Here is a 57671-nt window from a genome sequence, read left to right as displayed (position 1 = left end):
AATCAGAACTTTTTGCCAGACGTTCTAGGCCTAGCTCGACCTGAAAAAGTCTTTGTACTAGCAGATGTTACCTGTGGGTCTTCAGGTGATAATTTTGTTGATACTATGAAAAAGATGCCCAAGGTTACGGTTCTAGGGCGTCCGACTATGGGAATTTTAGATTATTCTAATTGCTGCGTGAAGGATTTTGGTGACTATGAGCTCCTGTTTCCCACTTCACGTGACACTAGGATTGATCAAGGAAAGGGTATGAATGACAAGGGAGTTGAACCAGATATCCTGATTCCTTGGACACCAGAACATTTAGAGCGAGATGTGGATCTGGAAGAGTGCCTCAACTATTGCAAAAACGCTTAGGATTTCTAAGCATTTTTTCGTCTTTATTATATCTTGTCAAACTTCTCAATATAAAAGAGTGTTAGCGTCACGATGGCAGCCAAGCCAATGAGAATGAGGATGGCTGGAGTCCAAGAGCGGAACAAGTCAAAGCTATAGCCAAAGAGGCTAGGGCCAAAAGCGGCCAGAATATAACCACCAGTCTGGGCTAAGCCAGATAGCTGAGCGGTTTGCTCAGGGGTACTGGTTTTGAGCGAGAAAGTAACCATGAGGTAGGGGAAGAGGGCGCTGACGGACATACCGATTAGCAGATTGAGGATGAGCCAGTAGATAAAAGAATCCGTTTGAATCAACAGCATACCCAGACCAATGACGCCGGCTGCAGAAAAGAGAGTAATCATCCCCAAGCGTTGTTTTGCAGAGAGACGGGTAGTCAGACTAGGGACAGTCATAGCTAAAGGCAGGCTAATAATCGAAAAGATAGAGGCTAAGAATCCAGTAGCATCATCGGAAAGTCCTGCCAACTGGCCAAGAGTCGGCAGCCAAGTGATAGCTGTGTAAAAGAGCAAGGACTGCAAGCCGCCGAAAACAATCAGAGCCCATACTCTAGAATTTTTTAGCAGAGACCCCATTTGCTGCTCGCGGCTTTTGCTAGTCAGTTGGTGATTATGCCGACTGTTAGGAAGCCAAATCAAGCAGGCTAGTAAGCAGATGAGGGTCAGGACGAGAATCAGTCCTTTCCAGCCAGCTAAGCGGACAATAGGCGCAGCCAAGGGAGACATGATTGAGATGGCCAGTCCCATAGAAGTGATGTAAAGCGTGGTTAGAAATCCAATTTTCTCTGGCTTATTAGCCTGAATGACATTGGGCAGGAGCACATTTAAGACAGCGATGGCAGCCCCTAGCATGATTGTACCTGCGTAGAGTAGAGGCAGGTTAAAGATACGAATAAAAGAGCCCAGAGTCAGCACAATCATGGCTATGGTAAAGAGCTTTTCCAGACCGACCTTTTGAGCCAGGCGTGGGGAAAAGGCTGAGCAGAGTGCAAACATGATCAAGGGCAGGCTAGTCAGCAGTCCCAGAGAGTTGACGGGAACTTGCAGTCCCTTAGCAATATCGCCCAGCACAACAGGCAGCACTGCAAAAGGTGCCCGCAGGGCAACTCCCACCATCAGAATACCTGGAAGTAAAAATTTCGAATGTTGCTTTTTCATAAAGTAAAGTTTCCTCCTATGTAAACATCACAATAAAATCAGTCCATCAAATCCAGAAAATACTGGCTGATAACTGTTTCTGGTAATGTTTTCTTTTGCTGAAGCCACCAGCTGACCGTCTCCACAAAGGTAGAGGTCACGTAATTTCTCAGAAAGGGCTCTGGCAGCTGAGATTTTTTCTGCAGGAGCTGCTCCTGAATCATCGGAAAGAGATAGTTTTCCAGTTCTATCTTTAAGCGATTGGTGAAATAGATATTTTTCGAAAGCAGCAAGGTCGCAATCTTGTCCTGATTCTTTTGGAAATGCTTGAAAATATGGGTGGTTGCTTCAAAGAGATCCTTGCCATCGTCGCGCTCAAGAAAGGTATGCTGAAAGAGGTCTTGGCAAACCTCCTCTAGCAGCGCTTCCTTGGTCTCGAAATGGGCATAGAAAGTCGACCGGCCAACATCTGCCAGGTCGATGATTTCCTGTACCGTGATGCTTTCATAGCTTTTTTGATGCAGCAGGCTGATAAAAGCCTGGTAAATAGCTGCGCGTGATTTCTTGACTCGTCTGTCCATAGCGTTTCGGAACAAAAGAGCAGGATTGTTCAGTAACAGACAAAGCCCCTCAATTGCTTCTTGTTTCCTTTCTGAGAATAAGGGATAATAAAGATGAAGAAAACTGAACAAGGTGTTCCGTTTTGATTACATTATACTATAAATTTAGCCAAACTGAAAGGAGGCTGCCGTGAAATCTAGTAAAAATATGACTATTGCTTTTCTATTAAACTTTTCCTTTGCCATTCTTGAGTTTATCTTTGGCTTTATGTTCAATTCCAGCGCTGTACTAGCCGATGCTGTGCACGACACAGGAGACGCGATGGCCATCGGACTTTCCACCCTTTTTGAAAAAATTTCTAATAAAAAAGAAGACAAGAAATACACTCTGGGCTATAAGCGCTACAGTCTTTTGGGAGCCCTGCTGACCTCAGTCATCTTGCTGGTCGGCTCGGCTTTGGTGATTATCGAAAATGTACCCAAGGTCTTTGCGCCTGAAAAGGTCAATTATGACGGCATGCTGGTGCTGGGGGTTATTGCCATTGTGGTCAATCTAGCAGCTAGCAAGGTAGTCGGTCATGGACATAGCCATGGACACAGTCACAATGAGTCCATTCTCAGTCTCCATTTCTTAGAGGACATTTTGGGTTGGTTGGCTGTTATTCTGGTTTCTATCGTTTTGCGCTTTACCGACTGGTATTTTCTTGACCCGCTGCTCTCCCTGCTCATTGCAGGCTTCATCCTCAGCAAGGCCTTGCCTAAGTTCTGGGAAAACATCAAGATCTTTCTGGATCATATCCCTAGCGATATTGATTTGAGCCAGCTTTATCAGGAAATTCTAGCGGTTGAAAACGTTCAGACTATTACCCAGCTCAATGTCTGGACCACAGACGGTTTGGAAAAATTTGCCATGATTCATATCTGTCTTGAAAATCCAGACCTTCTAATTGAGACCCAGACTACTCTTCGTCAAGAACTGCAGTCCTATGGTATCACCAAGATCACTATCCAGACAGATAGCAGCTTAGAAGAACATGAAGAGTGGTGTTTAGGTGGAGAGGGCGATTTAAAACCTCATACTTAAATAGTACTACCGTAAACTAAATCTCTACAGTCCGATATTCGGGCTGTTTTTTCGTTTATACTCTAATTATCATCTTTTGAGTAATCTTCTTTGGATGATTTTCTTCTTATTTAATTCCTCTATTTGTTTGTCTGAAAATTATAGCTTTTTAAATTTTCTAGGTTTTTCAAGGAAAATAGACAAGCTGAGTACATTGTGCATTTTTAGAGAAGTTCTACATATAAGAAAATGCAAATGTATTGACAATGCATTTTCTTTAGCATATACTATTGAGTAGGAAGAAACAGGCAATGCTTGCTAAGCCTTGTCCTGAAGCGCCTTTCCTAAGCATATCGACTACCGACCAGAAGAAGACAGATGCTGTCACACTGTCCATCTGACGGCTGGTGAGAAAGCGACAAAGGGGAGAAATTCCCTTAAAAAATTGCTTTTTTTTAAACCTCGAAAGAAAAAAAGTCATTAAAAAAACGTTAGAAACATTGATATAACAAGCTTTTATCAAAACTAAACATTTTTTTAAATGCAATCATTTTTTTCGATGCAAACTTGTTGACAAGATGTCAATTATGTCATATACTGTGATAGGTAAATGTTTTTTAAAGCAAATAAAGCTTTTGTTCCTAGCATTTCCTACCAAAATATGCATATCGGTAAAAAGAAAAACCATAAGATAAGAATTCTTATCTTATGGCACTGGCTGCTTGCTGATTCGGGTTAAACCAACTTCACACACACACGGTTTAACCTGCATCTAAAAGCATGAGAAATTTTGCAAGAGAACTTGCTTTGTATAGTATTTAAGAACGCAAGAACAAATGTTTTTGGCATCTGCTTTTTTGCGCCCCTTTTGACAAATCTAAAACGCCCCTTATCAATCCTGTGATTGTTTTAAGGACTGTTTACTAGGTTTATCAAATGGAGATACTGCTCAAAGCATCTAACTTAAAACATTAAGTTTGGTTCTATTGGTAAATTTTCCATGTACTAGCCTAACTTAAAAAGCTTAAAGAAACCTTAAAGGAATCTTTAAGCGAGGGAGATTTTTTTTTAAGAAAGCTGTTATCTAATAACGCATAGAAAGAATTGAAGGATTTTTACAAAAAAATCACAGACAGGAGAAACAAATGGCACTAATCGCTATATTGGTTCAATTCAATCTGATAACGGCAGCTCAAAAAGAAGAAATTCTTCAAGATATGCCACAATCAAACATGCAGTTAGAGAGATATCTAATCAGCAAGGGCTATGTGACAGAAGAAGATATGCTGAAAGTCATGAGTTACTACTACCGTGTACCTCATGTCAATCTATCACAGTTTGTGATAGAAAAGGAAGCTGTCGAGAAGGTTTCAGAAAAAGTTGCTAAACGTCATGGATTGATTCCGATCTCTTTCACAGATGGAGAAGAGGGAGAAGAACCCAAGTTAATAGTTGCGATGGCAGACCCAAGCAACTATATCGCCCTAGACGATGTTAAAATCGTTTCTAAGATGGCGGTAGAACCTTATGTAACTTTTCGGGATGATATTGAGAAATATATCGATCAATACTATTCCAAAGGAGAAGAAGCCCAACAGGCAGCGACCGAAATCGAAGGTTTTAATGTGGATGAAGAGATCGTCGAAGAAGATCTCGAAATCAAAAACGCTCCGGTTGTACGTTTGATTGACTCGATTATCAGTCAGGCAATCAAGACGCGGACCAGCGATATCCATATTGAGCCCTTTGAAAAAGTTGTTCGTGTTCGTTTCCGGGTTGACGGAACCTTGGTGGAAAACATGCAGTTGAAAGCCAATGCTCACTCAGCCATTGCGACACGGATTAAGATCATGAGTGGTCTGGACATCGCCGAGCGGCGGATTCCTCAGGATGGACGGATTGAAACAACCATCGACGGTAAGGAAGTCGACATGCGGGTTTCAGTCTTGCCTACTGTATTCGGTGAAAAAATCGTTATTCGGATTTTGAGTCGGAATGCAACTCTCCTCAGTAAAGAGGAGCTGGGATTCTCGCCAACCAACGAGAAACTTTTTGAAGAGATTCTCAAGGCGCCAGAAGGCATCATCTTGCTGACTGGTCCAACAGGAAGCGGAAAGACAACCACTCTCTACACAGCGCTCCGTGAGCTCAATGATGTAGGAAAAAATATCATCACTGTTGAAGATCCGGTTGAGTACCGATTGGAAGGGGTCAACCAAGTTCAGGTAAATAACAAAGCTGGACTGACCTTCGCGAGTGGTTTGAGAAGTATCCTGCGTCAGGACCCGGACATCGTTCTCTTGGGGGAGATTCGGGACGAAGAGACAGCTAGTATCGCGGTTCGGGCCGCTATCACTGGTCACGTCGTTCTCTCGACTATCCACACCAATGACACAGCTAGTACAGTCAACCGTTTGGTCGATATGGGCATCAAGCCTTATCTGGTCTCAACGGCGACTGTCGGTATTATCGCACAGCGCTTGATTAAGCGCATCTGTCCTAAGTGTAAGACTGAATACACTGTAGAAACAAATGAACATGTAGGTATCGGTATTCACAAGGGAGACACCTTGTATCGCGGACGCGGCTGCAACTACTGTAGCGGTACGGGATACTATGGACGTATAGCTATCCACGAAATCATGGCAGTGACAAGGGAGATTAAATCACTAATTAATGATGGTGGAACAACAGCACAGCTTCGGGCAGAAGCTAAGAAAAATGGTATGCGAGACTTGGCGGAGGAGGCCATAGATATCGCAAAACAGGGGACTACAACGATTGAAGAAGCAATGAAGATTGCCTTTAGTCTAGAAGGGGAAGTTTAGGATGAATTTGGATGAGTTAATTAAGCAGGCGATTGAAGCGGGTGCATCAGATATCCACTTCACGGTTGGCGCTGAGCCAACCATGCGTCTGCACGGGAGGTTAACACAACTCAACAATACAATTTTGACCAACGAAGACACGGTTCGCTTCACCAAGCATATTTTAAATGAGAAGCAGATTGCCCATCTTTTAGAAGTCGGTGAAGTCGACTGTGCCTATGAGGTCGATAATGGCTATCGCTTGCGGGTCAATATCTTTAAGCAGAAAAACAACTGCGGGATTGCCTTGCGGGTCATTCCCAAGGATATTCCATCTATGGAATCTCTGGGATTGCCACCAGTTATCAAAAAGCTGGCTGAGAAACGCCGGGGTCTGATATTGGTTACCGGACCAACAGGAAGCGGAAAGTCAACGACCCTGGCAACCATGATTAACTACATGAATAGCTTGCGGGATGAGCACATTATCACGATTGAAGATCCGATCGAGTACATGCATACACATAATAAGTGCTTGGTCAACCAGCGTGAGCTGGGAGCGGATACGCAGAGCTTCGGCAATGCTCTCCGCGGTGCCCTTCGTCAGGACCCGGATGTCATCCTAGTCGGTGAGATGCGGGATAAGGAAACGATTGAAATCGCTCTGCGTGCGGCGGAAACAGGTCACTTAGTTCTGTCAACCCTCCACACGGTCGGTGCCGTAAACACCATGGACCGGATTATCGACGTATTTCCAGCCGAGCAGCAGGAGCAAATCCGTGTACAGCTTTCCGCCGTTATGGAAGGCGTTGTATCGCAGCAGCTCATGCGCACAGCGACCGGCAAGGGGCGTGTAGCTGCCTTTGAAATTATGCTGGGAACACCCGCTATTCGCAACCTCATTCGCGAAGGGAAGACCCACCAGTTGCTGACGCCAATCCAAACAGGGGCTCAGCTAGGCATGATTACCATGGACACTTCACTCATGGGACTCTATCGTCGCAATGTCATCGATCAGAGAACGTTGCTGTCTTACTCAGTGGACCGCGCTCAAGTCGAAAAATCCCTAGGAATAGTGGGGTACTAGAGCATGACAGTATATGTTTGTAAATACTTAGACACTCGGCAAGGGGTCGTCACACTAGAGGTGGATGCGCCTAACCGGACGGACGCCGTCAATCGGATCCGTCTCAAAGGGAAGCCAATCAGTGTCGAAGAAAAGGTCATGGGCTCTAAGGAGATTGTCCTTTTCCAAAGCAAGAAGATCAAGCTCAAGGACATATCGCTCTTCTGTAAGCAGATGTCAGTTATGCTGGAGTCGGGGATTCCCCTCAATAATGCAGTGGATATCCTAGAGCAACAGGCTACTTCAAAGAATCTCAAGTCCAGCCTTAAAATCGTCAGCAAGAGCCTAAAAGAAGGTAGTCAGCTGTCCAAGGCCATGCTAGATCAGGAAGGGATGTTTCCCGATCTCCTGATCCGTATGGTGCAGGCCGGTGAAAAGACTGGTAAGCTGGACGAGGTGCTGGAAAAGATGTCTGAGCACTATAACAAAGAGCTCAAGACCAGCCGCCAGATTCGCGGAGCTATGATCTATCCCGCAGTCCTAGCCTTTCTAGCTGTGGCCGCAGTCCTAGCCTTGCTCTATGTCGTTATCCCAAGCTTCTCAGGAATCTTTGAGCAGAGTGGGATGGACATGCCGCTGCCGACGCGTATCGTCCTAGCAGCTAGTAACTTTGTCCGCTCTTACTGGTATATCCTCTTCGGTGTGACGGGGATTCTAGTCTTTGTCTTTCTGCGCTATCGCAGCACAGAGGCGGGTCGCTACCAGCTGGATCGCCTCAAGCTTTGGCTACCGGTCATCAAGGGGCCGATGCAGAAGATTGTCACTGCTCGCTTTGCCAGCACCTTGGCTATCCTGACCAGTGCGGGTATCCCTCTAGTCGAGGCTATTGAGTCTGCTGCTGCAACAACCAACAACGCTGTCGTCATTGAAAAGATGAAGATCGCTAATGAAGGTCTGCAAAAAGGAGAACGTCTGACAGGGATGATTACCGCAACGGGTCTCTTCCCGCCTATGATGCTTTCCATGGTCAAGATCGGTGAGGAGTCTGGGTCTCTGGAGTCCATGCTGGTCAAGACATCAGATTATTATGAAGAAGAGCTTGAAACAGCGATTAAGCAGCTGCTCTCACTCTTGGAGCCAGCCATGATTATCGTCATGGGGGTTATCATCGGTGGTATCGTGGCGTCTGTCATGTTGCCAATGTTTGAGCTTGCTCACGCTGTGGATGCAGGTGCTGAAACAAATCAATAATAGAAGTTTCAAGAAAGTTAGGATTCGCAGAGTAGTTGCTCTGCACAAAAAGTTAGGAAAATCGTTCTGATGCTGGGAGTTTGTAGGGTCTCCCAGCTAGGAACAAAACAAATGCCCCTGTGGGCGAATGTATTAAAATTTATGAAAAAGAAATAGGAGAACTATTCAAATGTTAAACAAATTGCAAAAATTCCGTCAGGATTTGAAGAAAAAAGGTAAAGGTTTTACCTTGGTTGAGTTGATTGTAGTAATTATCATTATCGCTATTATCGCAGCAGTTGCGATTCCAGCTATCACATCCTTCCAAGACAACGCTCGTAAGAGCCGTATTCAGTCTGAGCACCGCGAGCTTATCTCAGCTGTTCAGTCTTATATTGGTTCACAGGATGATCCTGACAATGTAACAATTGACAATATTAATGTTTTAGCACCATATATTGCTAAAAACTCTAAAGGTGAAGCAGACTTGACTAAGACCCTTGCTAAAAACGGCAATGATATTGCACATAAAATTGATAAAGACAATCACAAGTTGATTTCGACTTTCACACCATCAGGTGGTGGAAAAGAACAGACTTGGGAGTATGACTGGAAGTCTAAGAGCTAAGACTGGCGAAATATTATCTCAAAGCGATATTAAAATCCTACCTTTGAGATTTAAAAAAAATAATATTTTAAATCACAGAATATGTTAAAAAAGAAATAGGAGAACTATTCAAATGTTAAACAAATTGCAAAAATTCCGTCAAGATTTGAAGAAAAAAGGCAAAGGTTTCACTCTCGTTGAGTTGATTGTAGTAATTATCATTATCGCTATTATCGCAGCAGTTGCGATTCCAGCTCTCACATCCTTCCAAGATAACGCACGCAAGAGCCGTATTCAATCGGAACACCGTGAGTTGGTGTCCGCTGTTCAGTCCTATATTGGTTCACAGGATAATCCTGATAATGTTACGATTGACGATTTAAATACTTTGGCACCATACATTGCTAAAAACTCTAAAGGTGAAGCAGACTTGACTAAGACCCTTGCTAAAAATGGTGATGATGTTGCACATAAAATTGATAAAGCTAATCACAAGTTGATTTCGACTTTCAAACCATCAGGTGGTGGAAAAGAACAAACTTGGGAATATGATTGGAAATCCAATAGTGGAAGTTAATAATATTGTTCAATAGTAGAAATGCATTCTTTACTCCGACTGCTTCGGCAGTCGGATATTACCAAAGTAGTTGTCAAATAATGACAACTATTTTGGCAATATCAAAAGTAGAAGTATTAGGAGAGTAATAAAATGAAAGGGAAAAAAAGACAGGGTTCAACCTTGCCCATGGTCATTGTAACCATTGTGATTCTGGTTGCTATGATTGGGATTTTAGCTTCTATCGTGGATACGGGGCAGACACAGACTCAGCGCATGTATAGCTATCTCAAAGCCAAATATGTGGCAACATCTGGTTCACAGTTGGCTTTGGGAGCATATTTTGAGCCTCAAAACGGAAATCCCTCATCACTCAATACAGAGTTTAGAAATCGAGCTGAAGGTCGGTCGCGTTCAACTGAACCTATTACTGCAACCCATACTTTCAAGGACGGAGGCGTAGCTGAGATTGAAATGACAGGGAAGTTTGATGGGAATGGTTCCGAAAACTACAATGTCACCATTAGATCTAAGTCTAAATTGCCTGGGAGCAGTGATTATTATGAACATGTTGTCATTTTTAACTGGTCAACCAGCGGTATTCGCTCAGAAGAAGGACACTTGATTTCGGCTCAGAAATGAAAAATAGGTAGGAAAGATGAAACAATTACGCAAAGGATTTACCCTAGCCGAGATGGTCATGGCCATTATGCTCATGAGCATGATAGCGGTAATTATCGGTATTATATTTAATACTATGTTTTCCAGTCGGGAGTTAATAGAACGTGAAGCCAGTATTCAGGCAGAAATGAGAACTTCTATGCAGTATGTTGACCGAACCATTGGCAAGGCCACCTCGGTCTTTATCCTTGATGATAGTAAGTTTAAAGGAAATAAAGAAGGCCTGACTAAAGAATGGAGCTATATCGGCCTTTCATCTGATGGTAAAAAAGTTCTTAATTATGTCTGGGATAAAAGCAAACAAGACTGGAAGGTCAGTGAGTTAGGAACAAAATCCCTTTATGATATTAAGTTGGACTTGGAATTCAAAACAGAAGGCGCCTATCAGGATAACCGCTTGATTAGTTATAATCTGACAGGGAAATATCCTGATACTAACAATAAGTTGTCTATTGATACAGCTATATCAGCTCTTAATACTAAGCAGGTCTTCTCTAAAGTTGCTAAAGGCAAGAAAGGAATTGCCTTAGCCTATCGGAACGATCCTATTGAGGGACAGATGAATGTAGCTATTTCTTTTGTTTTTGACAAATCTGGCTCCATGTCTTGGGATTTGAACGGTAATAATACTAACTATTGGGGCCCTAAAAGCCGGATGAGTATTTTGCAGGACAAAGCCACAATCATGATGAGAGATTTAAAAGATATTGGGAATGTCAGTGTTAATCTAGTTTCTTTTTCAATATTGGGTTCTTATGTTCAGAAAGACTTTTCTGAGCTAGACAAGGGGACAACAACTATAGAAGCAAGCATTAAAGCTTTACAGACAGGTGGTGTTACTAATCCAGGGGATGGTCTACGCTATGGTATGATGAGTCTACAAAACCATTCTGCACAGCTTAAATACGTTGTTTTGTTGACAGATGGAATCCCTAATGCTTATACTGTTGACACTAATGATACATCTTGGCGTAATCGAAATGTCCAACCCTACTATAATCGTTGGAGAGAAACAGTTGGGGAATTAGTAACCTTTAATAATGGTCCTTATGATGTAACGACAAATCTAACAACAGATCAAAATCGTGTTTCTTATGACTCTTATTCTAATGAAGCACTACGGAAAAAGGCTATTGAATATGCCGGGAAAGTCTCTCAGACCTTTGGTGCAGGAGTTAAGCGCGTCAATGTTATCGGTTTTTCTGGAGTGCCGTCTGAGATTGCTTATGGTGAGGATTTAACGAGAAGTATAGGAAGCGGAGGTATGGAAGCTAAGTATGTACCTGCTGCTGATGAGGCAGCCTTGCAGCAGACCTTCTCTGATATTAAGAAGCAGATTCAGCAGGATCTTTGGTTTGTATCAGGACCATAGAAAGGACAAAAGATGAAAGGATTGAAGAAGCGTAAAGGAGTAACTCTGGTTGAGGTCTTGATTTCTCTAGTACTGATAGGTGTTATTGCAGCTGGCCTATTGACCTTCTTTGCTGGAAGTTTTGATAATATCCTCCGTCAGCGGAAGCAGAATACAACAAATTTTGATATTCAGGAGTCTTTTGAAACTCAGCTGGCTGATATTAAGAAAAACAGTGGTAAAGGAGCAGAGGTTGAAACGTTTACTTATCGTGTTGGTACAGGGAACAGTCAAAGCGTCAATGTGACGGGGCAAACCCTATCTTATAAAGAAAAAAATATTCATCTTTTTGCTGCTAACGAAAAAGAAAGCGTATTGTCAATTCCAGACGATTTACAAGTTCAAATTCCTAATTCCAAACGGTACTATTATGTTGGGGAAACAACTCCCAGTGGAGTAGTGGGTTTGAAAGATAGTCAGCAAAATAGTAAAGCTCGAGTTTATACTGAGTCTGGTTGGTTTCTCAGTGATCGCAGTATTGGTTCTGGGGTTTCTGGTGTTGTACCTGTTGGAACAATCGGCCAAGCAGGAAATGATAGTATTTCTAAAATGGTTTTGCCAGAAATGCCGACTGATTTTCACGAAATATCAAAGCAGGACACTGGCCGCCGGATTACCGATGAGATGCGAGGCAAATACTTGACCTTCGCTGCCAGAGCTATTAACTCTTACGGTCGTGTTGGTAACTATCAAGAATCAAAAGATCAGGGGGATAATAGTCGTATATGGGTTATGGGTCTGCCATTTACAAATAAGTTACGGCTCCATACTGATGCTGACTTAGCTTTGCTTAAAAATGGGAACAAGACTACAAGGATTCCAACAACTGACCGACCTTATGAAAATACTGAGGTTCGCGACTATTTTAACAATGTCCTATATGGTGCAACAATCCCGGTTCTTAACTATTATGAGGAGGCGATTAAGCAAACTCGTCAGCTGATTGCTCTGAATGATAATACTATGATGTTTAGTCGAGATGGCAAGAACGGGACCATTGATTTCAATACTGGTTATACTACTTCAGTTCTTATAGGTAATCGTCAGCAGACAGGGGCACTTCTGACATATAAGCTGGATAATACCCTGACTTGGGGTCTCAATCTAGAGAGCGATGGTAGGATTGCTGTTAAAACTGTAGATACTACAGGAGCTAATAACGGTGGTCAGGAATTTATACCGAATATTAAGTTGGACTATACTAAAGATAATTCTATCCAAGTACGGAGTTCGGTAAAGAATGGACTTTTAGGAATTGAAATTTTTATTAATGGGCAGTTAGTCCATAATAAGACACTTACACTGAGACGTGGACAGACAACTCATAACATTGGTAGTGGTCAGATTATTTTTAGTGGGAAAACTTACATCAATGAATTTGCAATTTATATGCAAAGTTTGAGTGATAGTGATATACAAAAGCTTGCTAAATATTTCAGTGAAAAATACAAGGCGAGCTAATAGGGAAATAGTTTTTAGGAAAAATAAGGGAGATTAGGAGATTATGGCAAAAAATATGTTTTCGTCTAAGGGGCGCAGAAGCACTCTGGATGAAGAAGATAATGAGAAAAAGGGCTCATTTTTAGGAAAATTAAATAAACCGCTCTTCTCATCAAAAGGGAAAAAGAGAGAACACCTTTCTATTCAGGGGGTTCAGATTAAGTCAGATCGTCAGGATGACTTTGACGACGAAGAAAAGTCAACAGCGAAAGGTAGCTTCCTGACCAAGCTCAACAAGCCACTCTTTTCGAAGAATAGTGGTGACGATTCGTCTGCTAAGCCAGGGAACCGCTCGCCCTTTGCCAAGAAAGGCAGTGGTGCTGCTGGTCAGCCAACTACCAGAATGCATGCGCCTTATACCATGTTCGGCAAGCCAATCAAGGGCAATCTGATGGCCATTGACTTCAACGATGAATCAGTCTATCTGGTTGTTGCTAGACAGAAGCGCAATGAGCTGGAAATTATCAAGATGGCTTCTGCTAATCTGCCAGAAGGTGTTGTGCTGAATAGTGAGATTATCGATCCGATTACTCTCAAGGATGTTATCAGCGACCTGATGGAGCAGCATTCCATCACTGCCAAGTACGCCTTCTTCGCTCTGGGAAATACCAATATCATTGCCCGTTCGGTTGATGTGGCAGCTAGTGTGCAGAATGATGAGGATATTGAGGGCTTGGTATCTTACGAGCTCCAGCAATATCTGGATATTGATCCGACTTCTTATGTCATCCAGTTCCAAGAGCAGGAGTCTAATTCAGCTTTCCCGCTTGATGAAGATACTCGCTCTCTCATGGTCTATGCTGTGCCAAAAAGTATAGTAGAGCAATATCTGGGCTTGGCTAATAATCTGAAGCTGACACCTTATGTCTTTGACCTTCAGTCCAATACCTTTGAGAAATGGCTGGAACGCGTTCAAGCGATTAACAACCGCGCCAAAAGGCTGACTCAAGAAAATGTCGGCATGGTGCATTTGAGCAAGAGCTTTATCGGTGTTTATCTCTACTCAGAAGGTAAGTTTGTGACCAGCAACTATCTCAATCGTGGCTACAAGGACATCCTGAGCTATGCAGACGATGCTAGTCTGCTGCAGAAGCTTCCGGCAGTAGCATCAGATGATCTGGATACAGGTCTCTTGAAGCATGCCTTGGATGAGTGGGTGGCTGATGCTAAGAACCACATTCTCAATACTGAAAACTTCTTTAGTGGATCGACTGGTCTCAACATTGACAGTTTCTATGTCTTTGGTGACCAAGATATCTGCTGGCAGTTGGCAGCTATTCTGAAGCAGAGCATGAATCGGGAATTCATCTCAATTGATAATGTAGATTATGAGAATGTACTGTGGGAAGGTTCTGCCGAGTTTAATGCGGAGTTCATTCCGGCTACAGCCATGTTGATTAGGAGAGCAAACTAATGCGGAGAGATTTAAACTACTTTTCAAAATATCATGTGGCACCGGCTAAAACCAGTCCACTAAAACTTGCTGCTATTTCTGCTTTTGCTGGGATTGCAGCGATTATGATTGTGCTGATTGGTTTCTTCCAGTTCAGCGCTATGCACCTCCAAGGCGAGATTGACCAAGCGGAGCAGACACTTAAGAGTCCAGAAATGGCTCAAGAGCTGAAGGCAGTCTCTGAGACTGAAGATAAGATTGTAACGGTTAAGAATGATCAGGTGCTCTTTGGCAGTCTGGAAGGCGACTTCCGTCGACTGCACCGAGTAAATAAAGCCTTTATGGACTTCCTTAATAAAAATGTGACACGGGACTTGGTCTTTGATCAGATTAAGATTAATAACGACAATGTAGAAATCGTTGGTTCGGCTCAAGAGCAACTTTCCATCGCTAAGTTTGAAGAAGAGCTTCGTAAGTCTGAGAAGTTTAATCACATTTTTGTGGATAACATTACTCGCGAGGAAAAAGAGAATAATTCAAGATATGTGTTTAACATTAAAATTTTGACGAAGGATGTAGATTTCAATGAAGAACAAAAATGAGAAAGAAAAGAAAAAAATCCTGAGTAATTTAAATGAGCGAGACAAGAAGTTGTTGGCCTGTGTCGGAGGAGTAGCTGTCCTTGCTGGTGGGGGTTATCTGGTATCAAATTCATATACTCGGATGGCTCAGCTGAATGAAGAACACGCAACAATCATGACAGAGCTGGATGGCAAGAATGCCAAGATTAGTCAGAGGAAGTCTCTTACCAAGCAGCTCCAAACTTTGAATGCTAAGACTCTGGATCAGGCTAAGAAATACTATGGTACGACCAATCAAGGGGAGTTCATTTTCTTGATTGACAAATTGGTCAGAGAAAGTGGCATTAAATTCAAGTCTGTCAACTATACTGAAAGCAAAGAGTTGGAACTCCAGCAGGAGGGGCTAGCTGCGACCTCATCTAATGGTCAAAGCTCCAACTCTTCTGGTACGACTGGCAGCTCAAGTTCCAGTGGAACATCATCGTCATCCAGTACGACCTCTAGCTCGTCTACTACATCATCCTCGTCTTCATCTAGCAGCAGTTCTTCATCAGATGCGAATACTGCAACGACAACCGCGGCTAGTACAGCGACTTCAGGAAACGGTAAGTACAACAATTCCAATATTACTCAGATGACAGCGGACATTGAGTTCGAAGGAACTTATACGCAAGTTTTAAAACTCTTAGAATTGATCGATGGGAATCAACAAAAAATCGTTTCCAGCGAGCTTGAACTAGGTGAAAAGACAAGCCACTCCAATGTTGAGGAGAACAGGAATCCAGAGCTAGCTACCGGTAAAATCAAACTACGTTTCTATCAAGTAAAAGATGTTGAGCGCTATGTGACTCCAGAGAGCAATGTTGATAAGACACCGATTCAGTTTGCTAACTGGGAGTCACCATTTGCGATTCCGACTTGGCAGGCTCCTTTCTTGACCTTAGTATCAGGTAGCAGTACAGATACGGCGGGTAACAACAGCACCTTGGGGGCCGCAACAACCAATACAACTAGCAGCGCGACTGCTAACAGCAATACCAATCTAGCTCCGTCTTATCTGGAGCAACTCAGCAACCTGTCCAGCCAGAACAACGGTCTGTCAGCTTATTACAATTCATCAACAATCTACCGCTTCGAGTCACCTCTTAAGCTGATTCAGTCAGGCGGTAGCAATCAGTATGATGTGACGGTTGACAATACGGACTTCCTTGAGGGTTCAGGTTCCAATGTGGTTAAGATTCCAGCAACCAAGTCTTCTACTATGTATGAAATGGAATTTGCAGCACCGTATGTATCCTTGAACAATAAGCCGGATGCTATCAGCTTCTCTCTATCTCTGTCTAATCAATGGCAGGGCAAGATTGGCTTGATTGTTAAGAATGCCAGCGGTCAGAAGATTTATCTTCACGTCATTCGTCCCAACAGCTGGACTGGCTGGCGCGAAGTTAGCTTCGATCCTGAAAACATTCCAGGATTCAGCTATCCAATGACCATTGTGGGTTACTACTTCGAAACTCCGAGCGGAGAAAGCCCTGAAACGACTATGAAACTGGATAACCTATCTGTGAACAACTTGGTAGTTAGCTAAAATACTTTGAAAAAATACCAAATAAGTCTATGGTTTAAAATTTCAAGAGCATGTGTAAATTTTTCTTAAAAAAATGCTAAAAACCAAGTTATTAGACTAGTATTCACAGTGCATTTATAGTAAACTAAAACATAGAGATATTTGAAATATAATACAAGCAAACTCAGAATAGACGCCCGAGTCTATTTTGGGTTTTAATGGAGTTTATGGAAAAACAAAATCAAGATTGGTTTTGCATTGAAAAAGTTTAATATCATTTAGAAAGTGGGGGGTGTCGAAAATACTCAAATGGCATATTTTTTACCTTTTGGAGCAGGGCTTATAGCACTGCATACGATTAGCATTTTATTTGTTTCTAGGATTTCATTAATAAAGCGCCTTTTTCTCGTAGTATGGGTCATGCTATTTGCGATTGGTGCTCCATTCCTCTTTCAACAAGTTCCCGGCATAGCCTTTGTTGGACTCTGTGCCTTGGCCTTGGCTGTCTATATGGTGCTGCTCTTTTCACAGGAGCTAGCTCCGGTCAAGAAAAAAGCAACTGCTTCTACGCGAAGCAGAAGCCAAAAGCATGCTAAGAGCTCGCGGAAGAAAGTGGAAGCTAAGGAAGCAAGCTTGTCATCCGCTAGAGATTTGAACTTTTCCAATGCTTCAACCGGCAGGATGAGAAAGGAAAGTAAAGAAAGGGTTCAGGCTGAGGAAAGTCCGGTAAGGCAGAAAGTATCTGCTTCTGGTCGCACCCTAGCAGACCGTTCTATCAAAAAGGATATGACAAGATATGAGAAAGTCAAACCTCTCTACCCTGTTGATAATTTGGCTACAGCTCCTGCCTTTGGAGAATACGAGCCAAACAGTCAGCTAGCGGCAGCTGAGGTCGGCATGGTGGGCATGGAACACAGCTCACAAAAAGCCAATGATGAATTTTTGCAGTCTCTGCTTCATCACCGCAAGGGTTCTACCAAGATTAAGGTGGCCAACTCTCTGATTCAGCCTACTGAAGCAAATGCAGCCGGCAATCAAGGCTATACAGATATAGATGATCCAGCCTTTGAGACAGCTGTTCTGTCTAAGATTAGACCGATGTCCTATACGGAGTCTAGCTATGGCAACTTCAGACCGCAAGCAGTTGAGGTGACAGGGGTTGTTTCTGAAGATGAGGAAGAATTCTTCACTGAGCAAGAACAAGCTCAGCAGCCAGTGGCAGAAGAAGTAGGAGGCAACAGCCTGGAAGATGTTTTTGCTGCTACGGGAGATATCAAGCCAGTTAGAGCAGAAGAGTCAAAAGCAGCAAACAGCTTAGAATCTCTCTTCTTTGCTGAGGAGAAAGCTGAGCCAGAGGCTCAGATGGACTCAGTCTTCAGCCAAGCTAGTGCAGAGCCAGAGTTTTCTGCTTCTGAGGAGTCTATGGTTAGTCGCGATCGCGCTGATATTCAGGGCTATCAAGATATTCTCAGCCAAATTCAGCATGATTTGCTTGGGGCTGAAGAGGAAGATTTGACTGCTGAAGTGGCAGAGGCTTGGGAGGAAGAAGATAACTTCGAACCTGTAGCTGAAACGTTTGAGTTTGAAGAAGCTGCTGAACCAGCATTTGTTCAATCAGTTTCTGAAGACACTCTTTGGACACAGACTGGTCCTGTTCAAGAAGAAGTTGCAGATGAAACAGAAGAAGACTTGCTCAAGGGAATTGCTGACATCCTCAAAGCTGAGGAGGCACAAGTCAAGGCTGCTTCAGTCGCTCCAGCTGCAGATGAGACAGAAGAAGACTTGCTTCAGAAAATCACTGACATCCTCAAAGCTGAGGAAGCAGCAGAAGCAAGACCAGCTGCAACAACTGCGGGAGATAAAGAAGTCTATTTCCAATTCCTCCTACTGGAAAGTCAGGAATTATTGGCTTCTAATGCAGTTCAAGAAGCTGAGAGCTACCTGAAAGAGATTGTTCAAGGAAGCTCAGATCAGAATCTTCGTCAAGAAGCGTTCAACATGCTGGACAAAATCGGGAAAAATTAATACTATATAAACATACAATTGATAGTAATCAATTAGAAGGGTTTTAGGGGAAATTATGAAAAGTTGTAAAACAATCACAGGGACCGTTGTCATTGAGATTGAAAAAGGGATGGGACTGGGTGAAGTCCATGAAGTCTTTGTCGATGAGGGGGTCAATCTGACTTTTGTCATTAAGTCAAAGCAGTCTGAACAGCCATTTGCCTTGCTGTCTAGCAAGAACATCCAAGGCATCGGTGACTTTGCGGTCATGGTAGAAAACAGCTCAGTCTTTCAAGAACTGCAAGAAGCAGATCTGAAGGTTTTGAACGACAAGCAGGGCAGTATCTTTGATGAAATCGTCATTACCATTGATGGAAACAAGGTGGGAACCGTTGTTGACTATCATATTGACGAAAAGAATGAAATTGGCTACTTGGTGGTTAATTCTGAAGATACCAGCGAGGAAATTCAGATTCCTAAATCACGCATCTTGATGATTGGTAAAGAGTATATTATCCTCAATGATGAAAAAAAGACAGCTCCTCATCTTGAAGCAGATGTAGAGATGGGCCGTCTGGCTGCAGCAGATCTGCTCCATGAGACTGAAGCTGCAAAACCTACCGAAAAAATTGAGGAAGTAGTTGCTGAAGCACCTGTATTCGAGCCAGTTGTAGATGAAAAAGTAGATGTAAAAGAAGAAGCTGTGACAGATTTGACAGAGGCCTTGGCTGCTGTAGGTCTGGGAGATGCTGCTTCTGACTTGGAGTTTTCTGAAGCAGTCGTAGAGACAGCAGAAGAGCCAGAAGTTCAAGACTTGGTACAAGAAACAACAGCTCCAGCTGAAGAAGAAGTTGAAGAAACAGATGCAGCGCTGAGTCTGGATGCTGCTTTGGAAGAAGTATTGGCAGCCCCTGCTGAGGAAGTAGAAACAACTATCAGCACAGCGCCAGTTGCTGAGGAAGACTCTGCAGCAAAGAAAGCTGTTAACGACTTTATCGATCAGCAAAAACGTCTTCTGGTAGGCAAAACACTGCAAAAAGATCTTGTTAATGCAGATGGAGGAGTTATCCTGAATGCCGGAGATACTGTTTCAGATGACATCATTGATTTTCTTCGCCGTATCGACCGTAAATTCCTTATCCGCTTAGCTGAATGCGTAGTATAAGGTTGGGATGAGATTCATGTCAAGAAGAAAAAGAAAGGTTTCATCAAAATATCAAAAACTACTTCCAGCAGCGACACTTGCTGCCTTTCTGCTGGGTAGTTTATTTTATGTCATTTTTGTCTTTAATCCAACGATTGACCTGAGTATCAATGGCCGTCCCTCTATGAAGGTTCGCTCTCGGAGCGAAGCTGAGATTGAAGTTTACAGAGAACTGCCCTATAAGGCTACATTTCAGTTGTCTACGGGGCAACACTTCTCTGTAGATATGCGCTTTTTAGGACTGAGCTATTTCACAGAAGAAGAGCTCAAGCGGCTGGATAATATCTCAGCCAAGACAGTTTGGGATAAGTTTACACCGTTTTTCGATACCAAGGAAAACCTGCAGATTTCCATCTATCCCAATCGACTCTTTTGGCTCAGACCTTTAAATGATGTCTTGGCTGCCCATCCTGATGTTCTCAGTCAGCTTCCAACGACCAATCATCTGGTCATGGACGGCGAGTCTAACGTAAAGGTGGGAGACAAGTCTAATGGCTATAAGATTGACCCTGCTGCTTTTATCCAAGCATCTGAGGAGATTGCCAAGACTGGTAAATTTGATGATGTCAAGGTTGAGAGTACGCCTGTCGAAGCAGAAGATCAGAGTGAGCTTCTGAGCCAATATACGCACTTTATAGAGCGTAAGGAAGTACCACTGCCGACCAACGCTGCCCAAGCTCAAAACATGAAGACAGCCTTTTACAAGCTGCAGAATGTTTACTTGGCTCCTGGCGAGACCAAGTCTATCTCAGAATTGCTGGGCGCTTTGAATGCAGAGTCTGGATATCTGCCAGTCAAGGGCAAGGATAATAAAGAAGTTTACGGTCAGGGTGCTGAGCAGATTATAGATGCCATTCAGCAACTCGCCTTTTCACGGACCAATGTTATTTCTTATCGAGGACAGTATTTCAACATCGGAACGCCGGCTGAAGGTTTGACCGAATTGACCATTCAAAATAATACAGAAACAGATATGGTATTTTCATTAAGTTTGGAGGAGGGGCAAGTATCCATCATTCTGGCATCTAAGTGATACTCAAGGGAAGTCGAAGTTTGACATTGTCAGCTGAGACTTTCAAAGAGCATAAAAAGGGAAAAATTATGATTGCAAGTTTAGTATTTATATTAGGTGTCGTATTTGGGAGCTTTTTCAATGTCGTCATCTACCGTGTGCCACTGGAAAAGAGCATTGCCAAAGGTCGGTCTATGTGCCCGTCCTGCGGCCATGTCTTGACTTCGGTGGAGCTGATTCCGGTTGTGTCGATTATCATGCAGGGCTTTAAATGCAAGCACTGCAAGGAGCCGATTTCACCGCGCTATCTCATTGTGGAGCTCCTGACGGGTCTGCTCTGGCTAGCCTCTTATCTGATCTTTCAGGATCAGGGACCTTGGATGGTTGTTTCAGCCTGTCTCTTGGTGTCGCTTTGTCTGATTATCGCTTATATCGATTTTGATACTCAGTACATTTCGGACTCGGTTCTGCTGGTTTTCTGGCTGGGCCGCATGGCTGTTATGTTTTTTACCAATGAGTTCAATTGGGAACTGCTTTTTTCGCTGCTAGTCGGTGCTGGTCTCTACTCTCTCATTTATTTTGGGGCCAAGGCTTATTACAAGAAAGAGGCCTTCGGGATGGGGGATATTCTCTACTTAGCTGCTCTGAGCAGTTGGTTTAGCCCCTTGAATACGCTGATTTTGGGGTATGGTTCTTTCTTTGTGGCTGGAGCGATTCTCTTAATCGCAACCATCTTTAAGAAATTCAAATTTAAGCTGAAAGAAGAAGTCCCTTTTGGTCCTGCTATGAGTATCATGGCGGTCATACTATATTTCTGGGGAGGAATCTAGGAAACCAAAAGCGACAATAGAAATGGATAGAAAAAATGTTTAGGAAGAAAAAAGTTATCATAGCATTAGCGACAGCTACTGTCCTTTCAGGCAGTGTGCTGCCTGTCAGCCGCCCAGCGGCAAATGAAAAGGCCAGTCTGGATCCATCTTTAGTGCAGGTGTCAGATCAGTTTCAGGCCAAGAAAACAGGAGCAGTCGTCTTTTCAGAAGATGTAACAGTGCCAAGCACAGTGTCAGCCGATTTCATTGATAGTCGTCTGGCTGGCACACCGATGGCTGGATTGGGAAAAGCTTTCAAAAAAGCAGAGAAAGATCATGGAGTTAATGCAATTTTTCTCGTAGGGCTGGCTATTCACGAATCGGATTACGGCCGCAGTCAGATTGCTCAGGCCAAGCACAACCTGTTTGGCTTCATGGCTTATGACTCCAGTCCTTTTTCCAGTGCAGGAAATTTCGCAACATTTGACGATGGTATAGATACAGTTGCCCGCTATCTCAGCGAGCACTATCTCAAGCCTGGCGGTCAGTTCTACAATGGTAAGAGCATGGCTGCTATCAATGTAAGATACGCATCTGACAAAACTTGGTCAAGCAAGATTATGATTCGTATTCGAAATTTTTTGAAAAAAGGTTAAGGAGGCTGGGACAATCGTGTCTCAGCTTGCTTTATTATAGAAAGAATTTCTTTTGGTGAGGTGATTGACGGAGTTTTTGCTGCTCTCTGGGGCTCTAAAAATTCCTAATCATCCTCTCGGGACTAGACAAAAAATTGCTTCTGTGACATCTACATCGTCTTTTCTGGCGAAAAATGACTTAATTAGGGGATTTATGAAAAAAAAGTTTGACGTAAGCGATGTGTTAAAGGAAGCCTGGGGACTGACTGTTGACTACTTTTTTGTATGGACAGCAGGGCTTGCTATCATTCAACTGCCATTTTTTATTCTGGCGCTATTAATTCTATTTTTTTCTCCATTTACTTCTTCATTTGTTCCAAGTATGATTTTCTTTGGATTTCTGTGCTCTTTTATGATTGCTTATATCCATAAGTTTTCTTTGACCATGGTTCGTAATCCGCAGATGGTGCGAAGGAACTTCTGGAGAGCTGTTGGCTACAGCATTTCTGACGGCTTTTTTGGGCGTTTGCTTTCTGTGTCTATTTATGTCTTCATGTTTGTCTTGGCTATGTTACTTCTTTTTGTATACTTGAATCATATGTGGGTGCCTGGTTCAAATGTTCGGGAAATCTGGCATGCTTTGGCTATTTGGGCTGTAAATAATCGAGAAAAAATGACAAGTATACTCTTTCTGATGTTTTTGATAGCACCAATGTTTAACTTGTTGTTCCATTTATTTTACAGCTATTTTGTAGCCTCTCACTTCTTCTTATTGCCCTATATTATTCAGGATACCAACTCCTCTGACAACCTATTGCGTCCTCTGTCAGCCTTTGGCAGCTTGGGCAAGTCCTTTTCTCGTATGAATGGTCAGAGAGGGCGTTACTTACTGGTAGAGCTTGTCTTAAAGCTTATTCCTGTAGGATTGGGTCTAATAGAAGTTTTGAGTTTACTTTTTGGCGATGGCGTGTCTAATGTTGTGGGAATGATTGTTAGTATGATAAATGGCTTTTTGCTGATTTATGCCTTGGCAGCCCGCTCGGTTATGGCTGACATCCTGATGTCTTATGATCGGGAAATAGTTCATTTTGGAGATTAATATTTATGAAAAAATTAGAAAGGGTTTTAGGATTTAGGATAATGAACGATGAATGATGTAAAAGTAACAAGGGTTTTCAGAGAAGCTTGGGTTTTTGTTACAGAGTATTATTTTGTTTGGCTGAAAGGCCTTTTGCTGGTCGGAATCCCGCTTGCAACACTGGCTTGGTTTCTTTTTCCGCTGGTTTCGAGTTGGTCTTACCGGTCCATTTTAGTCTTGACTTGTTTAGCTTTTATAATTGCTTTCGGTTTTGCTTATGTCAATAAATTTGCCTTGACAGTGATACGAAATCCGCAGATGGTTAAGCTCTATTTTGGCTATGCGGTTTGGTATAGTATCTCAGATGGCTTGCTTACTCGCCTCTTTTATTCCTTCATTGTCAGTGCAGTTCAGGTTCTGATTCTATACATGGGTTGGTCGGCAATCGGCATCAATCTTGGGGTGGCTAGTCTCTTTGCCTTTTATCGAAGGGCAGTAAGTCCAGAGGCCATTGTGATTTTCCAGTTTCTTTTTCCTTTCTTGTTCATGGTCTTTTACCTGCTCTTCACTTATCTGGTTGATTCGCACTTCTTTTTGCTGTCCTATATCATTCAGGATACTAGCTCCAGAGACAATCTAGCCAAGCCGCTTTCTTTTTATGGCTGTCTGAGAAAGTCAGTCCTGCTGATGAAGGAGCGCAGAGGTCGTTATGTTCTGCTCAGCTTTTTTCTAGCTTCTTTTGGTGGGCTGATTGGCTTGGGGACTCATCTCCTGATGGATCTGATAAGGCAGTATATTGGTCCCTTGCTGGGTGAGCTAGATGAGTTACTTGGTCTGATCCAGATGATTCCTGTCCTGGTTTTCAGTAGCTTTTACTGTGTATTTGTTCTGGCTGTGCGGACTGTTTTTGCCAACGCCCTGATGGAAAATGACACAGAGGTGGTGGATTTTGGTGATTAATTCAGGAAGTCGAAAGTCCAGACAATAACTTTATAGAAACAAGAGGAAGGATATGAAATCCGTAACAAGAATTTTAATAACTGCTTTGGTGCTAACTGGGATTGGCTTTATCCCCCTGCCTTATCAAGTGGAGACCTTGAGACCGGCTTTGAATGCCAAAGACTTTGTCCAAGTTCAAGGAGGAACTAGTCAAGGAAAAGGTCAAATCTATGTCATGGCTGTCGGTGTTTCCGATGCCCGAGTGTTCAGTCTCTTTTTGACTTTGCTGCCTAATTACAGGCTGGAAACAGAGTATGTCTCTGTACCTGAAAACTATTTTGATAAGGAGAAGGGACGGGAAGAGCGAGAGAACAGCACTATGGGGTCTTCCCATCTCAATGCCTTGCAGGTAGCTTATCAAGCAGCTGGTCGTACTGTTGAGATTAGACATAAAGAGATTTTTGTGGATGCTGTCAGCCAAGAGACGCCGTTAGCTCAGGAGCTGCAGAAAGGTGATGTGATTTTAAAGATTGACAATCAGAGTTACACTAGCCCATACGATATTGTCGATCAGACGGAGCAGCGGCCAGTTGGCGATGTGGTATCAATTGAGTACAGCCGTAATGGTGTAATCGGTTTGGCTAGCGGTCCTGTGATTGTGGATGAGACAACTGGTAAGCCTGGTTTGGGGATTGCATTGGGTTCTAAAGCCAGTGTTGCCATGAATCCTCTGACGAAGTTTAAGAGCAACGGTGTAGCAGGTCCCTCTGGTGGACTCATGTTCAGTTTGGAGCTGTACAATCAGCTCGTGTCTGAAGACATTACCAAAGGAAAAGCTATTGCTGGTACTGGAACGATTGACCACAAGGGAAATGTTGGCCGGATTGGCGGGATAGAGATGAAGGTCATGGCTGCAGATAAGGCAGGCGCTGAGATTTTCTTTGTTCCTGATGATACCATTGACGCTGATATTGCCCAGTACAATCCCAAGTTGCGCTCTAACTACCATGAGGCACTTCGTGCTTCTATCAAAATCAAGAGTAAAATGAAAATCGTCCCTGTCAAAACCTTCAACGAAGCTTTGAACTATCTCAGAGAGATGGAATAAGAGACTTTACTACTCTATGAGTAGTCAATAGAAACAAAAGCTCCTGCTAGTTATTTATCTGGCGAGGGCTTTTATGATAGAATTTTTTCAAATAATTGCCACCTTGGCACATAAATTCTTGCTTTCCAAATTGAAGTGTGATATATTTATAACATAAAGAGTGTTAAATATTTCTAACATAAGGAAAGGAGTCTATCATGAAAAAAAGTCAAAAAACGGGTGGCCTCATTACGATGATCGCCGCAGCTCTCTTTATTGATTTTACTGTTTTATTTGGTTCCAATCTTAGTTGGGGACCCAAGTTGATTATTCTCGGTATTTCAGTGTTAGGTCAGATTGTAGCTATTTGGGGCTGGCTGCACATGAAACCATGGCCTCATAAGAGTCAGAAAGGTAAGGGAAAGACTATTTTTGACTTGTCTGCTAAGCTATACACGATGCTTTTGTTTGCAGCAACCATTTTTTATACAGTAGGAATTTGGGTTGCAACCCCAAGCGAAGGATCCAGTATTAAGGAATGGATTTTGGGAGTTGGCCTCGTTATTGAAGCGATTGTATTTGGTTTTTTCTCTTTGAAAAATGTCAAGGAAACTCCAGACGAACGCTTTTATGCTAATTTAGCTAAGGCAGCTAGCTTGATGTTTGTCTTTATACTAGGCGCACTGATGATCCTAGCAGTTATCATTGGGTACATGGGTTCTCTCACTCTCTACATGGGCCAGATCTTTATTAGCATAGCTGCCTTGATTTGCATCTTTGCAGTTGTCTATCTTATCTTGGAGCGGAGAGGATAACCATGGCCAAAGAAAGCAAGATTATCACTAATCTCAAATCCGTTCGCGAATCCATGGGCATGACCCAGCAGGAGCTAGCCGACCGCATCGGCATGCGGCGCGAGACAATTCTGCACTTGGAAAATAACCGCTACAACCCTTCGCTGGAAATGGCTCTCAAAATTGCTCAAGTTTTTAACCTTAAAGTGGAAGATCTCTTTGAACTCAGACAGAAAGAGGAGGCATAATTCTTTTCGAGACCTGCTAGTGACATAAACCAGAATACTCTAGACAGTTTGCTGCTTAGAGTATTCAATTTGTATATGAATCATCGTTTTTATCTTTTTCCAAAAAATGCTATAATATGAGCAAGTATGTAGAGTATAGAGGTATTAGGTTGGAAAATTGTGTTTATATCATTTCGGGTCCTCCAGGTGTTGGAAAAAGCAGTGTCAGTAAAGAATTAGCCTATTCTTTTGACAAGAGTGCTGTGATAGAAGGCGACATGATTTATTTAATGGTTAAAAGCGGCTTAGTAGCACCTTGGGAAGACGATGGCTACTACATGGATTTATTCTGGGACAATATCATTAGTCTTACCAGCAATTTACTTAATAGAAGCATGACTATCATCATAGACTATGTCATATTCGAGGAACAAATCAAAAAAATTACAGATTTTTTAAAGGCCAGACAAACAAGATTAAAATACTGTGTATTGCTGGCAGAAGAAGAAAAGCTTAAAGAAAGGGACCTATCCAGAAATGAAATAGAAAGAACGGGTGACTTATCAATCAAATCTAGAAAAGAGTTTCTAGCTAAAAATATTACTCAGGAGCATTTCCTTTATACGGATCAGTTAGATATCAGAGAAACTGTGAATCTCATAAAAACAGAAGATCGATTTTTTGTTTAAGAACGAATAAAAGAAAAAAAGCCTTTGAAATACTGATTTCAAAGGCTTTTCTTTATCTCAATTATTTCACTTCTATCTACAGTTTCTAAATCTCTAAATATAATAGAGCTGAAGCAGTGGTAAAACAAATCATCAACAAACTTGGTAATATCTTAGAAAATAATTTCTTTATAGTCCAAGTCGGTTTGCTTTAAATTATACTTTTTTCTTAAACATTTGCTACGAGTAGGTCTTTCTTGTGAGTAATTTTCATCAAAAAATTTCATAGATAAGTCCTATATATAATCATGGAAAAGTAGTAAAAATAGTTGTTATCCTAGTTGATTAAAAAAATCTCTGATTTCCTCATCTTTTATAAAATAATATATAATTTTCCCATCTCTTCTAGTGTCCAAGATGTTTTGATTGGCTAGTTTACGAAGATGGTGGGAGGCAGATGCCATACTGAGATTTAGTAAACAGGCTATATCGCAGACACAGAGTTCTTCAACAACAAGGAGATAAAAGATGATATTTATCTGTTTATTATCGGTAAACTTTGATAAAATGCGAAGTGATTTTTGGACTTTTTCCTTTTCAAGGTAGTTCGTTGCGGTTGTAACATTTTGTTGATTTATAACATTCACTTGGCAGATACTATCTTTTTTCATAATATTTTCTCCTAGCTTAACACAGTCCATAGCATGTTAAAACTGTTGTTTTCAATCAGGATATATATCCCCAATCCTAAATAAACAACGGCAATAAACCATCTGCTATATTTTTCCAAGGTTTCTCCAATAGAAGGGACTTGTGCCAATTTTTGGGCAGAAAAAACCAAGAGATAAATCATGACTAGAAAGGTAAATAAAGCTACTATCAAATTCGCTAAATTTAAGGTAGTAAAATATGGGACAAAAACACCAATATTGTCAGCGCCACAACTTGCAAAAGTAATCATAGCGACTAGAAAAATCAGGTTTTTATTGTCTTTTCGCAAACCATCTTTTGCAATAGCTTCTCCATCAGAATCTCCTAAAAGCAAAACTTTGAGGCCTAGGAAAATTGGAATCAAACCGAGTAAACCTAAAATCTCTTTACTAGGAATATAATTTAATACAAATGCAAAAAGCAAACTTAGGAATATTAGACTAACAGAGCCTAGAAATTGTCCTAAATAGATGTTAATGATGTCCTTTCTGCTTTTTCGTTTGGCAAAAAATAACATTAGGATAATAAGTAAGTCTACGGCTGTCCCAGAATACAGGATTATTGAAGTAACAATATTTTGAACCATAAAACACCTCATTCAAATATATTTTTGAATGTATTTTAACATTAAACTTTGTAGATGTCAACTTCAGCTCCATCAAAATATAGATAAGAAGGTAGTGTACCAAATATTAAAAAGCCCTGCCATCGAAATTATAGCAGGGCTTAACTTCAATATCCAGATGATATATTTATCTAAAAAAGGTAGAGAAAAAGGTAGAGTTTGAATTGAAATACAGTGCAATATATCGCATTTGGCAAAAAGAAAAAACGCTTGAAATCAGCGTTTTTCTTCTGTATTGATTCGTATTGAATGCTTACTTCACTTCTGTAAACACAACGTGCTTGCGAAGTTTTGGTGAGTATTTCTTCAATTGAAGACGGTCTGGTGTGTTGCGTTTGTTTTTAGAAGTAAGGTACAAGCGTTCACCAGATTCTTTGTGTTCAAGTGTAATATTTACGCGCATGGTAGCTCCCTTCTATTATTCTGCTGCAGCAGCTTTGGCGATCTTACGGCCCTTGTAGTATCCTTTAAGGGATACACGGTGAGAGCGTGAGTAATCACCAGTAGTTTCGTCAAAAGTTACAGTTGGAGCTGTTACTTTGTAGTGAGTGCGGCGTTTGTTTTTCTTCGCTTTGGAAGTGCGACGTGCAGGTACTGCCATTGTTTGTTTCTCCTTTTAGTTTGTGAATTCGATTCAATTTGATGTTTTACATCAACTTTAACAGTATAACAAAACTTTTTTGTAAAGTAAAGTTACTTGACAGATTTTTTTCTTCTTTTTGCTTGATAGGAAAAAGTTTCAAATTCGCCTCTATATTTTTCCAATCTTCTGAAAATTTAAAAATTTTCCTCTGTAAAATATAGCCTAAGTGTGGTATAATAAAGCACAAAGATTACTGTAATGAAAGGGAAAGCTATGACAGATAAGGATATTCGTCACAGAAGTAAGATTTATGACAGTATGGTTAAATCTCCTAACCGTGCCATGCTTCGCGCGACGGGGATGACTGACAAAGATTTTGAAACGCCTATTGTTGGGGTGATTTCCACTTGGGCAGAAAATACACCTTGTAACATCCACTTGCATGACTTGGGCAAGCTAGCCAAGGAAGGCATCAAAGCAGAGGGCGCTTGGCCTGTTCAGTACGGGACTATTACGGTTGCGGACGGGATTGCCATGGGAACGCCAGGTATGCGCTTCTCTCTGACCTCACGCGACATCATCGCAGACTCCATCGAGGCTGCAATGGGTGGGCATAATGTGGATGCCTTTGTAGCTATCGGGGGCTGTGATAAAAATATGCCTGGCTCCATGATTGCCATTGCTAATATGGATATTCCTGCTGTCTTTGCCTACGGCGGAACGATTGCGCCGGGGAATCTGGACGGCAAGGATATTGACTTGGTTTCTGTCTTTGAAGGAATTGGGAAATGGAACCATGGTGACTTGACAGCTGAGGAAGTGCGCCGCATTGAGTGTAATGCATGCCCTGGTCCTGGTGGCTGTGGCGGTATGTATACGGCCAACACTATGGCGACGGCTATTGAAGTTCTGGGCATGAGCCTGCCAGGCTCTTCTTCTCACCCAGCTGAGTCCAAGGACAAGCAAGAGGATATCGAAGCAGCTGGTCGTGCTGTTGTGAAAATGCTGAAAATGGGGCTGAAGCCGTCTGATATTTTGACACGTGAAGCCTTTGAAGATGCAATCACAGTGACCATGGCTCTGGGTGGTTCTACAAATGCTACTCTGCACTTGCTGGCCATGGCGCACGCGGCCAATGTTGAGCTGACGCTTGATGACTTTAATGTCATTCAAGAGAAAGTGCCACATTTGGCTGACTTGAAACCGTCAGGTCAGTATGTCTTCCAAGACCTTTATGAGGTTGGTGGAGTGCCGGCTGTGATGAAATATCTCTTGGCGAACGGCTTCCTGCATGGCGACCGCATTACTTGTACAGGTAAAACGGTGGCAGAGAATCTGGCAGAATTTGCTGATCTGACACCAGGTCAAAAGGTCATCATGCCGCTTGAAAATCCAAAACGTGCAGACGGTCCGCTTATCATCTTGCATGGTAATCTGGCCCCAGATGGTGCTGTTGCTAAGGTTTCTGGTGTTAAAGTACGCCGTCACGTCGGACCAGCCAAGGTCTTTGACTCAGAAGAAGCCGCTATTGATGCGGTACTGGCTGATGAAGTAGTCGATGGCGATGTGGTTGTAGTTCGCTATGTTGGACCAAAAGGTGGCCCTGGTATGCCAGAAATGCTGTCACTTTCTTCTATCATCGTAGGGAAAGGTCAAGGAGACAAGGTAGCCCTTCTGACTGATGGTCGCTTCTCAGGCGGTACTTACGGCTTGGTTGTTGGACACATTGCTCCAGAAGCCCAGGATGGTGGCCCGATTGCCTATCTCCGTACAGGCGATATGGTCACGGTTGACCAAGATACCAAGGAAATTACTATGGCTGTCTCTGACGAAGAGCTGGCGAAACGTAAGGCAGAAACGACTATTCCACCGCTTTATAGTCGCGGGGTACTTGGTAAATATGCTCATATGGTATCCTCTGCCGCTAAAGGTGCTGTTACTGACTTCTGGAAACCAGAAGAAACAGGTAAGAAATAGCCTATATATGACAAAAGAACCCGCTAGTTTTTCTAGCGGGTTTGATATTTTTATATAGAAGAACTTAACACTTTCTTATCTAGGACTGATCCCCAAGGCAATACGTCCGAAGCGGCTGATACGGGTGATTTTCCAAGCAGGAGACCAAGTAACCTCAACAGAGGCACTTTCAATCTCATCTATTTTTTTAAGAGAGTCCATAATGGCGATGGGTAGACTCTCAGCACAATCACAGGCTGTATCGGTAAAGGTCATAACAACCTTACAGTGGCCGTTTTCGTCTAAGTTGATTTCATAAATCAGCCCTAAGTTATAGACATCCAGCTCTACATCCGGATCGTAAATACGCTCGAGCTTCTCCACCAATTTATCCTGAATTGCAGCTGCTCGGTCATTGATTTTGATATCGTCTCTCATGGCTATCCCCTTCTATCTGAGTTGAATTGTTTTTATTTTCTCACAATTCTGACTTTTTTTCAAGCTATTTTGGAACATGAAAACGGATTTAGTTCTTCCAAACGAAAAATCCCTTTCGGGCTCCTCAAAATGGCGGACTTATGATAGAATATAAGTACTAAAGAAGGCGGAGGTCAGAAGATGAAATTACAAAAACCTAAAGGAACTCAGGACATTCTTCCTCAGGAATCAGCCAAGTGGCAGTATGTAGAAGACTTTGCCCGCAAGACATTTAAAAAATACAATTACGGCGAAATCCGCACGCCGATTTTTGAGCACTATGAAGTCATCAGCCGCTCGGTCGGGGATACGACAGACATAGTAACCAAGGAAATGTATGACTTTTATGACAAGGGCGACCGCCATATCACTCTGCGTCCAGAGGGAACAGCACCCGTGGTGCGTTCTTATGTGGAGAATAAGCTTTTTGCTCCTGAAGTGCAAAAGCCTGTCAAAGTCTACTATATGGGCTCTATGTTCCGCTATGAGCGGCCTCAGGCTGGCCGTCTGCGGGAATTTCACCAGATTGGAGCAGAGTGTTTTGGCTCTAGCAATCCTGCTACAGATGTGGAAATGATTGCCATGGCTGCTCAATTTTTCAAGGATATTGGTATTACCAATGTTAGCTTGGAGCTTAACTCGCTGGGGAATCCTGAGAGCAGAGCTGCTTACCGTCAGGCCTTGATTGATTATCTGACCCCACTGAAGGCTAGCCTTTCAGCAGATAGCCAACGTCGCTTGGAGGAGAATCCGCTGCGCGTGCTGGATTCTAAGGAACCCGAAGACAAGGTGGCAGTAGAAGGTGCGCCGTCTATTCTGGACTATTTGGATGAGGAGAGCAGTGCTTACTTTGAGGCTGTTCGCTCTATGCTGGAGACCTTGCAGATTCCTTATATTATCAATACCAACATGGTTCGTGGGCTAGACTACTATAATCACACAATTTTCGAGTTTACGACAGAGGTAGCTGGCAGTCAACTGACCATTTGTGCTGGCGGCCGTTATGATGGGCTAGTTGCTTACTTTGGCGGACCTGAAACACCAGGTGTTGGCTTTGGTATGGGCTTGGAACGTTTGCTTCTCGTACTTGACAAGCAAGGAGTAGAGCTGCCGATTGAAACCGCTCTGGATGTTTATGTAGCTGTTTTAGGACCTGGTGCCAATGGCAGAGCTTTGGAGTTAGTGCAGGCTCTCCGCGCACAGGGTTTTGCAGCAGAGAGGGATTATCTTGACCGCAAGCTCAAGGCTCAGTTTAAGTCGGCTGATATCTTTAAAGCCAAAACTCTTATCACCTTGGGTGAAAGCGAAGTGGAGAGCGGTCAGGTGACTGTTAAGAACAATCATAATCGTGAGGAGATTACTGTTAGCCTAGACCAAATCCAAGAAAACTATCAGCTTATTTTTGAGAAATTGGGGTTTTAAAGACTTGAGTCTAACAGGCGAAAACGTTATAGTATCAAATGATTGGACGAAGTAGGTTGACAATGTGTCAATATATTTTTGAAAAAAATTTAGAAAAAACTTGAAACCTAAAGTCATTGTTGATATAATGTTTTTGTCATATAAATTTGCTAAAGGAGAAACAACTATGGCACGAATTAAATTAACTCCAGAAGATTTACGCACATCTGCGCAAAGATACACTGAAGGTTCTGACAATGTAACTCAAGTTTTGACCACCCTGACTAATGAACAGGCAAATATTGCTGATAACTGGGATGGTTCTGCATTTGACAGCTTTGAAGCACAATTCAACGCATTGTCTCCAAAAATCAAAGAATTTGCACAATTGCTCCAAGATATCAATGCTCAGTTGATTAAAGTTGCTGACATCGTTGAGCAAACTGACCAAGATATCGCTGCACAAATTCGCTAATTTTGTTATAACGGCTTTAGGAAGGCGAGAGCCTTCCTATTTTTGTAAAGATTAAAAATGAAAAAATGGCGGTTGCTTTCATATCAAATAAGAAAACTGCTACAATGTCAAGACAAGCTCTAACAATCTGGATCAGTATATGAATTAGAATGTTAGGGCTATCTGTGTCTTTTTGAGTGCTCCTTATGTAAAAAATAAATGAAGAAAAAAGAAAAAGTATCCATGGGAAATAAAAAATTATTTAAATATATAGGAAATGTTGTTTTAGTGATTGTCTTGCTTGCTGCAGTAGTGATGCTGAATGTTGCAGTGCAGAAGAATACAAGCAGCGCTAGAGACAGCAAGATTAAAACGGATCAAAAAACTAAACTGAATGTCGCGGTCGTCAATGAAGATCGGGCTGTTAAGGTTGACAAGAAAGAGTATAATCTTGGAGCTAGCTATGTCAAAAATCTAGAACGGGATGATTCTCAAAACTGGTATATTGTGACGCGTGGAGCTGCAGATGCTGGCCTGGAAAATGGCAAATATCAACTGGTCGTGACCATTCCAAGTGACTTTTCGGAAAAAGTGCTAGATGTCAATGCTATCAGTGCAGATCGGACAATCGTCACTTATAAGGTCAATGCTGCGGGAAATCAGCAGATTGAAAATGAGGCCAACAGTCTGGCTAAGGATATTATCGCGGATTTGAATAGCCAGTTGGTTGATATGTATATGGCTAGCATCCTGAGCAATCTTTATACAGCCCAGCAAAATGTGCAGGCTAGTTCAGAGGTCCAAATCACTAATATTGGCAATTACAGAACTAACTTGTTGGAGTCTGCCATTGGCTCTAAGAATATCTTCCCAACGTTGGTTAGTATGTCTGCCTCATCTGTCGAAGCCAATAACTCTCTGAAGACGACTCTGGAAACTTATGCGAAGGCTTTCGATGACTTAGATAACTCCCAGGCGACTTATGGAAAGAACTTTGATAGCCTTCTCAAACAGCGTATTAGCGATCAAACAAGTTATGAAGAATTCATGACCCAGCTAATTGAGATGGATCACCAACTTTTAGAAGAAGAAACAGGAAAGCTTTATGAAAGTTTGAGTTTATCACAACAAAATTTGACTGCGCATCTTGGAGAAGCAAAAAAACAATCAGATGATGGTTCAGACGATGACAGTAATCAGCCAAATCAAAATCAGTCGGATAATGTTAGCAAGCAATTAGAGCAGTTGGAAGCCGCCTTGAAGGCAGAGCGTGGGCAATTAGATGTTCATAAACAGCAGATTCAGGGCTTTGTTGATAGTAAATTAAGATCCTACTATGGTGTTGAAGAAGGTAAGCCTATTACTCTTAGCGCAGTTTTTGGAGATGCTTTAACAAGCTATGAAGCATCCTTAAAAAACCAAATAGCTGAAACAGTAAAAACTTTGCCAGCTTTTCCAATAACAGAGGTCAAATACGGATTGTCAGTCCCTGCAATTGACTATTCTACTATTTCGCAATTTGGAACGCCGCAAGGAAATGGAGCTGCTGATTTAGCAAATCTTGCAGCGATTGCAGATCAAGCGGCTAGTTCTGCTAGCGGTCAGGTCAATGCTCAGACTGGTAGCAAGGCTACAGTATCAGTTCAACCGCCAGCAGGTGTAACGGTTCAAACTATTACTTACAATAGTGAACCTGTAACAAATGGTCAGGAAATTACTTTAGCTGAAAATGCTAAGTTTACTGTTCAATTTAGTGTGGATAATGCTGCGGCAGCTAGCTCAGTTGATAGTTCCATTGACATTTCTCTGAATGGCATTACAGCTACGAGCGTGCCCGTGAATGTACAGGCTGCGCAGAAAGCAGCTGCAGACTACGGAGCAAAGGTTCAAGAGATTGCGTCTAATTACCAACGAGCTGAGTCTTTAATCCAGGCTTATGATTCTTTTGTTGAGTTAAAAAATAAAGATATGTCTGAATCCCTATCTACCCTTTTGATAAATGCCATTAACTCTAATCTGGATAATTATCAGAGTAGCTTGTCTAAATCTAACGATGGCAAGACTCAAGGGGTTAAAGAAACCTTGGATGAAACGATTAGTAACTTGAAGAACAAGATTGAAGATATCAAAGGAACTAATTCTGAACTTGCAACAGAGATTGATAAACAACTCAAACTTTACGACGATGTGCAAAAGAAGTTGAAAGGTATCTCGACTTCTCGAGAAACCTCATCAAAAGCATTTCAAAAGACAGACACCGATTTGTCATCTCTGAATTCAGAATTCTCATCCTTGCTGTCTTCGACTTCTGGTGTTAAGTCCTCTTCACAGACCAATGTGCAGGCAGCTGATAGTGTCAACCAGATCTTCAGCAGTTTCAATCGTGAGCTGGAAAATGCGCAAGGAACAACAGAGAAACTGTCTGCGAATGCTGAAAGCTTGATGGGGCAATTCAATAAGGAATTGGAAGATAATGGTAACTTTGTGGAATCTTTTGTCAAGGTTCTTAACAATGCCTATGAGAATGGGGTTCCTAATGAAGTATTGTTGGACTTCTTATCGAATCCAGTTGCTCAGTCTTCTTCATCTGTCAAAGCGACTGTCAATGTTTACCGTCCATTTACTTGGATTCTCTTGCTGGAGATTGTCAGTCTCTTTACGGCCTATCTCTTTGCAACGCAAAATATTGTGCGCAAGGTTAAAGACCGCTTTAAGCTTAATAAACTACAAGATACAGATATTACGACTGTGGGCATCCTAGGCTTCCTGTCTCTGACGATTGGTCTGATCATTGGGATTGTCTCCAGCATGCAGCTTCACATCGGCAAGGAATATGTGCCGTCTTGGGTCTTGCTGATTGTGGTTGCTAGCTTTGTCTTGATTCAGGGGCAGTATTTGATTCTCAAGCACTTGCGCGTGATGGGTATGGGCTTAGCCTTCTTCATGATTATTAGCTTTGTCTACCTGTCTAATGCTATTGGTACAACAGCTAGTTTGACTGGCTTCCCAGCCTTTATCAAGAGCTTGAATGCCTTGTCAGTGCTAGAAGGCATGCTGTCAGGTTACTTTGATGGCAAGACCGCTGGCTTCTTTGCCATCTTTGGTCTGATTGTCTTGCTGGCTCTGCTGGTTGCAGCTAATATCTTTATCAAGACTAGAACATTAAAAACTGAGGAAGTTTAAAAGAGTATGAAAAGAATTCTGTTTTTATTCCTACTCCTAAGTTCGTTTGCGGTGACGGCTGTTGCCGCAGATGAGCTTAAGGATAATCGTCTGCAGATAGATAATTCGCGGATTGAAAAAGAGCAAGAACTGAACTTTGGTGCACAATCGGAAGGCACCAAGTCTCTTTTCGTTGCTGAGAATCAGGAAAAAATTCAGGAAATGAAGCAGTATCAAAATAAACAGTTGGCCACAGAAGCGGGACAACTGTTTTCTGCTATACAAGGGCCGACGGATATTTACCATTCCAAGGAGCTTTTTCAGCCAGGAACGGAAAAATTGTCCAAGCTGCAGACGAGTTTGAAGAGCGATGAGGAGAGCAGTTGGGATGACTTTCTGCCAGGAGTGGTCTACTTTGTAGCAGCCATGCTCTTGGTCAGTATGACTGTTTTTGTCAGCTATCGTATCAGTAAGGGAGAAGTATAACATGGAAGGACATATCAACATCACCCTCCGTTTGCGGGATAAGGACGTGGATATTCGCATCCCTAAGCGGATTGAGGTCCGTCGCTTCATTCGGGAGATTGATCAGATTTTCAATATCGAAGGAAAGCGCCATAAGTATCAGCTGCGGATTATTAACAAGGGGTTGATACTGGATGAGGGCAAGGTTTTGGCTGATTATCCAGTCACAACGGGAGATTTAGTAGAGATTGAGGAGATTTAAGGTGACTGAGGAAAAATTTGTATTTGCTGAACAAGAGTTTATCTATGAAAAAAATGACAAGAATTGGAGTCTGACGCTCAAGCGTTCGGATGTGGCAACGCAGGATTTGCGGGAGCTCTTGCTTTTGGACCTGCATCATCCACTTTTCTTGGAGCAGGAGACTAAGGCCGACCATGATAGTGTCTATTTCACCTATCAGATTGAGCCTTTGGGGCTGTCCAAGGAAGAGATTGAAAAGCGCACGATTTCTGAGCGGATTCGTCTGGCTCTCAATGTTTTTGCTCTAGAAGCGGCACTGGAGTTACCGGTGACTTTTTTGCTGCATCCAATTAATCTCTTTATTACCAAGGATGCGCAGGTTAAGATTGCTTATCGCGGAGTTCCAGGTATTATGACACCTCAGTCTATTTCTCGGGAGGACTTCTTGCGTCAGGCTAAGTGCTTTGCGGTGACGCTCTTTGCAGATCTGGACTTTATGGAGCTTTACAAGGGTTCGTTGGAGCTAGAAACTCTTCCGGATTTCCTAGTGGAGCTGCGTGAGGCTGATAGTCTGGAAGATGCGGTTGCTGTTTTGGAGAAATCCTATCAGGAAAAGGCCGCAGAAGAAGCAGAGAAGCAGACACTGGTTTCCAAGCGCCAGCATAAAATTTTCAAACTGGCGACCATCTGGCTGACTGCAGCTGTTGTGATTTTGGCCATTCCTTTGATTTACTTAATTTTCATACAAAATCCTTTCAAGGAAAAGCTGTTACAGGCGGATACTGCCTTTATCAAAGTGGACTACAGTAAAGTCATCGATGAGCTGGAAGGAATCTCTCCTAAGAGCCTACCGAATACACAGAAATATGAACTGGCCTACTCTTATATCCAGGGGCTAGAGTTTTCCGATGATCAGCGTAAGGTCATCCTGAACAATGTCACACTAAAATCAGATGATTTGTATCTCAATTACTGGATTCAAGTTGGACGTAATGATTTTGAAGATGCTTTGGACACAGCCAAACGGATTAATGACTCAGATCTGATCATCTATGCCTTGACGCAGGAGATGAAAAAGGTGCGTGAGGACGATAGTTTGTCTGGTAAGGATCGGGAGACTAAGCTTGAGTCCTTGGAAGGTGAGTATAAGAAATACTGGGATAGCCGCAAGGAGCTTTTGACTGGTGATTCTAGCTCAAGCGCTTCTAGCGAGGAAGGTTCTTCAGGAGCAAACTCTTCCTCCAGCAGTGAAGGGTCATCCAGCAGTAGCGCGAAGGAGTAAGTATGGGCAAGACAATCATCATCTATACAGACCATCTGCGCTATGAGCTGCAGCTGACAGAGGACAAGAAAGTTCTCCTAGCAGCGAGTGAGAAGGCTCAGCTTTACCTGCCTCATCAGGAGACTCCTATCCAGCTTCAGCTAGCTGAAGGTCAAGTCTTTTATCAGATGGGGGAAGAAACGGGTGTCGTAACTGACGGTATGGCCTTGGGTAATCTGACCTTGTATCAATCTGATTCAGAACCGGCTGTTTATGACCTACTGGACAGAAAAGAGTTACTCATCAGCGACCAGAAGGGGGCAGCCATCAGTCTGGAAGCGCCTTTGGAGTTGCTCTTGAAGCGAACGAATGATTCTTGGCTTTTGACCAAGATGCGAGGTCAAGTCTACCTCAATCACGTTGAGTGGACGGGCGACCAAATCCAGCTGGAAGCCGGCGACGAGCTGAGCTTGGAAGGTATCTGCCTCAAGGTCTATCCAGAAGAAATCTGGGTGACGGGTCTAGCTACGGTCAGTTCTAACCTGACCTTACGGGGCGCTTCTCGCCATGGTTTCTATCCAGACTATCCAGACTATCACCGCTCACCGCGGATTATCTATCGGAGTTCAGAGGACAAGATTCAGATTGCTCCGCCAAGCAAGGAGCCTCAAAAGCCTAATGATGAGCTCTTGAGACTGATTGTGCCGCCACTCCTTATGGTTGGGGTGACGGTGCTGATTACACTGGTTCAGCCGCGGGGGATTTATATCCTCGTTACAGTTACTATGTCAATCGCCAGTGCTATCTTTTCGGTGCGCGGTTTCTTCAAAAACCGCAAGAAGTTCAAGGAAGACAAGAAGGAACGCATCGATCTTTACCACCTCTATCTGAAAGACAAGGCTATTGAGCTGAACAAGCTGGAACGTGAGCAGCGTGATGGGATGCTTTACCATTTCCCAAACATTAACGAATTAACGGGTCTGGTGACAGACTACAGCCACCGCATCTACGAGAAGACACCGCTGCACTTTGACTTTCTCTACTATCGCTTGGGGCTTGGACAGGTGCCAACCTCTTATAAGCTGACCTACGGTCAAGAAGAGCGGAGCGGAAAGAAAGATGCGCTGGAAGAGGAGGGCTATGCTCTCTACACTCGGCATAAGAAAATCCCCGACCTTCCTATCGTGGCTAATCTCAGCCATGGGCCGGTCGGTTATATCGGTCCGCGCAATCTGGTCCTGGAACAGCTCCAGCTCTTGGTCATGCAGTTGGCAGTATTTCACTCCTACCACGATGTGCAGGTGATTACCATCATGCCAGAGGAGGAGCGCGATCAGTGGGATTGGCTGCGCTGGCTGCCGCATGCGACTCTGCAAGAGCTGAACGTCCGCGGCTTTGTCTATAACCAACGGACGCACGATCAGGTTCTAAACAGTCTCAACCAAATCCTGAAACTACGCAAGGCTCAGAAGGAAGAAGCAACCCGGCAGGAAACGACCCTCTACAGTCCTCACTATGTGGTCTTGGTCACGGATGAAAAGCTGATTCTCGACCATATCATCATGGAGTTCTTCACAGAGGATCCGACTGACCTGGGCTGCTCACTCATCTTCGTTCAGGATGTGATGAGCTCTCTGTCTGAAAATATCAAGACAGTTGTCAATATCAAGGACCGCAATACTGGTCAGCTGGTCATGGAAGAGGGAATCCTCAGAGAGATTGACTTCCGACTGGATCATTTCCCAGAAGGCTATGACAAGGAGCGCATCGCTCGGACCTTGGCGCCGCTCAATCACCTGCAGAATCTCAAGAGCTCAATCCCTGATACGGTCACCTTTATGGAGATGTATGGGGCTGAGACCTTCTCGGACCTGCAAGTCTTGCAAAAGTGGCAACAGAATGCGCCTTATAAGAGCTTGGCAGTACCTATCGGCTTGCGGGGGAAAGAAGACCTGGTCTACCTTAACCTGCATGAAAAGGCTCACGGACCGCACGGGCTGATTGCCGGAACAACGGGATCTGGGAAGTCGGAGACTATCCAGTCCTATATCCTGAGTCTGGCTGTCAACTTCCACCCACACGATGTGGCTTTTCTCCTCATCGACTACAAGGGTGGGGGAATGGCCAATCTCTTCAAGAACCTGCCCCATCTTTTGGGAACCATTACCAACTTGGACGGGGCCCAATCCATGCGGGCGCTGGCTTCCATCAATGCGGAGATTCACCGCCGGGAGCGGCTCTTCAGAGAGTTTGAAGTCAATCATATCAACCAATATCAAAAGAAATTTAAGAACGGGGAAGCAACTGAACCCCTGCCCCATCTCTTCCTCATCTCGGATGAGTTCGCAGAGCTCAAGGTCAACCAGCCTGACTTTATCAAGGAGCTGGTATCTATCGCTCGGGTCGGGCGTTCCCTCGGGGTCCACTTGATCCTGGCTACTCAGAAGCCCTCTGGGGTGGTGGATGACCAGATCTGGTCCAACTCCCGCTTTAAGTTGGCGCTCAAGGTGGCAGACCGGACGGACTCGATGGAAATGCTTAAGACGCCAGATGCGGCGGAGATCACCCAGACTGGCCGGGCCTATCTGCAGGTCGGCAATAATGAAGTCTATGAACTCTTCCAGTCAGCTTGGTCAGGGGCAGACTACCAGCCGGATAAGGACGAGATGGGAATCGAAGACCATACCATCTACCTGATCAATGACCTGGGCCAATACGAAGTGCTCAATCAAGACCTGTCAGGTCTTGATCTAGCAGAAGATATCAAGGAAGTACCGACAGAGCTGGAGGCTATTGTCAGTCAGATCCAATTGCTGACAGAGAGCCAGCAGATTCCTCCAGTACCGCAGCCTTGGCTGCCGCCGCTTAAAGAGCGGATGACCCTACAGGAGCTGGAACCGATCCAACCGCAGGAAGCATGGGAGCAAAAGAAGCCTGTCTCCGTCCTTCTGGGAATGGCAGATATTCCGCAGGCACAGAAGCAAGAGCCTGTCTCTGTCAATCTGTCTAAGGATGGACATATCCTGCTCTACGGAAGTCCCGGTACGGGGAAGACAACCTTCCTGCAGAGTGCTGCCATGGACTTGGCTCGCAAGTTCAGTCCCAAAGATGTCACGCTCTACCTGATGGACTTCGGGACCAATGGTCTGGCACCACTAGGGCAATTACCGCAGGTGGCCGATACCCTGCTTTTGGATCAGACGGAGAAGATTGCCAAGTTTGTTCGCATCATGGAGCGGGAGCTCAACCGGCGTAAGAAGCTCTTGTCCGACTATGGCGTAGGGACCTTGGAGCTTTACCGTCAGGCTAGCGGTCAGGAAGAGCCGGCTATCGTTATCCTACTGGACAGCTATGAGTCCATGAAGGAAGAGGCTTATGAAGCGGAACTCTTCAAGCTCTTGGTGCGGATCTCCCGTGAAGGTCTCAGCATCGGTGTTCACCTCCTGGTGACAGCGGGCCGTCAGTCTAACCTTCGGGCGCAGTTCTATGCCAACTTCAAGCACCAGCTGAGTCTGCCGCAGAATGATGTGGGAGAAGTTCGCTCCATCGTGGGCTCTACCCCTCTTGCGGCCACCATGGAAGACATCAAGGGTCGGGCGCTCATGAAGCGTGACGAGGTTGATGTCATCCAGCTGGCTTTGCCAGTAGCGGGTGCCAATGATGCGCAAGTCCTCAACAACCTACGCCAAGAAGTCGCTTCTCTCCAAGAAGCTTGGACCGGACAGCGACCAAGTGCTATTCCAATGGTACCTGAGGAGTTGACGGAGGCAGACTTCTATAGCCGGGCTAGCGTCCAAGCAGCTTATAAGCAGGGCTTGGTACCACTAGGACTGGATATGGAGACGGTTGAACCAATTACTTGGAATATATCCAAGGGTAATCTTCTCTACTTAACAGATCGTCAGGAGTACATGATGGACTTTGTTAATCAATTGACTCACGGTAAACAAAAAGTTATTGTTTTTGCACCAAAACATCATGGCCTTCAAATAGAGAACGGAGTAGATTATATAACACAGGAAGAGGAATATATGGCAGCATTGGATACTATAAAAGATAGAATCGAGGGGCGTTTAGAGCGTCGGGCATATGAACATGTAGCTACAGTTGTCATTTATGATTGGGTGAACCTAGCACAAGAACTGAGTTTATCTAATCAAAATAAGCTCCTCTATGTGTTAGAAAAAGGTGCAAGAGTCGGCTATGCTTCTATTGTTATTAGTGATAGCAATCTTTCAAGACAAATTGATGAAGTATCTAGATTAGTAAAAACTTATAAACAGTCTCTTATGGGCATACGATTCAATGACCAAACGATTGTGACAGCAACAAATAAACCTCCAATGAGAGAAGGGGCCCTTGATACACAGATTCACTATTACACAGTGGATAGTTTAACGAGAAAATTAAAAGTATTGATGAAATAAGAAGGGAAGAAAACTATGGGAAAAGCAGCCATACAAGCACAAATCAATGGTTTGAATGAAGCATTGAGAGGTCTAAATGCAGAAATTGCAGAATTAGAAGAAGCAACTAAAACTCTATCTGGCGTCTCAATTGATTTTGAATATGTACTGGGTGACGCTGAATCAATTGAAGAGGAGTATAACTTAGGTGGAGAAAAGTATGAAGAATTAGCAACTCAAGAAAAAAGTACAGTAGATGCTGTAAAAAAGAATTTTCAAGGCCATAAAGATACAATGTTATCGCAGTTAGTTGCCAAGACGCTTTCAAAAGCAGCAGAAGCAGCTGGGCTTAGCGCAAAGATTAGTATATTGGAAGTTCAAAAATCACTTACGAAGGAGAATTAAGCGATGTCAGAAGTTATTGAAGTAAAAGATGTTCCAGGACTTGGAACTTATAGCGTATCTATTAGTTCCTATGCGGAAGCTGTCCAGTCAGCAGGAGATCAAACTCAACGCAACTTTACAGACAAAATTCAAGGGAGTCATGCTGATGCTATCCAAGCTTTCCTATCCCGTTTAAATACACTTCAGAGTCAGGTCTTTGATCAGGTGCCAGAAACGTTAAAGAAGTACAGTACAATTGTGAGTACTTTTGAGGGAACTGTCAAAGGAGCTGGTTTTACCAGTCGTGCTAAAACCTCAGGTGATGGTATAAATAGTGTTGCTTCTAAGATTGAAACGGATCAAATTACAGAGATTGACACGACGAAAACATCATTGAAGTCTGCTCTTGATAAAGCAGCAGAGGTATTAGGGGTTGAGTCACCAGACGTTGTTACACCCACTACAACAGCAACAACTGAATTAACTCAGAGTGTTACTAATCGTAAGACTGCTCACCAGCAGCTTGATCAAGGTAATACAGCTTTTAAATCAGAATTGGAAAATATAAAGGCAACACTAGAGGTCTATATTAGAGTCGTTCAGAATGCGAAGGCTTTTGCTTCAGCTAATGCAACCTACCTGTTTGATCAAATCAAGCAAGGACATCTTACTGCTGAAAATATGTACTATACAGCTTTAATACAAAACGATGCTGACATAGAAGTTTTAAAAATTGTATTGGAAGATCGGCTTCAAGATATTGGCCAAATCAATGACGAAAAGGTTACCTCTGGTGGTTATCGTATCTTAGGCGAGGAAGTATTAAATTGGATGGAAGCAGGTGACTTTGATGAATATGATAAACATGGGAAAATTATAAAAAAAGGTCGAATGAATATTCTATTTGGGGCTTTAGGAAAAGTCCCTCAGGAGCGCACTCAGCGTATCTTAAGGGGGATGTTATTTGCAGGAGATGAGCATGCTGAAGATGTTCGTAAATTGCAGGAAGCGGAATACAATGAGTATGGGAAAGCTAGCTTGGATTCTGATAGAATGATAGCATTAGATAACGAAATGATGAGAGTTAATCGGTACAATGGCTTCATAAAGACCCTAATTGCTATTAATTATGGTCAAATCAAAGTTAAAATCCCGTCTAGTAAATTTCACCTAAATGAGGCTGATCAAGAGGCAATTGTTGATGATGATATCAAAATTTGGCAGGATGGTAAAGAAATTGTTGTTAAACGTTCTGGTTGGCTTGGCTCCTTCAATGGGTCACCACTTCCTTCTTATGAACATAGTGCACGGTCGGCCGAAACTATATATACTAGTAAGTTTAATACTAGTTATGCAGGTCAAGTAGGTAGTGAAGTAGAAAAAAGACTGACAGACCTTGAACGTGAACGTCAAGCAGCAAAAGTTTCTTATATGAAATCTATGGCTAGTGGTTTATTAATTCTGGGAGCAGCAGCGTCTAATGGTGTCGTACCAGTCCCAGCAGTTGTTGGGGTAGCTTCTGTTGTAAGTAAATTGTTTTTAGATAGACCACTTCATGCAGGGTTAGATGCTTTAGATAAGTCTGGCTTTTCCTTATTTAAAAGAGGTGCTCACCAAAATTCAGCGCAGGCTGGATTAAATCACAACCAAGGTTTTGCGGCCGCTGCTTCTGCAATTGATTTGATGCAGGCTCACGCCAAATATAAAGTACAACAGCAGATTCTAGATGATAAGGAAAAGGTAGAATTTGCAAACCTACGCAACAGTATTATTGGCAAAGGTGGTTGGGCCTTAGAGGCAAATGGGCAAACAGTTATGACTGGTACCGAAAATTATCATGATTTCCGTGCATATAAGCGTATTGAGGAATTGGATAATCTTGGTGTGACAGGTTATTTGAAAGAGAATGGGATTCCTCTAAAAGCTTATAGTGAAAAATTAAATGACCTAAAAATTGATAATGAGATCAAGAATTATCTCTTGGGAGGGGCGCCAGATGATGAAAAAGGTAAAGTGTCCATCGAACAAATGAATTATAAACAATTAAAGCAGTTAGAAACTGGAATTCATGCTATACAAGATGCAGATGTTACAGATAAACGCGAATCTATTGACGGATTTGAGAGCTTTACTGCTTATCTCAATAATGCATATCAGCCATCAGTTATTAAATAGGGAGGAAGATATGAGCAAAAGAAATAAGAGTTTTCGTATTCTAATTTTTCTATCATTAATAAGCTTCTCAGTTTTTGCTATTTGGTATTTATATCAAAAAAATGCGAAAGAATTTCAAGAAAAATACGGACAGTTTACGTATTATTCTCCTGAATATGAACCTGTTTATAGCTTTCTTGAAAACGATAAGGCTATTGCTTATAACTGGAATGTTGTAAATTCTGAAGAACAGGAAAATATGAAAAAAGCAAAATCATATATAGTAGATCCTGATTATGATGTTATAAGAGAGTTTGACTCTGGATATTTCGTCAATAGTTACATGAAGCTCAAAGCTAATCCAAATCTATTGAATAAAGATGAATTTAATCGAAATATTCCTCAAAAAGGGGAATATTGGAAGTTGGCAGTCTACAAATTCCAGAATAAAAAATTAAAAAAGAGAGAATTTGATGTTTTTGAGATGGTACGTAATTACGACTCTGATTTGATTCCGATAAAAATACGTTCAGATATTATAGCGGACTCAAACACTCAAAAGTATTATGCAGTAATCTATTTAAGACAGAAGTCAACTGATAAAAAAAAGGCATATTGTATTAATCTAGATGAAGGGAGAATTGTTTCAGATAAGGGAATTAATCCATATAGAGATCTTCCTAATAATTTTACGATCTTCACTAATTTTGCTGAACGTATGGAAAAAAGAGGTGTCGCACTTCATTTAACATGGATGTCTCTAGAAAATTCTTATTCAGAAAAACAATTTGAGAATTCACTTCTATCAAGTAAATATCCCCAAGTATATAAGATTATGCATGAAAAAGATGCTTGTATTGCTTTCTTAAATAAAGAAACCGATGTCGAATTAGTAAAAAACGTGACCGAACTCTTCTTTCCGCCAGGAACGAATGTATTTGAGAATGTAACTATCCCAGCTGAATATTCAGTAGATGGGCAGGAACATGTCATTAATTCAGCGGAAGAATTACAAAAATACTATAAGGAAGGAGAATAAGCATGGGAGAAAAATTAATCGATGCTGATAAAATAGAAGGACTTAAAGTCCGTTATAGTACTATGGAGCACTACATGAGAGAGGATACAGATAGTCTAGTGAAATCTTCTGCTTCAGACGCATTTCGTGAGGCAACGGCTAAGGCAAAGGAGATGGCCAAGGATTTGACTGAAACAGTAGATGCTCTAGATGAATTTCTTAACTCTGCTGCAAGGGAATTTCGGGCTATGGATCATAATATTGCTAGCGTGATTGGGGGAGAAAAGCTAGCTACTTTTACTAATAGTGAGAAAGGAAAAGTAGCAGCATATAATGGACTCAGTGGTCAGGATAAGAAACAAATGGAATTCAGCCGTAGTAAATATAGTGACTATCCGTATTAGCAAAATATCTTACTTTTCCGCCTTAATTACTGCTATTCTATAAAGCTTTTATATGCTTTAGAAGAGTAATATTTTTTGTAGAAAGTTTACTTCTCTAAACTTTTGAGAACTCTGTACTTTTTATTTCTTTCGTTAAACTACGATTATCAAAAAAATGAATTTCTATATCCATCCCTCTTATGCTATAATAGTCTATAGAAAGTCGAGGGAATGATGAAGAAAATATTATTGGTGGCTCTGGTGCAGGGTTTGGCTATCTTCGTGATTACAGGTCTGCTTTGTTATTTTATGCGGGGGGATTTTTTCTTCCGTGCTTTGGCGCCGATCTTTGGTTTGGCAGCGGGAGGGTTTCGCTTCGTGACGGCCATGGTGACAAAAGCATTTGCGCCTAATATCTATGAGGATCGCAAGAAAGGGGACTAATAAATAGAGCACACAGTGCACAGTAGGTCTGGGGTCTTCGCCTCAGGCCTTTTGTCATAAATGTCAGCAATAGTCATGTAGAGCTTTAATATTTTTCAGAAAAAGAACGGACAGAAGGGCTTTCTTAGGCGCTTTGTGGTAAAATAGTAACAGAATTAAAAATTTGGAGAGTAAAGATGAAACGTTCTATGTATGCTGGGCGTGTTCGCAAGGAGCATGTTGGTCAGGAAGTCACTTTGAAGGGCTGGGTTGCCCGCCGTCGGGATTTGGGCGGTCTGATTTTCATTGATTTGCGAGACCGCGAAGGCATTATGCAGCTGGTCATCAATCCTGAGACTGTGGCTGCAGAGGTTATGGCGACCGCAGAAAGCCTGCGCAGTGAGTTTGTGCTGGAGGTGACAGGCAAGGTGGCAGCGCGTGAGCAAGCCAATGACAAGCTGGCGACAGGAAGCGTGGAGCTGCATGTGGAAAGTCTGAATGTCTTAAATATAGCCAAGACGACTCCTTTTGAAATTAAAGACGGCATCGAGGTGAATGACGATACGCGCTTGCGCTACCGTTATCTGGACTTGCGACGGCCAGAGATGCTGGGGAACTTCAAGCTTCGTGCCAAGGTCACTCACTCTATCCGTAACTATCTAGATGAGTTGGAGTTCCTTGATGTGGAGACACCTTTCCTGTCCAAGTCAACGCCAGAAGGGGCGCGTGATTACTTGGTGCCTAGTCGGGTTCATCAGGGCCATTTTTATGCCCTACCGCAGAGTCCGCAGATTACCAAGCAGCTCTTGATGAATGCTGGTTTTGATCGTTATTATCAGATTGTTAAATGCTTCCGTGACGAGGACTTGCGCGGTGACCGTCAGCCAGAGTTTACTCAGGTAGACTTGGAGACTTCTTTCTTGTCTGATCAGGAGATTCAGGACATTACAGAAGGCTTGATTGCTCGTGTCATGAAGGAAACTAAGGGCATTGACGTTAAGCTGCCTTTCCCACGTATGAAGTATGATGATGCTATGGCTCTTTATGGGGTTGATAAGCCTGATACACGCTTTGAAATGTTGTTGCAAGACTTGACAGAGGTTGTCAAGGGAGTTGACTTCAAGGTCTTTTCAGAAGCTCCAGCTGTCAAGGCTATCGTAGTGAAAAATGCTGGAGATAAATACTCTCGGAAGGACATCGACAAGCTGACAGAGCAAGCAAAACAGCATGGTGCCAAGGGTCTTGCTTGGGTGAAAGTGGTTGATGGTGAGCTGACTGGCCCAGTAGCCAAGTTCTTGACAGACTTGACAAGTCAGTTGACAGAATCTTTACAGCTTGAAAATAATGATTTAGTTCTCTTTGTAGCTGATACTTTAGAAGTGGCAAACGCTGCTTTGGGAGCTCTTCGTGTTCGTTTGGCCAAAGAGCTGGACTTGATTGCCCCAGATACATTTAACTACCTTTGGGTGGTGGACTGGCCTATGTTTGAATGGTCAGAAGAAGAGGGCCGCTACATGAGTGCCCACCATCCTTTCACCCTGCCTCAGAAAGATTCTGAGCAAGAGCTGGAAGGCGATCTGAGCAAGGTACGGGCTGTGGCTTATGATATCGTCCTCAATGGTTATGAGCTAGGTGGTGGAAGTCTTCGGATTAACCAGAAAGACTTGCAGGAGCGGATGTTCAAGGCGCTTGGTTTCTCAGCTCAAGAAGCTGCTGAGCAGTTTGGCTTCCTTCTGGAGGCTATGGACTATGGCTTTCCACCGCATGGCGGCTTGGCTCTGGGCTTGGACCGCTTTGTGATGTTACTGGCTGGTGAAGAAAATATCCGCGAAGTTATTGCCTTTCCGAAAAATAACAAGGCTTCTGATCCAATGACACAGGCACCTAGCCCAGTGTCGGTCGCTCAACTAGAGGAATTAAGTTTACAAGTGGAAGCACATGAAGAAGACTAATTTTTACAAACTCTTTCGCTATTATGTCCGCAGGTTTGCTTATAATTTTAAGATTTTGCGGTCCTTAAAGAGTATCTCGCGTGAGAAGTACGATGAGAAGATTTCTGCCTCGCTTGTCTATGGCTTTTTGTCAGCTGTCGCAGTCAATTTCTTCTTTCAGCCGGGGCATGTTTATTCCAGCGGTGCGACTGGTCTGGCCCAGGTCATTACTGCCCTCAGCACTCGTTTCTTAGGTTTTACCATTCCGGTTTCTGTGACTTTTTACGCTATCAATATTCCGCTGATGATTCTGGCCTGGTACCAGATTGGGCATAAGTTTACCATTTTCACCTTTATCACGGTTACCATGAGCTCGCTCTTTATCCAGTTTGTGCCGGAAGTGACCTTGACTGATAATCCTATTATCAACGCTCTTTTCGGCGGTGTGGTCATGGGAGCAGGGATTGGCTTTGCCCTTAAGTCCAGTATTTCCAGCGGTGGGACTGATATTGTCAGTCTGACTGTTCGGAAAAAAAACAGGTCGGAATGTCGGGAATATTTCTTTGATTGTCAATGGAATTATTATGCTGATTGCGGGTTTGACCTTTGGCTGGGAATATGCGCTTTACTCTATGATTACTATTTTTGTGTCTAGCCGGGTGACGGATGCTGTCTTTACCAAGCAGAAGCGCATGCAGGCTATGATTATCACCAGCCATCCGGATAGGGTGATTGATAAGATTCATAACAAGCTGCACCGCGGGGCGACAGTTATCCATGGGGCAGAAGGAACTTACAATCATGAACAAAAAGCTGTTCTGGTGACGGTTATCACCCGAGCTGAGTTTAATGAATTCAAGCAAATCATGAAGCATACAGATCCAACTGCCTTCGTCTCCGTCGCAGACAATGTCCATATCTTGGGACTCTTTGTTGAGGAGTGAAATAGTACATAAAAAAAGAGACCTAGTCTCTTTTTTTATGATTTCAACACAATCAACTGCTTACCAGCTAGGCTGTAACTGTCAGCTAGCGGTGCGATTGGTTTTTGGGCATCAATTGCTGGGTATTGGAGGTGTAGCTTCTGCTTGTTTTTGTTTTCGTAGACAGCCTCTTGGTTGCCAAAGTTGATGACGATTGTCATACTTTCTTTGCTGTCTTGAATCTTGTACTCCAATAAACTGTCTGACAGCCAGTTGACCTGACAGGCTTGCTTGATGGCGGTGCTGGTCTTTAGATGCAGCAGCGTATGTGCCCTGCGAAAGGCAATCAGCTTTTTGACAAAAGCGATGTCTTCTGTGTAATGCAGGGAGCGCAGCCAGTCTAGCTTATTGATCTCGTCGGGCATATTGTAGGTGTTGTCAATCAGATTTTTAGTCCGGAAAAATTCCTGACCGCTGTGGATAAAGGGCACACCTTGAGCCAGCAGGACGAGATGGAGAGCTAGCCGCGAATTGGACAGCCGATCCCTCAGAGTGATAGCAGGATTGACGATATCAAAGTAATCAAAAACCGTCGCATTGTCATGACACTCGACATAATTAATGGCCTGCTGGGGCGCAGTGAAATGAGCCTCACCTTTTAGACCAACATTGGCTGTCAGGACATTTTCAAGCTGACTGGCAGGAGTCTTGCTCTCGATTTGTCGGCCTTGGGCGATGGTCTGTTTGAGACTGTCACGGAAATGGTCACTGAAAAATCCATAATCCGGAAGTTGGGCAGCATTGTACTGATGGGCTAATCGCTCACTTGCCAGTCCAGTATCCATCTGCCAGCCTTCACCATAGAGATAGATATTAGGATAGAGTGCCTTGAGCTCGTTGGCTATCTGCTGCATGGTTTGGATATCTAAAATCCCCATCAGATCAAAGCGGAAGCCGTCAAAGCCATAGAGGCTGACCCATTGCTTGACCGACTGCTTGATATAGCGGCGGACCATGGCCTTCTCACTGGCTACATCATTACCGCAGAAGGTTCCGTTGGTCCGGTAGCCCATGTCATTGAGCCGGAAAAAATAGCCGGGCACGATTTTTTCAAAAGCATAGCTGTTGGCGTCATAAACATGATTGTAGACCACATCCATGATGACGCTGATATCAGCATTGTGGTAGGCAGTAATGGCCGCCTGCAGTTCTAAGATGCGGGCATAGGGGTCTCGTGGGTCGCTGGCAAAACTGCCATCTGGGACATTGTACTGGACAGGATCGTAGCCCCAGTTGTAGACAAGCTCTGGATGCTTTTCATCAACGCTGCCAAAATCGTAGACAGGCATAAGCTGCACATGGCTGATACCTAGCTCTTTAAGATAGTCCAGACCGAACTTCTGACCGTGGACGACTGGAGATTCGCTTAGCGAGGCAAACTTCCCAGGATAGGAGAAGCCAGCTTCTTTCTGCATAGAGAAATCTCGGACGCTCATTTCATAAATGACGGCTTCTGTCGGATTCAGCTGTGTTTTCGCTCGTTTGATAGGCTTTTTAATCTTGTCTAGATTGATGACATAGCTGTTGCCCGAATTGACATCTGAGGATAGGGCGTAGGGATCGTGGACTTCAATCCACTTGCCATTGATCTTATGGAGATAAGAATAGGAGGCTCCCTCTAAATCTCCCTCAATCCGTGTATGCCAGACTCCCCTATCCAGACGTTTGAGGTGATGAACCTGGTCTTTCAGATGTAGGAGGACTTTTTCAGAAATAGGTGCCCAGAGTTTGAAATCGGTGGCTTGGGGACTGTATTGAGCTCCCAAATCGTCGCCCGCATAGTCAAAAATCTCATCGAAAATAGGCTTTTTCACGATATGGCGGTACTGCAGGTCGGTATGGTTGCGGTCTTGGTCATAGACCTTGTAGGACTGCGTCAGGTCAATGGGCTCATTAGCCGATACAGTGTAGATAATCCGCTCTTCCTGATTGTTGATGTTTTTGATGGTTAAGGGGCTAGAGCTGTGCTTGTCTTCCAGTGTAAAGTGGATGGAGTAGGCTTCAAAGCTCTTTTCCAGTTCGATAGTGATGATATTTTCGTCATCTAAATAGGCTTGAAAAATACGAAAGGCCATGTTTTTCCTCTTTCTTTGTCAGTTTCTCTTCGGGTAATTGTTTTGAGTTTAGGCTTTTCCCTAGGGTGGGACAAGGCTGATATGTGAATCGTTGATAAATGAGCAAAAGCACTCGGATTAGCGAGTGCTGATGCTATGCGGAATCAGCTGGCGATAGCAGATTTGCTTGTCTTCTTTATTGTCCTTGATGATTTGGAAGAGGGTCCGGAAAGACTCTTTCCCAAGCTCGAGGGCATTGATATCGATATAGGCATCCACATCAATGCGTGGTTTGATAGAATCAAAGGTGACAATGGGAATCTGGTAGTCCTGATCTTTGAGATAGTGCAGGGCTCCTTCTGCTACTAGAGTATCGGAGGTTACGATGGCTTCAATCTCATCCAACGGCAGTTCCTCCATAATCTTGTAACTGTTGTCTTCCAGAAGGAAACCGAAGGCGAATTTGATAATGCGTTCATCCAAAGGCTGTTCTGCTTCATTCAGAGCTTGCTTGTAGCCTGTGTAACGATCCTGGGAAACGACCAGCTCCTTATTCCCGGCCAGAAAGGCGATTTTTCGATAGCCCATGTCAAGGAAGTATCTGGTCGCGTCATAGCCAGCCTTGATATTGTCGTTGTCCACTAGAGAGATGAAAGGTGAGACAGCTTTCCCAAGGATAAGGAAAGGGAAGTTATTTCTGACTGCAAAGTCGACCAAAGGATCGTCCTGCTTAGAATAAAGAAAAATCAGTCCGCCTACTCGTTTTCCTAAAATCATCTGCTTCAGATTTTCCAAGCGATGCGCTTCATCTTGCCCTGTGCTGATCTGGATGGCATAGTCATAGTCAGAAGCAATCTGAGAAATCCCTCGCAATACAGTTGGGAAGAAAGGATTTTGATAGAAGACATCTGAGTCGTCCGGCAGGACCAAGCCGATGACCTGGCTAGACTGGCTGACCAGACTTCTGGCATTGAGATTGGGATGATAGTCCAGCTCCTTCATAGCAGCACGGACACGTTTTTTAGTTTCTTCACTGATGGTTGATTTATTTTGCACGACGCGGGTCACGGTAGAGGGGGATACGCCTGCTAGTTTTGCGACTTCTTTGATAGTAACTCGCATAAAAACCTCCTAAAGGCCTGCATTTGCTGGAAATCATTTCTATAACATCAACTATTTTGAATCTACTAGTAGAAGCACTTACTTTCTAAGAGTCATGCAAACCTATGCCAAAAATAGCTATCGCAACCAGTGATTTTGCTTAACTATTGTGGTCAAAAAAGCAAGTATGAAGCAGTTTCTCCGCAAACGCAAACGTTTTCTGTTTGTAAGAACATTTTAACACAAAAAGAGAACGCTTGCAAGAAGAGAAAAACGTTAAACAATTGGGGCAGTAGGGAAGTCCTAAAAAAGCCCTAGAGCCTTTAAGAAATAAATTAAAAAAATATTCAAAACCCCTTGCACTAAAAAAAAAAATAGGTTATAATCAAGTCGACGCAAACGTTTGCATTAAGTAAAAATGAAAAGGCGTAGAGGAAAAAATAACGAGGTGATAAAATGAAAAAACGTCAAAGCGGCGTGCTCATGCACATTTCATCCCTTCCGGGCAAGTACGGTATCGGATCTTTTGGCCAAAGTGCTTATGATTTTGTAGACTTCTTGGTTCGCACCAAGCAGCGCTATTGGCAGATTTTGCCACTGGGAACTACCAGTTATGGTGATTCTCCTTATCAGTCTTTCTCTGCTTTTGCTGGGAATACCTACTTTATCGATTTTGATATTCTGATAGAAGAAGGTTTGTTGGACGAGGCGGATGTTAAGGGAGCTGATTTCGGAGATGATCCTAGAAAAGTGGATTATGCAAAGATTTTCGATGCTCGCCGTCCAATCATGGAAAAAGCAGTAGCTCGCTTCTTGAAAGCAGACGATCTGTCTGACTATGAGAGCTTTGTGGAGCAAAATGCAGCTTGGCTGGAAGTTTTCGCTGAGTACATGGCTATCAAAGAGCATTTTGATAATCTAGCTTGGACTGAGTGGCCGGATGAAGCGATCCGTCGCCGTGAGGCTGCTAGTCTCGCTTCTTATCGTGAGAAGTTGGCTGACAAGCTGACCTACCATCGTGTGACTCAGTATCTCTTCTTTAAGCAGTGGTTAAAATTAAAAGCCTATGCTAATGAACATCACATCGAGATTGTCGGTGATATGCCAATCTATGTGGCAGCTGACAGTGCTGATGTGTGGGCACAGCCGCACTTCTTTAAGACAGATGCTGTTGGCAAACCGACCTGTGTGGCAGGCTGTCCGCCAGATGAATTTTCAGAGACTGGCCAGCTTTGGGGCAATCCTATCTATGACTGGGAAGCTATGGACAAAGATGGCTATGCTTGGTGGATTGAGCGTCTGCGTGAAAGCTTCAAGATTTACGATATTGTCCGTATCGACCACTTCCGCGGCTTTGAGTCTTACTGGGAAGTACCTGCCGGCTCAGAAACATCTGCTTCTGGTAAGTGGGTCAAAGGTCCAGACTACAAACTCTTTGCAGCAGTTAAGGAAGCTTTGGGTGATTTGAATATCATCGCAGAAGACCTAGGCTTTATGACGGACGAAGTGATCGAACTGCGCGAGCGCACTGGTTTCCCAGGAATGAAGATCTTGCAATTTGCCTTCAATCCTGATGATGAAAGCATCGACAGTCCGCATCTGGCGCCAAACAACTCAGTCATGTATACAGGAACCCATGATAACAATACTGTTTTGGGCTGGTACAAGGATGAGATTGACGACGCTACTCGCCAGTACATGGCACAGTACACCAACCGCAAGGAGTACGAAACAGTACCTCATGCAATGCTGCGCACAATCTTTGCTTCAGTCAGCTTTATGGCCATTGCGACCATGCAAGACCTGCTGGAATTAGACAGTGCAGCACGGATGAACTATCCATCCACAATTGGTGGCAACTGGACTTGGCGGATGACAGCTGAAGAGTTGAATCCAATTGTCGAAGGTGAGCTTTATAGCTTGACTAAGACTTACCGTCGTATGAATACCGATTTAATTAACAAATAAAGAATAGCTAACTAGACTTGAAAGGAGTAATCATGTCAAACTTACAAACTTATATCAAAAATACTTATTCAAAAAATCTTGCTGATTGCAGCAATGAAGAACTTTATCTGGCTCTTTTGAACTACACTAAATTAGCCAGCGCTCAAAAGCCAGTCAATACTGGTAAGAAAAAACTCTACTATATTTCAGCAGAGTTTCTGATCGGTAAACTCTTGTCTAACAACTTGATCAACCTTGGGCTTTACGACGATGTGAAGCAAGAACTGGCAGATGCCGGTAAAGACTTGATCGAGGTAGAAGAAGTTGAGTTGGAGCCGTCTCTGGGTAACGGAGGCTTGGGCCGTCTGGCTGCCTGCTTCCTGGACTCTATTGCGACACTTGGTCTTAATGGTGATGGTGTAGGACTGAATTACCACTTTGGTCTCTTCCAGCAGGTTTTGAAAAACAACGAACAGACAACTATTCCTAACTTCTGGCTGACTGAGCAAAACTGGTTGGTTCGCTCTAGCCGCAGCTACCAAGTGCCATTTGCTCACTTCACTCTGACATCTACTCTTTATGATATTGATGTGCCAGGCTACAAGACAGAAACTAAGAACCGTCTTCGTCTCTTTGATTTGGACTCAGTGGATGCAGATATCATTACAGACGGTATTGACTTTGATAAGACAGATATCGCTCGCAACTTGACCCTCTTCCTCTATCCAGATGATAGTGACAAGCAAGGGGAATTGCTCCGTATCTTCCAGCAATACTTCATGGTTTCAAATGGTGCTCAGCTGATTATTGACGAAGCGATTGAAAAAGGCAGCAACCTGCACGACTTGGCAGACTATGCTGTCATCCAAATCAATGATACCCACCCATCTCTGGTTATCCCAGAAATGATTCGTCTCTTGACTGAACGTGGTTTGGATCTGGATGAAGCAATTGCAATCGTACAGAAGATGACTGCTTATACAAATCACACGATTCTGGCAGAAGCTCTTGAAAAATGGCCTCTGGAATTCTTGAAAGAAGTAGTACCGCACCTGGTGCCTATCATCAAAGAGCTTGACAAGCGCGTTAAGGCCAAATACGCAGATCCAGCAGTGCAAATCATTGATGAGGACGATCGTGTGCACATGGCGCACATGGATATCCACTACGGATACAGTGTCAATGGGGTTGCCGCTCTGCATACAGAAATCCTGAAAAACTCTGAGCTCAAGGCCTTCTACGATATCTACCCTGAAAAATTCAATAACAAGACCAACGGTATTACTTTCCGCCGCTGGCTCATGCATGCCAACCCACGCCTGTCTCATTATTTGGATGAGTTGCTGGGCCGCGACTGGCACCATGATGCAACTAAGCTCGAAGGCTTGTTGGAATTCACTGGCGCTGCAAATGTCAAAGAAAAATTGGAAGGTATCAAGGCTCATAACAAGCGTAAATTGGCTCGTCACTTGAAGGAAGCACAAGGCGTGGAAATCAATCCAGAATCTATCTTTGATATCCAAATCAAGCGTCTGCATGAGTACAAGCGCCAACAAATGAACGCTCTCTACGTTATCCACAAGTATCTGGACATCAAGGCTGGTAACATCCCTGCTCGTCCAATCACTGTCTTCTTCGGTGGGAAGGCTGCTCCTGCTTACACAATTGCACAGGACATCATCCACCTTATCCTTTGCTTGTCAGAAGTGATTGCTAATGACCCTCAAGTGGCTCCACACCTGCAAGTAGTTATGGTAGAAAACTACAATGTTACAGCGTCTAGCTTCTTGATTGCAGCTGGTGACATTTCTGAGCAGATTTCCCTGGCTTCTAAGGAAGCATCTGGTACTGGTAACATGAAGTTCATGCTTAACGGTGCTTTGACTCTTGGTACTATGGACGGAGCGAACGTTGAGATTGCAGAGTTGGTCGGCGAAGACAACATCTACATCTTCGGTGAAGATTCTGAGACTGTTATTGACCTCTACGCAAAATCTGCTTACAAGTCTAGTGAGTACTATGCACGTGAAGCTATCAAGCCATTGGTTGACTTTATCATCAGCGATGAAGTATTGGCTGTTGGTAAAGCTGAACGCTTGGAACGTCTTTACAATGAACTGATCAGCAAGGACTGGTTCATGACCCTGCTGGATCTAGAAGACTATATCCAAGTCAAAGAGCGCATGCTGGCTGACTATGAAGACCGCGATGCTTGGATGGACAAAGTTATCGTCAATATTGCCAAAGCTGGCTTCTTCTCATCTGACCGTACTATCGCTCAATACGAAGAAGAAGTATGGCACTTGAACAGCTAATATTCTTTGAATCAAAAAAGCCGAGACAGCAGTGTTTCGGCTTTGATTTTTGAATAAAATATGTGGATAGGGATTTAGCTATTGTGTGGGCTTCTGAAAAGGTGAAAGCCTCTTGGTCTTTGTACTGACCCCAAAAAGTTAGACAAAAAATATTAGTGAAAGGATTTAGTTCTGTACTGCACAGGGCTAAGTCCTTTTAGTTTAGTTTTGATCCGTTTGTTGTTGTAG

51 protein-coding genes and 1 pseudogene (1 of these 52 running past the window's edge) are annotated in these 57671 nt (G+C 43.2%); 42 read left to right on the top strand and 10 right to left on the bottom strand.

Annotated features, from left to right (window positions below; all coding sequences use genetic code 11):
• Positions 1-357: the 3' end of a S41 family peptidase gene (locus RG608_RS09420; protein WP_308946903.1), read on the top strand. Its footprint begins 906 nt before the window's first position; 357 of the gene's 1263 nt are visible here — the last part of the coding sequence; the start codon falls outside the window, past its left edge; its stop codon occupies positions 355-357.
• A 26-nt stretch (positions 358-383) separates the two neighbouring features.
• Here RG608_RS09420 and RG608_RS09415 read toward each other — a convergent pair whose 3' ends face one another.
• Positions 384-1550, bottom strand: a complete 1167-nt coding sequence (locus RG608_RS09415; protein WP_308946902.1) for an MFS transporter — start codon at positions 1548-1550, stop codon at positions 384-386.
• A gap of 38 nt (positions 1551-1588) precedes the next feature.
• Entirely contained in the window at positions 1589-2110 is a 522-nt protein-coding gene (locus RG608_RS09410; RefSeq protein ID WP_176799688.1) for a TetR/AcrR family transcriptional regulator, read from the bottom strand.
• Positions 2111-2279: 169 nt separating this feature from the next.
• On the opposite strand from RG608_RS09410, the gene RG608_RS09405 reads away from it, so the two are divergent.
• From RG608_RS09405 to RG608_RS09295, 23 genes are all read left to right on the top strand, one after another.
• Positions 2280-3173, top strand: coding sequence for a cation diffusion facilitator family transporter (locus tag RG608_RS09405; RefSeq protein WP_308946901.1), 894 nt, complete (start codon positions 2280-2282; stop codon positions 3171-3173).
• Between the two features lie 1124 nt (positions 3174-4297).
• Positions 4298-5980 carry an ATPase, T2SS/T4P/T4SS family gene (locus RG608_RS09400; protein WP_308946900.1) on the top strand — a complete coding sequence of 561 codons (1683 nt, stop codon included), beginning with the start codon at positions 4298-4300 and terminating at the stop codon, positions 5978-5980.
• 1 nt (position 5981) lies between these two features.
• On the top strand, positions 5982-7046 hold the full coding sequence (locus tag RG608_RS09395) for a type IV pilus twitching motility protein PilT (RefSeq protein ID WP_002899359.1): 1065 nt from the start codon (positions 5982-5984) through the stop codon (positions 7044-7046).
• Between the two features lie 3 nt (positions 7047-7049).
• On the top strand, positions 7050-8276 hold the full coding sequence (locus tag RG608_RS09390; protein WP_308946899.1) for a type II secretion system F family protein: 1227 nt from the start codon (positions 7050-7052) through the stop codon (positions 8274-8276).
• 169 nt (positions 8277-8445) lie between these two features.
• Complete coding sequence (locus RG608_RS09385; protein ID WP_002917980.1) at positions 8446-8883, top strand: prepilin-type N-terminal cleavage/methylation domain-containing protein; 438 nt, start codon at positions 8446-8448, stop codon at positions 8881-8883.
• 112 nt (positions 8884-8995) lie between these two features.
• Positions 8996-9439, top strand: a complete 444-nt coding sequence (locus RG608_RS09380) for a prepilin-type N-terminal cleavage/methylation domain-containing protein (RefSeq protein ID WP_002910992.1) — start codon at positions 8996-8998, stop codon at positions 9437-9439.
• Positions 9440-9571: 132 nt separating this feature from the next.
• Positions 9572-10060, top strand: coding sequence for a hypothetical protein (locus RG608_RS09375; protein ID WP_002910995.1), 489 nt, complete (start codon positions 9572-9574; stop codon positions 10058-10060).
• A 16-nt stretch (positions 10061-10076) separates the two neighbouring features.
• Positions 10077-11471 carry a VWA domain-containing protein gene (locus RG608_RS09370; protein ID WP_268687149.1) on the top strand — a complete coding sequence of 465 codons (1395 nt, stop codon included), beginning with the start codon at positions 10077-10079 and terminating at the stop codon, positions 11469-11471.
• 12 nt (positions 11472-11483) lie between these two features.
• On the top strand, positions 11484-12971 hold the full coding sequence (locus RG608_RS09365) for a prepilin-type N-terminal cleavage/methylation domain-containing protein (RefSeq protein WP_308946898.1): 1488 nt from the start codon (positions 11484-11486) through the stop codon (positions 12969-12971).
• Positions 12972-13014: 43 nt separating this feature from the next.
• Positions 13015-14424 carry a pilus assembly protein PilM gene (gene pilM / locus RG608_RS09360; RefSeq protein ID WP_042763745.1) on the top strand — a complete coding sequence of 470 codons (1410 nt, stop codon included), beginning with the start codon at positions 13015-13017 and terminating at the stop codon, positions 14422-14424.
• Positions 14424-15005: a PilN domain-containing protein gene (locus RG608_RS09355; RefSeq protein ID WP_227965026.1), complete on the top strand. Its 582-nt coding sequence runs from the start codon at positions 14424-14426 to the stop codon at positions 15003-15005. Before pilM ends, RG608_RS09355 begins: the two co-directional genes overlap by 1 nt.
• Positions 14989-16572, top strand: a complete 1584-nt coding sequence (locus RG608_RS09350) for a hypothetical protein (protein ID WP_308946897.1) — start codon at positions 14989-14991, stop codon at positions 16570-16572. Before RG608_RS09355 ends, RG608_RS09350 begins: the two co-directional genes overlap by 17 nt.
• A 264-nt stretch (positions 16573-16836) precedes the next feature.
• Complete coding sequence (locus tag RG608_RS09345) at positions 16837-18576, top strand: MFS transporter (RefSeq protein ID WP_308946896.1); 1740 nt, start codon at positions 16837-16839, stop codon at positions 18574-18576.
• 55 nt (positions 18577-18631) lie between these two features.
• Positions 18632-19720: a PRC-barrel domain-containing protein gene (locus RG608_RS09340; protein ID WP_308946895.1), complete on the top strand. Its 1089-nt coding sequence runs from the start codon at positions 18632-18634 to the stop codon at positions 19718-19720.
• A gap of 7 nt (positions 19721-19727) precedes the next feature.
• Positions 19728-20792 (top strand): VanW family protein, encoded by a 1065-nt coding sequence (locus RG608_RS09335; RefSeq protein ID WP_002919953.1) that lies wholly within the window; start codon positions 19728-19730, stop codon positions 20790-20792.
• Positions 20789-21601 carry an A24 family peptidase gene (locus RG608_RS09330; protein ID WP_268687156.1) on the top strand — a complete coding sequence of 271 codons (813 nt, stop codon included), beginning with the start codon at positions 20789-20791 and terminating at the stop codon, positions 21599-21601. The genes RG608_RS09335 and RG608_RS09330 overlap by 4 nt, the downstream gene beginning before the upstream one ends.
• Positions 21602-21636: 35 nt before the next feature.
• Entirely contained in the window at positions 21637-22236 is a 600-nt protein-coding gene (locus RG608_RS09325) for a glucosaminidase domain-containing protein (RefSeq protein WP_002899346.1), read from the top strand.
• Between the two features lie 163 nt (positions 22237-22399).
• A complete protein-coding gene (locus tag RG608_RS09320) occupies positions 22400-23314 on the top strand; it encodes a hypothetical protein (protein ID WP_268687176.1) in 915 nt (304 codons plus the stop codon).
• A gap of 48 nt (positions 23315-23362) precedes the next feature.
• The gene (locus RG608_RS09315) at positions 23363-24253 is read left to right on the top strand and encodes a hypothetical protein (protein ID WP_268687157.1); all 891 of its coding nucleotides are present in this window, start codon (positions 23363-23365) and stop codon (positions 24251-24253) included.
• Between the two features lie 52 nt (positions 24254-24305).
• Complete coding sequence (locus tag RG608_RS09310) at positions 24306-25340, top strand: SepM family pheromone-processing serine protease (RefSeq protein ID WP_223338084.1); 1035 nt, start codon at positions 24306-24308, stop codon at positions 25338-25340.
• A 197-nt stretch (positions 25341-25537) separates the two neighbouring features.
• Positions 25538-26134 carry a DUF3796 domain-containing protein gene (locus tag RG608_RS09305; protein WP_268687158.1) on the top strand — a complete coding sequence of 199 codons (597 nt, stop codon included), beginning with the start codon at positions 25538-25540 and terminating at the stop codon, positions 26132-26134.
• A gap of 2 nt (positions 26135-26136) precedes the next feature.
• On the top strand, positions 26137-26361 hold the full coding sequence (locus RG608_RS09300; RefSeq protein ID WP_002894155.1) for a helix-turn-helix transcriptional regulator: 225 nt from the start codon (positions 26137-26139) through the stop codon (positions 26359-26361).
• A gap of 149 nt (positions 26362-26510) precedes the next feature.
• Positions 26511-27029: an AAA family ATPase gene (locus RG608_RS09295; protein WP_173306647.1), complete on the top strand. Its 519-nt coding sequence runs from the start codon at positions 26511-26513 to the stop codon at positions 27027-27029.
• Positions 27030-27340: 311 nt separating this feature from the next.
• Here RG608_RS09295 and cadX read toward each other — a convergent pair whose 3' ends face one another.
• Positions 27341-27679: a Cd(II)/Zn(II)-sensing metalloregulatory transcriptional regulator CadX gene (gene cadX, locus RG608_RS09290; RefSeq protein ID WP_003032337.1), complete on the bottom strand. Its 339-nt coding sequence runs from the start codon at positions 27677-27679 to the stop codon at positions 27341-27343.
• Positions 27680-27690: 11 nt separating this feature from the next.
• Entirely contained in the window at positions 27691-28305 is a 615-nt protein-coding gene (locus tag RG608_RS09285; RefSeq protein ID WP_308946891.1) for a CadD family cadmium resistance transporter, read from the bottom strand.
• Between the two features lie 28 nt (positions 28306-28333).
• Between RG608_RS09285 and RG608_RS09280 the strand changes: the two genes are divergently transcribed.
• Positions 28334-28507, top strand: a complete 174-nt coding sequence (locus RG608_RS09280) for a hypothetical protein (RefSeq protein WP_002894150.1) — start codon at positions 28334-28336, stop codon at positions 28505-28507.
• Positions 28508-28597: 90 nt separating this feature from the next.
• Here the strand turns inward: RG608_RS09280 and rpmG are convergent, their stop codons facing one another.
• Positions 28598-28747, bottom strand: a complete 150-nt coding sequence (rpmG, locus tag RG608_RS09275; RefSeq protein ID WP_001265622.1) for a 50S ribosomal protein L33 — start codon at positions 28745-28747, stop codon at positions 28598-28600.
• 15 nt (positions 28748-28762) lie between these two features.
• Positions 28763-28945, bottom strand: coding sequence for a 50S ribosomal protein L32 (gene rpmF / locus RG608_RS09270; protein WP_002894148.1), 183 nt, complete (start codon positions 28943-28945; stop codon positions 28763-28765).
• 255 nt (positions 28946-29200) lie between these two features.
• On the opposite strand from rpmF, the gene ilvD reads away from it, so the two are divergent.
• On the top strand, positions 29201-30904 hold the full coding sequence (ilvD, locus tag RG608_RS09265; protein WP_268687160.1) for a dihydroxy-acid dehydratase: 1704 nt from the start codon (positions 29201-29203) through the stop codon (positions 30902-30904).
• Positions 30905-30979: 75 nt separating this feature from the next.
• Here the strand turns inward: ilvD and RG608_RS09260 are convergent, their stop codons facing one another.
• The gene (locus tag RG608_RS09260; protein ID WP_002899327.1) at positions 30980-31321 is read right to left on the bottom strand and encodes a metal-sulfur cluster assembly factor; all 342 of its coding nucleotides are present in this window, start codon (positions 31319-31321) and stop codon (positions 30980-30982) included.
• 180 nt (positions 31322-31501) lie between these two features.
• Here RG608_RS09260 and hisS point away from each other — a divergent pair, with 180 nt between their 5' ends.
• From hisS to RG608_RS09190, 14 genes and pseudogenes are all read left to right on the top strand, one after another.
• The gene (hisS, locus tag RG608_RS09255; RefSeq protein ID WP_268687161.1) at positions 31502-32782 is read left to right on the top strand and encodes a histidine--tRNA ligase; all 1281 of its coding nucleotides are present in this window, start codon (positions 31502-31504) and stop codon (positions 32780-32782) included.
• 166 nt (positions 32783-32948) lie between these two features.
• Positions 32949-33236, top strand: a complete 288-nt coding sequence (locus tag RG608_RS09250; RefSeq protein WP_125402618.1) for a WXG100 family type VII secretion target — start codon at positions 32949-32951, stop codon at positions 33234-33236.
• A gap of 222 nt (positions 33237-33458) precedes the next feature.
• Positions 33459-36398 carry a type VII secretion protein EsaA gene (esaA, locus tag RG608_RS09245; protein ID WP_308946887.1) on the top strand — a complete coding sequence of 980 codons (2940 nt, stop codon included), beginning with the start codon at positions 33459-33461 and terminating at the stop codon, positions 36396-36398.
• 6 nt (positions 36399-36404) lie between these two features.
• Positions 36405-36863, top strand: a complete 459-nt coding sequence (gene essA / locus RG608_RS09240; RefSeq protein WP_002908257.1) for a type VII secretion protein EssA — start codon at positions 36405-36407, stop codon at positions 36861-36863.
• A 1-nt stretch (position 36864) separates the two neighbouring features.
• Positions 36865-37104, top strand: a complete 240-nt coding sequence (locus tag RG608_RS09235; RefSeq protein ID WP_002894139.1) for an EsaB/YukD family protein — start codon at positions 36865-36867, stop codon at positions 37102-37104.
• Position 37105: 1 nt separating this feature from the next.
• Positions 37106-38365: a type VII secretion protein EssB gene (essB, locus tag RG608_RS09230; protein ID WP_308946886.1), complete on the top strand. Its 1260-nt coding sequence runs from the start codon at positions 37106-37108 to the stop codon at positions 38363-38365.
• Between the two features lie 2 nt (positions 38366-38367).
• On the top strand, positions 38368-42771 hold the full coding sequence (essC, locus tag RG608_RS09225; RefSeq protein WP_308946885.1) for a type VII secretion protein EssC: 4404 nt from the start codon (positions 38368-38370) through the stop codon (positions 42769-42771).
• A gap of 15 nt (positions 42772-42786) precedes the next feature.
• On the top strand, positions 42787-43155 hold the full coding sequence (locus RG608_RS09220) for a septum formation initiator (protein ID WP_101771991.1): 369 nt from the start codon (positions 42787-42789) through the stop codon (positions 43153-43155).
• Positions 43156-43158: 3 nt separating this feature from the next.
• Positions 43159-45309, top strand: a complete 2151-nt coding sequence (locus tag RG608_RS09215; protein ID WP_268687165.1) for a hypothetical protein — start codon at positions 43159-43161, stop codon at positions 45307-45309.
• 10 nt (positions 45310-45319) lie between these two features.
• Positions 45320-46327 carry a hypothetical protein gene (locus RG608_RS09210; protein ID WP_268687166.1) on the top strand — a complete coding sequence of 336 codons (1008 nt, stop codon included), beginning with the start codon at positions 45320-45322 and terminating at the stop codon, positions 46325-46327.
• Positions 46328-46329: 2 nt separating this feature from the next.
• Entirely contained in the window at positions 46330-46710 is a 381-nt protein-coding gene (locus tag RG608_RS09205; RefSeq protein ID WP_002899634.1) for a WXG100 family type VII secretion target, read from the top strand.
• 210 nt (positions 46711-46920) lie between these two features.
• Complete coding sequence (locus RG608_RS09200; RefSeq protein WP_268687167.1) at positions 46921-47133, top strand: hypothetical protein; 213 nt, start codon at positions 46921-46923, stop codon at positions 47131-47133.
• 176 nt (positions 47134-47309) lie between these two features.
• Positions 47310-49064: an aspartate--tRNA ligase gene (aspS, locus tag RG608_RS09195; protein ID WP_268687168.1), complete on the top strand. Its 1755-nt coding sequence runs from the start codon at positions 47310-47312 to the stop codon at positions 49062-49064.
• Positions 49051-49987 (top strand): annotated as a pseudogene (locus tag RG608_RS09190) (YitT family protein). The gene aspS and the pseudogene RG608_RS09190 overlap by 14 nt, the downstream one beginning before the upstream one ends.
• Before the next feature lie 35 nt (positions 49988-50022).
• Here RG608_RS09190 and pulA read toward each other — a convergent pair.
• A complete protein-coding gene (gene pulA / locus RG608_RS09185; protein ID WP_308946884.1) occupies positions 50023-52101 on the bottom strand; it encodes a type I pullulanase in 2079 nt (692 codons plus the stop codon).
• Between the two features lie 117 nt (positions 52102-52218).
• Positions 52219-53202, bottom strand: coding sequence for a LacI family DNA-binding transcriptional regulator (locus RG608_RS09180; protein WP_308946882.1), 984 nt, complete (start codon positions 53200-53202; stop codon positions 52219-52221).
• Between the two features lie 435 nt (positions 53203-53637).
• Here RG608_RS09180 and malQ point away from each other — a divergent pair, with 435 nt between their 5' ends.
• The gene (malQ, locus tag RG608_RS09175; RefSeq protein ID WP_268687172.1) at positions 53638-55149 is read left to right on the top strand and encodes a 4-alpha-glucanotransferase; all 1512 of its coding nucleotides are present in this window, start codon (positions 53638-53640) and stop codon (positions 55147-55149) included.
• A 32-nt stretch (positions 55150-55181) separates the two neighbouring features.
• Positions 55182-57443, top strand: coding sequence for a glycogen/starch/alpha-glucan family phosphorylase (glgP, locus tag RG608_RS09170; protein WP_268687173.1), 2262 nt, complete (start codon positions 55182-55184; stop codon positions 57441-57443).
• A gap of 152 nt (positions 57444-57595) precedes the next feature.
• On the opposite strand, the gene RG608_RS09165 is transcribed toward glgP, so the two are convergent.
• Positions 57596-57671, bottom strand: a 76-nt coding sequence (locus tag RG608_RS09165) for an IS3 family transposase (protein WP_308946906.1), incomplete at its 5' end; no start/stop codon positions are given.

The organism is Streptococcus sp. IsoGale022, from assembly GCF_031142805.1.
Classification (GTDB): Bacteria; Bacillota; Bacilli; order Lactobacillales; family Streptococcaceae; genus Streptococcus; species Streptococcus sanguinis_A.
Note: the sequence above shows the minus strand (reverse complement) of the source record. Positions and strands in the feature narration are given on the sequence as shown.

Coding starts and splice junctions, on each gene's coding strand:
- RG608_RS09415 (WP_308946902.1), bottom strand. CDS start 1,550: ATGAAAAAGCAACATTCGAAATTTTTACTTCCAGGTATTCTGATGGTG.
- RG608_RS09410 (WP_176799688.1), bottom strand. CDS start 2,110: ATGGACAGACGAGTCAAGAAATCACGCGCAGCTATTTACCAGGCTTTT.
- RG608_RS09400 (WP_308946900.1), top strand. CDS start 4,298: ATGGCACTAATCGCTATATTGGTTCAATTCAATCTGATAACGGCAGCT.
- RG608_RS09395 (WP_002899359.1), top strand. CDS start 5,982: ATGAATTTGGATGAGTTAATTAAGCAGGCGATTGAAGCGGGTGCATCA.
- RG608_RS09390 (WP_308946899.1), top strand. CDS start 7,050: ATGACAGTATATGTTTGTAAATACTTAGACACTCGGCAAGGGGTCGTC.
- RG608_RS09385 (WP_002917980.1), top strand. CDS start 8,446: ATGTTAAACAAATTGCAAAAATTCCGTCAGGATTTGAAGAAAAAAGGT.
- RG608_RS09380 (WP_002910992.1), top strand. CDS start 8,996: ATGTTAAACAAATTGCAAAAATTCCGTCAAGATTTGAAGAAAAAAGGC.
- RG608_RS09375 (WP_002910995.1), top strand. CDS start 9,572: ATGAAAGGGAAAAAAAGACAGGGTTCAACCTTGCCCATGGTCATTGTA.
- RG608_RS09370 (WP_268687149.1), top strand. CDS start 10,077: ATGAAACAATTACGCAAAGGATTTACCCTAGCCGAGATGGTCATGGCC.
- RG608_RS09365 (WP_308946898.1), top strand. CDS start 11,484: ATGAAAGGATTGAAGAAGCGTAAAGGAGTAACTCTGGTTGAGGTCTTG.
- pilM (WP_042763745.1), top strand. CDS start 13,015: ATGGCAAAAAATATGTTTTCGTCTAAGGGGCGCAGAAGCACTCTGGAT.
- RG608_RS09355 (WP_227965026.1), top strand. CDS start 14,424: ATGCGGAGAGATTTAAACTACTTTTCAAAATATCATGTGGCACCGGCT.
- RG608_RS09350 (WP_308946897.1), top strand. CDS start 14,989: ATGAAGAACAAAAATGAGAAAGAAAAGAAAAAAATCCTGAGTAATTTA.
- RG608_RS09340 (WP_308946895.1), top strand. CDS start 18,632: ATGAAAAGTTGTAAAACAATCACAGGGACCGTTGTCATTGAGATTGAA.
- RG608_RS09335 (WP_002919953.1), top strand. CDS start 19,728: ATGAGATTCATGTCAAGAAGAAAAAGAAAGGTTTCATCAAAATATCAA.
- RG608_RS09325 (WP_002899346.1), top strand. CDS start 21,637: ATGTTTAGGAAGAAAAAAGTTATCATAGCATTAGCGACAGCTACTGTC.
- RG608_RS09315 (WP_268687157.1), top strand. CDS start 23,363: ATGAATGATGTAAAAGTAACAAGGGTTTTCAGAGAAGCTTGGGTTTTT.
- RG608_RS09310 (WP_223338084.1), top strand. CDS start 24,306: ATGAAATCCGTAACAAGAATTTTAATAACTGCTTTGGTGCTAACTGGG.
- RG608_RS09305 (WP_268687158.1), top strand. CDS start 25,538: ATGAAAAAAAGTCAAAAAACGGGTGGCCTCATTACGATGATCGCCGCA.
- RG608_RS09300 (WP_002894155.1), top strand. CDS start 26,137: ATGGCCAAAGAAAGCAAGATTATCACTAATCTCAAATCCGTTCGCGAA.
- cadX (WP_003032337.1), bottom strand. CDS start 27,679: ATGAAAAAAGATAGTATCTGCCAAGTGAATGTTATAAATCAACAAAAT.
- RG608_RS09285 (WP_308946891.1), bottom strand. CDS start 28,305: ATGGTTCAAAATATTGTTACTTCAATAATCCTGTATTCTGGGACAGCC.
- RG608_RS09280 (WP_002894150.1), top strand. CDS start 28,334: ATGTATTTTAACATTAAACTTTGTAGATGTCAACTTCAGCTCCATCAA.
- rpmG (WP_001265622.1), bottom strand. CDS start 28,747: ATGCGCGTAAATATTACACTTGAACACAAAGAATCTGGTGAACGCTTG.
- rpmF (WP_002894148.1), bottom strand. CDS start 28,945: ATGGCAGTACCTGCACGTCGCACTTCCAAAGCGAAGAAAAACAAACGC.
- ilvD (WP_268687160.1), top strand. CDS start 29,201: ATGACAGATAAGGATATTCGTCACAGAAGTAAGATTTATGACAGTATG.
- RG608_RS09260 (WP_002899327.1), bottom strand. CDS start 31,321: ATGAGAGACGATATCAAAATCAATGACCGAGCAGCTGCAATTCAGGAT.
- hisS (WP_268687161.1), top strand. CDS start 31,502: ATGAAATTACAAAAACCTAAAGGAACTCAGGACATTCTTCCTCAGGAA.
- RG608_RS09250 (WP_125402618.1), top strand. CDS start 32,949: ATGGCACGAATTAAATTAACTCCAGAAGATTTACGCACATCTGCGCAA.
- esaA (WP_308946887.1), top strand. CDS start 33,459: ATGGGAAATAAAAAATTATTTAAATATATAGGAAATGTTGTTTTAGTG.
- essA (WP_002908257.1), top strand. CDS start 36,405: ATGAAAAGAATTCTGTTTTTATTCCTACTCCTAAGTTCGTTTGCGGTG.
- RG608_RS09235 (WP_002894139.1), top strand. CDS start 36,865: ATGGAAGGACATATCAACATCACCCTCCGTTTGCGGGATAAGGACGTG.
- essC (WP_308946885.1), top strand. CDS start 38,368: ATGGGCAAGACAATCATCATCTATACAGACCATCTGCGCTATGAGCTG.
- RG608_RS09220 (WP_101771991.1), top strand. CDS start 42,787: ATGGGAAAAGCAGCCATACAAGCACAAATCAATGGTTTGAATGAAGCA.
- RG608_RS09215 (WP_268687165.1), top strand. CDS start 43,159: ATGTCAGAAGTTATTGAAGTAAAAGATGTTCCAGGACTTGGAACTTAT.
- RG608_RS09210 (WP_268687166.1), top strand. CDS start 45,320: ATGAGCAAAAGAAATAAGAGTTTTCGTATTCTAATTTTTCTATCATTA.
- RG608_RS09205 (WP_002899634.1), top strand. CDS start 46,330: ATGGGAGAAAAATTAATCGATGCTGATAAAATAGAAGGACTTAAAGTC.
- RG608_RS09200 (WP_268687167.1), top strand. CDS start 46,921: ATGATGAAGAAAATATTATTGGTGGCTCTGGTGCAGGGTTTGGCTATC.
- aspS (WP_268687168.1), top strand. CDS start 47,310: ATGAAACGTTCTATGTATGCTGGGCGTGTTCGCAAGGAGCATGTTGGT.
- pulA (WP_308946884.1), bottom strand. CDS start 52,101: ATGGCCTTTCGTATTTTTCAAGCCTATTTAGATGACGAAAATATCATC.
- RG608_RS09180 (WP_308946882.1), bottom strand. CDS start 53,202: ATGCGAGTTACTATCAAAGAAGTCGCAAAACTAGCAGGCGTATCCCCC.
- malQ (WP_268687172.1), top strand. CDS start 53,638: ATGAAAAAACGTCAAAGCGGCGTGCTCATGCACATTTCATCCCTTCCG.
- glgP (WP_268687173.1), top strand. CDS start 55,182: ATGTCAAACTTACAAACTTATATCAAAAATACTTATTCAAAAAATCTT.